This is a genomic window from Cupriavidus sp. 86D6, from assembly GCF_057815095.1.
In genome coordinates this window covers 56,558-112,899 of record NZ_JBYPSB010000014.1, presented here as the reverse complement: position 1 = coordinate 112,899, position 56,342 = coordinate 56,558, and the positions used below count along the sequence as shown (strand labels likewise).

The 56,342-nt window shown below is 67.3% G+C and carries 51 protein-coding genes (2 of these 51 running past the window's edge); 21 read left to right on the top strand and 30 right to left on the bottom strand.

Going from position 1 to position 56,342, the window contains the following annotated elements; all coding sequences use genetic code 11:
* Positions 1-32 carry the 5' end (the start) of an oxidoreductase-like domain-containing protein gene (locus AC3G88_RS23980; protein WP_488894063.1) on the bottom strand. The gene continues 307 nt to the left of window position 1, outside the view, so 32 of the gene's 339 nt are visible here — the first part of the coding sequence; the start codon lies at positions 30-32; its stop codon lies off the left edge, out of view.
* 70 nt (positions 33-102) lie between these two features.
* Here AC3G88_RS23980 and AC3G88_RS23975 point away from each other — a divergent pair, with 70 nt between their 5' ends.
* Positions 103-2,436 (top strand): patatin-like phospholipase family protein, encoded by a 2,334-nt coding sequence (locus tag AC3G88_RS23975; protein WP_488774084.1) that lies wholly within the window; start codon positions 103-105, stop codon positions 2,434-2,436.
* A 263-nt stretch (positions 2,437-2,699) separates the two neighbouring features.
* Complete coding sequence (locus AC3G88_RS23970) at positions 2,700-3,548, top strand: IclR family transcriptional regulator domain-containing protein (RefSeq protein WP_488774085.1); 849 nt, start codon at positions 2,700-2,702, stop codon at positions 3,546-3,548.
* A gap of 15 nt (positions 3,549-3,563) precedes the next feature.
* Here the strand turns inward: AC3G88_RS23970 and AC3G88_RS23965 are convergent, their stop codons facing one another.
* Entirely contained in the window at positions 3,564-4,358 is a 795-nt protein-coding gene (locus AC3G88_RS23965) for a flagellar brake protein (protein WP_153948635.1), read from the bottom strand.
* A 230-nt stretch (positions 4,359-4,588) separates the two neighbouring features.
* Positions 4,589-5,494, bottom strand: coding sequence for a LysR substrate-binding domain-containing protein (locus AC3G88_RS23960; RefSeq protein ID WP_488774160.1), 906 nt, complete (start codon positions 5,492-5,494; stop codon positions 4,589-4,591).
* A 138-nt stretch (positions 5,495-5,632) separates the two neighbouring features.
* Between AC3G88_RS23960 and AC3G88_RS23955 the strand changes: the two genes are divergently transcribed.
* Positions 5,633-6,256: a LysE family translocator gene (locus tag AC3G88_RS23955; protein ID WP_488894062.1), complete on the top strand. Its 624-nt coding sequence runs from the start codon at positions 5,633-5,635 to the stop codon at positions 6,254-6,256.
* On the opposite strand, the gene thpR is transcribed toward AC3G88_RS23955, so the two are convergent.
* The 3 genes from thpR to AC3G88_RS23940 are packed head-to-tail and all read right to left on the bottom strand — an operon-like array spanning position 6,240 to position 8,914.
* Complete coding sequence (thpR, locus tag AC3G88_RS23950) at positions 6,240-6,788, bottom strand: RNA 2',3'-cyclic phosphodiesterase (protein WP_488894061.1); 549 nt, start codon at positions 6,786-6,788, stop codon at positions 6,240-6,242. The two genes, AC3G88_RS23955 and thpR, sit on opposite strands and share 17 nt — an antisense overlap.
* A 3-nt stretch (positions 6,789-6,791) precedes the next feature.
* Positions 6,792-7,355: a methylated-DNA--[protein]-cysteine S-methyltransferase gene (locus AC3G88_RS23945; RefSeq protein WP_488774088.1), complete on the bottom strand. Its 564-nt coding sequence runs from the start codon at positions 7,353-7,355 to the stop codon at positions 6,792-6,794.
* Complete coding sequence (locus AC3G88_RS23940) at positions 7,352-8,914, bottom strand: DNA-3-methyladenine glycosylase 2 family protein (RefSeq protein ID WP_488774089.1); 1,563 nt, start codon at positions 8,912-8,914, stop codon at positions 7,352-7,354. The genes AC3G88_RS23945 and AC3G88_RS23940 overlap by 4 nt, the downstream gene beginning before the upstream one ends.
* A 189-nt stretch (positions 8,915-9,103) precedes the next feature.
* Between AC3G88_RS23940 and AC3G88_RS23935 the strand changes: the two genes are divergently transcribed.
* Positions 9,104-11,971: a M16 family metallopeptidase gene (locus AC3G88_RS23935; RefSeq protein ID WP_488774090.1), complete on the top strand. Its 2,868-nt coding sequence runs from the start codon at positions 9,104-9,106 to the stop codon at positions 11,969-11,971.
* A gap of 132 nt (positions 11,972-12,103) precedes the next feature.
* Positions 12,104-12,475, top strand: a complete 372-nt coding sequence (locus AC3G88_RS23930) for a PHA-granule associated protein 4 (RefSeq protein WP_153948640.1) — start codon at positions 12,104-12,106, stop codon at positions 12,473-12,475.
* A gap of 106 nt (positions 12,476-12,581) precedes the next feature.
* On the opposite strand, the gene AC3G88_RS23925 is transcribed toward AC3G88_RS23930, so the two are convergent.
* The 3 genes from AC3G88_RS23925 to AC3G88_RS23915 all read right to left on the bottom strand — a co-directional run bounded on the left by AC3G88_RS23925 (position 12,582) and on the right by AC3G88_RS23915 (position 14,786).
* Complete coding sequence (locus tag AC3G88_RS23925; protein WP_488774091.1) at positions 12,582-13,127, bottom strand: hypothetical protein; 546 nt, start codon at positions 13,125-13,127, stop codon at positions 12,582-12,584.
* A gap of 44 nt (positions 13,128-13,171) precedes the next feature.
* Positions 13,172-14,329: an acyl-CoA dehydrogenase family protein gene (locus tag AC3G88_RS23920; protein ID WP_488774092.1), complete on the bottom strand. Its 1,158-nt coding sequence runs from the start codon at positions 14,327-14,329 to the stop codon at positions 13,172-13,174.
* Between the two features lie 127 nt (positions 14,330-14,456).
* Entirely contained in the window at positions 14,457-14,786 is a 330-nt protein-coding gene (locus AC3G88_RS23915) for a hypothetical protein (RefSeq protein WP_488774093.1), read from the bottom strand.
* Positions 14,787-15,172: 386 nt separating this feature from the next.
* Between AC3G88_RS23915 and AC3G88_RS23910 the strand changes: the two genes are divergently transcribed.
* The 3 genes from AC3G88_RS23910 (at position 15,173) to AC3G88_RS23900 (ending at position 18,027) form a co-directional block, all read left to right on the top strand.
* Positions 15,173-16,486, top strand: coding sequence for an MFS family transporter (locus AC3G88_RS23910; protein WP_153948642.1), 1,314 nt, complete (start codon positions 15,173-15,175; stop codon positions 16,484-16,486).
* A gap of 85 nt (positions 16,487-16,571) precedes the next feature.
* A complete protein-coding gene (locus AC3G88_RS23905) occupies positions 16,572-17,516 on the top strand; it encodes a LysR family transcriptional regulator (RefSeq protein WP_488774094.1) in 945 nt (314 codons plus the stop codon).
* Positions 17,517-17,550: 34 nt separating this feature from the next.
* Complete coding sequence (locus AC3G88_RS23900) at positions 17,551-18,027, top strand: aminoacyl-tRNA deacylase (RefSeq protein ID WP_153948646.1); 477 nt, start codon at positions 17,551-17,553, stop codon at positions 18,025-18,027.
* 32 nt (positions 18,028-18,059) lie between these two features.
* Here AC3G88_RS23900 and eutC read toward each other — a convergent pair whose 3' ends face one another.
* Both eutC and AC3G88_RS23890 read right to left on the bottom strand, forming a co-directional pair.
* Positions 18,060-18,869 (bottom strand): ethanolamine ammonia-lyase subunit EutC, encoded by an 810-nt coding sequence (gene eutC, locus AC3G88_RS23895; RefSeq protein WP_488774095.1) that lies wholly within the window; start codon positions 18,867-18,869, stop codon positions 18,060-18,062.
* Positions 18,870-18,887: 18 nt separating this feature from the next.
* Entirely contained in the window at positions 18,888-20,270 is a 1,383-nt protein-coding gene (locus AC3G88_RS23890; protein ID WP_488774096.1) for an ethanolamine ammonia-lyase subunit EutB, read from the bottom strand.
* 182 nt (positions 20,271-20,452) lie between these two features.
* Here AC3G88_RS23890 and AC3G88_RS23885 point away from each other — a divergent pair, with 182 nt between their 5' ends.
* A complete protein-coding gene (locus tag AC3G88_RS23885) occupies positions 20,453-21,550 on the top strand; it encodes an AI-2E family transporter (RefSeq protein WP_488774097.1) in 1,098 nt (365 codons plus the stop codon).
* Positions 21,551-21,662: 112 nt separating this feature from the next.
* Here the strand turns inward: AC3G88_RS23885 and AC3G88_RS23880 are convergent, their stop codons facing one another.
* Complete coding sequence (locus AC3G88_RS23880) at positions 21,663-22,370, bottom strand: FadR/GntR family transcriptional regulator (protein ID WP_488774099.1); 708 nt, start codon at positions 22,368-22,370, stop codon at positions 21,663-21,665.
* Positions 22,371-22,514: 144 nt separating this feature from the next.
* Between AC3G88_RS23880 and AC3G88_RS23875 the strand changes: the two genes are divergently transcribed.
* The 4 genes from AC3G88_RS23875 (at position 22,515) to AC3G88_RS23860 (ending at position 27,219) form a co-directional block, all read left to right on the top strand.
* The gene (locus AC3G88_RS23875) at positions 22,515-23,288 is read left to right on the top strand and encodes a (Fe-S)-binding protein (protein ID WP_488894060.1); all 774 of its coding nucleotides are present in this window, start codon (positions 22,515-22,517) and stop codon (positions 23,286-23,288) included.
* Positions 23,285-24,001, top strand: coding sequence for a LutC/YkgG family protein (locus tag AC3G88_RS23870; protein ID WP_488774101.1), 717 nt, complete (start codon positions 23,285-23,287; stop codon positions 23,999-24,001). The genes AC3G88_RS23875 and AC3G88_RS23870 overlap by 4 nt, the downstream gene beginning before the upstream one ends.
* Entirely contained in the window at positions 23,998-25,443 is a 1,446-nt protein-coding gene (locus AC3G88_RS23865) for a LutB/LldF family L-lactate oxidation iron-sulfur protein (protein ID WP_488774102.1), read from the top strand. The genes AC3G88_RS23870 and AC3G88_RS23865 overlap by 4 nt, the downstream gene beginning before the upstream one ends.
* A gap of 66 nt (positions 25,444-25,509) precedes the next feature.
* Positions 25,510-27,219: a lactate permease LctP family transporter gene (locus tag AC3G88_RS23860; RefSeq protein WP_488774103.1), complete on the top strand. Its 1,710-nt coding sequence runs from the start codon at positions 25,510-25,512 to the stop codon at positions 27,217-27,219.
* Between the two features lie 155 nt (positions 27,220-27,374).
* On the opposite strand, the gene AC3G88_RS23855 is transcribed toward AC3G88_RS23860, so the two are convergent.
* The 3 genes from AC3G88_RS23855 to AC3G88_RS23845 form a co-directional block, all read right to left on the bottom strand.
* Positions 27,375-28,541: a CaiB/BaiF CoA transferase family protein gene (locus AC3G88_RS23855; protein WP_488774104.1), complete on the bottom strand. Its 1,167-nt coding sequence runs from the start codon at positions 28,539-28,541 to the stop codon at positions 27,375-27,377.
* A 31-nt stretch (positions 28,542-28,572) separates the two neighbouring features.
* A complete protein-coding gene (locus AC3G88_RS23850; protein ID WP_488774105.1) occupies positions 28,573-29,571 on the bottom strand; it encodes a Bug family tripartite tricarboxylate transporter substrate binding protein in 999 nt (332 codons plus the stop codon).
* A 90-nt stretch (positions 29,572-29,661) separates the two neighbouring features.
* Positions 29,662-31,473, bottom strand: coding sequence for an acyl-CoA dehydrogenase family protein (locus tag AC3G88_RS23845; protein WP_488774106.1), 1,812 nt, complete (start codon positions 31,471-31,473; stop codon positions 29,662-29,664).
* Between the two features lie 126 nt (positions 31,474-31,599).
* Between AC3G88_RS23845 and AC3G88_RS23840 the strand changes: the two genes are divergently transcribed.
* Positions 31,600-32,490, top strand: coding sequence for a LysR family transcriptional regulator (locus tag AC3G88_RS23840; RefSeq protein WP_488774107.1), 891 nt, complete (start codon positions 31,600-31,602; stop codon positions 32,488-32,490).
* 217 nt (positions 32,491-32,707) lie between these two features.
* On the opposite strand, the gene AC3G88_RS23835 is transcribed toward AC3G88_RS23840, so the two are convergent.
* Together AC3G88_RS23835 and AC3G88_RS23830 are read right to left on the bottom strand one after the other, a co-directional pair.
* On the bottom strand, positions 32,708-33,487 hold the full coding sequence (locus tag AC3G88_RS23835) for an anti-sigma factor family protein (protein ID WP_488774108.1): 780 nt from the start codon (positions 33,485-33,487) through the stop codon (positions 32,708-32,710).
* A complete protein-coding gene (locus tag AC3G88_RS23830; protein WP_488774109.1) occupies positions 33,484-34,002 on the bottom strand; it encodes a sigma-70 family RNA polymerase sigma factor in 519 nt (172 codons plus the stop codon). Before AC3G88_RS23830 ends, AC3G88_RS23835 begins: the two co-directional genes overlap by 4 nt.
* Positions 34,003-34,220: 218 nt before the next feature.
* Here AC3G88_RS23830 and AC3G88_RS23825 point away from each other — a divergent pair, with 218 nt between their 5' ends.
* Genes AC3G88_RS23825 through AC3G88_RS23815 form a run of 3 tightly spaced genes read left to right on the top strand, consistent with a single transcriptional unit; the run spans position 34,221 to position 36,825 of the window.
* On the top strand, positions 34,221-34,556 hold the full coding sequence (locus AC3G88_RS23825) for a FeoA family protein (protein ID WP_488774110.1): 336 nt from the start codon (positions 34,221-34,223) through the stop codon (positions 34,554-34,556).
* A 33-nt stretch (positions 34,557-34,589) separates the two neighbouring features.
* Positions 34,590-36,449 carry a ferrous iron transporter B gene (gene feoB / locus AC3G88_RS23820; RefSeq protein WP_400395621.1) on the top strand — a complete coding sequence of 620 codons (1,860 nt, stop codon included), beginning with the start codon at positions 34,590-34,592 and terminating at the stop codon, positions 36,447-36,449.
* 40 nt (positions 36,450-36,489) lie between these two features.
* Entirely contained in the window at positions 36,490-36,825 is a 336-nt protein-coding gene (locus AC3G88_RS23815) for a DUF6587 family protein (RefSeq protein ID WP_400395622.1), read from the top strand.
* A 344-nt stretch (positions 36,826-37,169) separates the two neighbouring features.
* Here AC3G88_RS23815 and AC3G88_RS23810 read toward each other — a convergent pair whose 3' ends face one another.
* Positions 37,170-38,561: a hypothetical protein gene (locus AC3G88_RS23810; RefSeq protein WP_488774112.1), complete on the bottom strand. Its 1,392-nt coding sequence runs from the start codon at positions 38,559-38,561 to the stop codon at positions 37,170-37,172.
* Positions 38,562-39,128: 567 nt separating this feature from the next.
* On the opposite strand from AC3G88_RS23810, the gene leuA reads away from it, so the two are divergent.
* Together leuA and AC3G88_RS23800 are read left to right on the top strand one after the other, a co-directional pair.
* Positions 39,129-40,817, top strand: coding sequence for a 2-isopropylmalate synthase (leuA, locus tag AC3G88_RS23805; protein WP_488774161.1), 1,689 nt, complete (start codon positions 39,129-39,131; stop codon positions 40,815-40,817).
* A 354-nt stretch (positions 40,818-41,171) separates the two neighbouring features.
* Positions 41,172-41,828, top strand: a complete 657-nt coding sequence (locus tag AC3G88_RS23800) for an OmpW/AlkL family protein (RefSeq protein WP_488774113.1) — start codon at positions 41,172-41,174, stop codon at positions 41,826-41,828.
* Between the two features lie 171 nt (positions 41,829-41,999).
* Here the strand turns inward: AC3G88_RS23800 and AC3G88_RS23795 are convergent, their stop codons facing one another.
* Complete coding sequence (locus AC3G88_RS23795) at positions 42,000-43,490, bottom strand: AMP nucleosidase (protein ID WP_400394724.1); 1,491 nt, start codon at positions 43,488-43,490, stop codon at positions 42,000-42,002.
* A 250-nt stretch (positions 43,491-43,740) separates the two neighbouring features.
* On the opposite strand from AC3G88_RS23795, the gene AC3G88_RS23790 reads away from it, so the two are divergent.
* A complete protein-coding gene (locus AC3G88_RS23790) occupies positions 43,741-44,130 on the top strand; it encodes a GNAT family N-acetyltransferase (protein ID WP_101684913.1) in 390 nt (129 codons plus the stop codon).
* Positions 44,131-44,181: 51 nt separating this feature from the next.
* Here the strand turns inward: AC3G88_RS23790 and AC3G88_RS23785 are convergent, their stop codons facing one another.
* The 6 genes from AC3G88_RS23785 to AC3G88_RS23760 all read right to left on the bottom strand — a co-directional run bounded on the left by AC3G88_RS23785 (position 44,182) and on the right by AC3G88_RS23760 (position 50,195).
* On the bottom strand, positions 44,182-44,904 hold the full coding sequence (locus AC3G88_RS23785; protein WP_488774114.1) for an NADPH-dependent F420 reductase: 723 nt from the start codon (positions 44,902-44,904) through the stop codon (positions 44,182-44,184).
* 327 nt (positions 44,905-45,231) lie between these two features.
* Positions 45,232-46,047 (bottom strand): hypothetical protein, encoded by an 816-nt coding sequence (locus tag AC3G88_RS23780; protein ID WP_488774115.1) that lies wholly within the window; start codon positions 46,045-46,047, stop codon positions 45,232-45,234.
* A gap of 225 nt (positions 46,048-46,272) precedes the next feature.
* Entirely contained in the window at positions 46,273-46,941 is a 669-nt protein-coding gene (locus AC3G88_RS23775; protein WP_488774116.1) for a hypothetical protein, read from the bottom strand.
* Between the two features lie 501 nt (positions 46,942-47,442).
* Positions 47,443-48,423 carry a Bug family tripartite tricarboxylate transporter substrate binding protein gene (locus AC3G88_RS23770; protein WP_153948668.1) on the bottom strand — a complete coding sequence of 327 codons (981 nt, stop codon included), beginning with the start codon at positions 48,421-48,423 and terminating at the stop codon, positions 47,443-47,445.
* A gap of 44 nt (positions 48,424-48,467) precedes the next feature.
* Positions 48,468-48,818, bottom strand: a complete 351-nt coding sequence (locus tag AC3G88_RS23765; RefSeq protein ID WP_029050764.1) for an AtuA-related protein — start codon at positions 48,816-48,818, stop codon at positions 48,468-48,470.
* A gap of 12 nt (positions 48,819-48,830) precedes the next feature.
* Complete coding sequence (locus AC3G88_RS23760; protein ID WP_488774117.1) at positions 48,831-50,195, bottom strand: acyclic terpene utilization AtuA family protein; 1,365 nt, start codon at positions 50,193-50,195, stop codon at positions 48,831-48,833.
* A gap of 172 nt (positions 50,196-50,367) precedes the next feature.
* Between AC3G88_RS23760 and AC3G88_RS23755 the strand changes: the two genes are divergently transcribed.
* The gene (locus AC3G88_RS23755) at positions 50,368-51,270 is read left to right on the top strand and encodes a LysR family transcriptional regulator (RefSeq protein WP_488774162.1); all 903 of its coding nucleotides are present in this window, start codon (positions 50,368-50,370) and stop codon (positions 51,268-51,270) included.
* A 30-nt stretch (positions 51,271-51,300) separates the two neighbouring features.
* On the opposite strand, the gene AC3G88_RS23750 is transcribed toward AC3G88_RS23755, so the two are convergent.
* The 5 genes from AC3G88_RS23750 to AC3G88_RS23730 form a co-directional block, all read right to left on the bottom strand.
* The gene (locus AC3G88_RS23750) at positions 51,301-52,080 is read right to left on the bottom strand and encodes an SDR family oxidoreductase (RefSeq protein WP_488774118.1); all 780 of its coding nucleotides are present in this window, start codon (positions 52,078-52,080) and stop codon (positions 51,301-51,303) included.
* A gap of 73 nt (positions 52,081-52,153) precedes the next feature.
* Positions 52,154-53,296, bottom strand: coding sequence for an ABC transporter substrate-binding protein (locus AC3G88_RS23745; protein WP_488774119.1), 1,143 nt, complete (start codon positions 53,294-53,296; stop codon positions 52,154-52,156).
* Between the two features lie 320 nt (positions 53,297-53,616).
* Complete coding sequence (locus AC3G88_RS23740) at positions 53,617-54,129, bottom strand: DUF1269 domain-containing protein (protein WP_153948673.1); 513 nt, start codon at positions 54,127-54,129, stop codon at positions 53,617-53,619.
* Positions 54,130-54,295: 166 nt separating this feature from the next.
* Positions 54,296-55,732 carry an acetate kinase gene (locus AC3G88_RS23735; RefSeq protein WP_488774120.1) on the bottom strand — a complete coding sequence of 479 codons (1,437 nt, stop codon included), beginning with the start codon at positions 55,730-55,732 and terminating at the stop codon, positions 54,296-54,298.
* A gap of 66 nt (positions 55,733-55,798) precedes the next feature.
* On the bottom strand, positions 55,799-56,342 hold the 3' end of the coding sequence (locus tag AC3G88_RS23730) for a hypothetical protein (protein WP_488894059.1). The gene runs 617 nt beyond the window's last position; only the last 544 of its 1,161 coding nucleotides appear in the window; the start codon falls outside the window, past its right edge — the gene reads right to left on this strand; it ends in the stop codon at positions 55,799-55,801.

Sequence of the window (56,342 nt, the reverse complement as noted above, 5' to 3'; positions counted from 1 at the left end):
GAAACCGGGGCGATATTGAATTGTTTCGACAAGGCTGTGCCGGGCTGGGCGCTGCTGATAGTGTGGTGCGCCGAACCGGTACACGGCGGACTGCCTATTGCCATGGTCACTGCCACGCGCGTCATTTCCGCATTGCATCGGTCCGCCGCAGGCCTGGCGGCCATGCTGGCCTGCGCCGCCGCCATCGCGGCCGACGCGGGCCGCGCGCTATTGCCGCCGCCCAATCCGGCCCCCACCGCCCCGCCGGTACTGACTCCCGCCACGCCCGACCAACCTGTCACCCGCCCCGCGCTGCCGCCACATCCGGACGGGCGGCCCCGCATCTGCCTGGTGCTGTCCGGCGGCGGGGCACGCGGGGCGGCGCATATCGGGGTGCTGAAGGTGCTGGAGTCGCTACGCGTGCCGGTGGACTGCATCGCCGGTACCAGCATGGGATCGCTGGTCGGCGGCGCATACGCCACGGGGATGAGCACCGCCGATATGGAAAAGCTCGTCGGCGGCCTGTCGACCGATGCGCTGTTCAAGGAACGGCCGCCGCGCCAGGACCTGGCCATCCGGCGCAAGATCGAGGATCACACCAACCTGGTGACGCCCGAGATCGGGGTACGGTCGGACGGCCTGCTGCTGCCGAAGGGGGCCGTATCGGGCGTGCAGCTCGAAACCGTGCTGCGCCAGCTGGCCAATGCGCCTGGCTATCGCGATTTCGACTCGCTGCCGATTCCCTACCGCGCCGTGGCCACCGATCTGGTGGCCGGCACGCCGGTGGTCTTCAGCGAGGGCGAACTGGCCAATGTCATGCGCGCCAGCATGTCGGTGCCCGGCGCGGTGGCGCCCACCGAGTACGAAGGCAAGCTGCTGGTCGATGGCGGGCTCACCGATAACCTGCCCGTGGACGTGGCCCGCGCCATGGGCGCCGACATCGTCATCGCCGTGAACCTGGGCACGCCGCTGATGAAGCGCGAGGAACTGACCTCGCTGATCGGCGTGACCGGGCAGATGCTCAATATCCTGACCGAGCAGAACGTGCGCACGTCGCTGGCGTCGCTGAAGCCGGCCGACATCCTGATCGAACCGGCCCTGGGCGATTTCTCGGCGGGCGACTTCAACCACCTGCCCAAGACCATCCCCATCGGCGAAGCGGCCGCCCAGCGCGTGGCCGACCGGCTGTCGGCGCTGTCGCTGCCGGAAGACAAATACGCCGCCCTGCGCGTCGCGCAGCGCGCCCTGCCGCCGCCCGACCTGCGCCCGGTCGACGAGATCCGCTTCGCCCCGCTGGATCGCGTCAACCCCGCCTTTGCGGCCGCCACCATGGAAACCCGGCCCGGCGAGCCGATCACACAGGCCACGCTGGACCGCGACATGCGGCGCCTGTTCGGCACCGGCGATTTCGAGCATGTGAACTACCGCTTCCTGGAGGAACCGGGCAAGCGGGTGCTGAACGTGGATGCCGTCGAAAAGAGCTACGGTCCCGACTACCTGCGCTTCGGGCTGGGCCTGAGTTCGGACTTCCGTGGCAACGCCTTCTTCAACCTGCTGGCCAGCTATCGCCGCACCTGGCTCAATTCGCTCGGCGCCGAATGGCGCAACGACGTGCAGGTGGGGCAGACATCGAGCCTGGTCAGCGAGTTCTACCAGCCGCTCGATACGCGCCAGCTGTTCTTCGTGGCGCCGCGCATCGAACTGGAACGGCGGCCGGTCAACGTGTTCAGCGGCGACAGCAAGATCGCCGAGTACGACCTGCGCCGCACCGATTTCGCGTTCGATGTGGGCAGCCAGTTCACCAAGTACGGCGAAGCCCGGCTGGGCGTGGTGATCGGGCATCAGAACGTGTCGCTGTCCACCGGCCCGGAATCGCTGGCGCCGGCCGCCGGCAGCGACGTGCAGCGGCGGGCCATCACGGGCCGGCTGCTGTTCGATCAGCTGGACAGCATCAACTTTCCGCGTTTTGGCTATGGCGGATCGATCAACGTGTTCTCGTCGCAGGCCAGCATGGGCGCCACCGATACCTACACGAAGGGCGAGCTGACGGCGACCGGCGCGTATTCGTTTGGCAGCAGCACGGTGAACCTGGGCATCCGCGCCGGCAGCAATATCGGCGGCCCGGGGCTGCCCCGCTACGACCTGTTCCAGTGGGGCGGCTTCCTGCAGCAGTCCGGCTACAGCACGGGGCAGCTGATCGGCGGCAATATCCAGTTCGCCCGGCTGGTCTACTACAACAAGCTCGTCAAGCAGACGCTGCTGGAAGGCGTCTACGCCGGGGCGTCGGCGGAAATTGGGCGGGTCGGCGCGCCGCTGGTCGCGGGCAGCCCCACCGGGGCGCTGAAATCGGGGTCGCTGTTCCTGGGCGTGGACAGCCCGATCGGCCCGCTTTACCTCGCCTACGGGCGGGCGGCCGGCGGCCACTACGCGTTCTACCTGTTCCTGGGCAAGCCGTAGCCAGCCGTGGAGCGGGGCCGCACGCATGGCGACTGCGCCGCAGACCGTGCCACAAAGTGCGGCGTACCGAACCCCCACCTTAGTTGTATGTAATGTCTCTGTGCGGTTCTCTATACTCGACGATGTCGGTGGGACCCCCGTCCTCTTGACACCCCCTTCCCCGGTCGCCGCTCCAATCGGCGACATTTTTTTGTCCGAAATTCGGCAATCTACGTGCCGGAGCGTTAAGATGCGCGATTATCGAACAGCGCATCGCCCCCGCCATGGACGCCCCCCATCCCATCCATCTCAAGCCAGCCCAGGCCGACACCGTCCGCGCCGCCCATCCGCCGGCCGATATTCTCAACAGCTTTGCCGGGGATCCGAACTTCATGCTGTCGCTGGCGCGCGGCCTGACGGTGCTGGAGGCCTTCTCCGAGCGCAAGCGGCCGCTGACGATCTCGCAAGTGGCCCAGCGCACGCAACTGTCGCGCGCCTCGGTGCGGCGCTGTCTCTATACGCTGGAGCAACTGGGATACGTGAGCCAGCAGGACGGGCACTTTGCGCTGCGGCCGCGCGTGCTGCACCTGGGACATGCCTATTTTTCGTCGACCTCGCTGGTGTCGTCGGCGCAGCCCATCCTCGACACGCTGAGCGCGCGCGTCCACGAGACGTCGGCGCTGGCCATCCTGGACGGCATCGACATCCTGTACCTGGTGCGCTCCGAGGTGCATCGCGTGCTGACCCACGCGCTGGGCATGGGCAGCCGCTTGCCGGCCTATTGCACGTCCACGGGCCGCCTGCTGCTGGCCCACCAGCCCGACGCCGTGCTCGAAGCGTTCTTCGAACATGCCGAGCTGCGCCCGCGCACGCTGCTGACCAAGGTGTCGCGGCCGGAGCTGGAAGCGGCGTTCCAGCGCGCGCGCGAACTGGACTATGTGCTGATCGACGAGGAACTGGAACCGGGCCTGCGGGCGATTGCCGTGCCGGTGCGCGCCCAGACGGGCATGGTGGTGGCGGCCATCAGCGTGAGCGTGAAGGCCAACAAGGTGTCGGAATCCGAGATGATCGCGCGGCTGCTCGGCCCCATGCGCGAGGCGGCAGCCGCAATCGGCAAGCTGGTCGGAAGCTGACGAACCCGCCGGGGCTCAGCCCCGGTGCGCCAGTTCCAGCTGGAACACCAGGCGCTGCAGGAAGTTTTCCATGCGGCCGTCCGGATTCAGGAACGCGCAGCCGTAGTGGTGGACGGTGTTGTCGTCAAACCCGACCAGCCAGTGGCCAACCACCTGCATGTCAAGCTCCAGGCGACCCAGCTCGGCAAAATCGAGGCGGCACTTCTTGATGACCGTGCCCACCGGCAGTTGGTCGGCGCCCACCTGGCGCGAACGCAGGCCCACGCCGGACAGCGAAAGATCGGCGATATCGAGCTGCAGCGTGGACTTGTCGGCCGACGCCGGCAGCACGACCTCGCAGCGATAGCCCTTGGTCAGCAGCGTGCGCGCACGGAAATGGCGGCGGCGCTGGAAGTGATAGAGCTTTTCGGGGAAGTCGGCGATAAAGGCCGGGCCGCCCTCGAAGCGCGTGGCACCGGGCGTGCCCACCACGAAGTTCACCGGTACACCGCGCAGCAGGCCGGAAAAGGCATTCTGGTCCGACCCCATCAACGCCTGACGTTCGCCATCGGCGCGGCACCAGTCGAAAATGAACGTCTTGTTGGCTGGATCGACGTGCAGGATCGACGTCACGATCTCGGAGCCATTGCGCGAGCGCACGTTCAGCAGGCATTTCTGCCACGCCATGTCGCGCAGCACCGTGCCGATCTGCGAACTGTGCGTCAGCCGGTAGCGTTCATCCGACTGCGCAGCGTCCCGCTCGTCGGACTCGCCCTCGAACTGAGACAAGGATTGGCCTGCCTGCGGCCCGCGGGGATCTTGAAGACTCATGGAATACGCTACGTCTAATAGTGGTTGCGCCGCGGATCGCCGGGGCGGGCGGGCAATGGATCTGTCAGCGCGCGGCGCGCCAGCCGCCGCATGGTAAGCGCGCCACCCAAGCGGCGCAAGCATATGCCATGGCCTTCGGCAAAATACGACGTAACTTTAGGAACCGACTTCGGTGGGGTAGCTTCCGCTACGCTTTCGGCGCCGCAAACCCACGGTGGGTGCAGCGTTGTTCATTGCCGGGCCGGCGCGTCCGCTGGCCCCACGGGCGCCCGCGCCAGCTCGGCACGCAGCCAGTGCAACAGGGCCTCGCGGCGCGGGTCCCTGGCAAACGGCACGGGCGATATCAGGTAGTACGCGGACCCGTCGGGGACGAATCCCTGTGGCGCGGTCAGCCGGCCATCGGCCAGTTCGTCGGCGGCCATCCATTCCGATGCCACGGCCCAGCCCAACCCGGCAGCGGCGGCCTGCAGGCTCAGGTAGAAGTGTTCATACCAGGTGTCGCGCTGGCTGCCGGGCCCGTCGGGCGCGCCCGGCAGGGCCACCCCGGCGCTGCGCGCCCATCGCTGCCAGGCATCGGGGCGCGTACGGGTATGCAGCCGGACCGCGTCGGCCAGCCCCGACGCCGCCTGATCCGGACGGCAGACCGGACCAACGCGCTCGGGCGCCAGTTCGCGGGTGTGCCAGCGCGGATCGAACGCAAAATCGTTACGCCGCAGTGCAACATCAATGCCTTGCGCGGCAAAGTCCACGGGGCCACCGGCCGTCATCAGGTGTAGCGGAACGCCCGGATGGGCCGCCGAAAAGCGGCCGAGCCGGGGGATCAGCCAGCGCATGGCGATGGTGGGCTCGCACGACAGCACCAGCGCCGCGCCCGGCGTCGGCGCACGGATGCGTTCGGCTGCCGCCGCCAGCAAATCCATCGACTGCGTGGCCGCCGCATGCAGCGTCTGGCCGGCCTCGGTCAGGAATACCGCCCGGTTGCGCCGCTCGAACAGGGGCACGCCCAGCGCGTCTTCCAGCTGCCGGATCTGGCGGCTGATCGCGCCGTGCGTCAGGTGCAGCTCTTCGGCCGCGCGGGCGAAATTCTGGTGCCGCGCCGCCGCCTCGAAAAAGCGGACCCAGCCCAGCCAGTGCATCGAAGCCATGCGATCAGTCAGTTTTACTCATGGAATTGCGCCAGTATAAATCGCTTTGCGTACCCATTTCTGCGAGACAGAATCGTGCCTGCCACGCGTCCCCCGGCCGCCGCTATCCACAACGAAAACTGACCTGAAATGACATCGCTTGCCGAACTTGGCGCCGTCGCCACCATCACCGTCCTTGCCGTGATCAGCCCTGGGCCGGACTTCGCCATGGTGACCCGCAACAGCTATCTTTTCGGCCGGCGCACCGGCCTGCTGTGCGCGCTGGGTATCGCGCTGGGCGTGCAGGTGCATGTGGCCTATACGATGTTCGGCGTGTCGCTGCTGATTGCCCACGCCCATGGCGTGCTGTCGATCATCAAGCTGCTGGGCGCCGGCTATCTGGTGTGGATCGGTATCCGGACGCTGTGCAATCGCAAGGCGATCACGGTGGACACCACGGCCGCGCCAGCCATTTCCGGCGCAGCGGCATGCCGCATGGGCTTTCTGACCAATGCGCTGAACCCGAAGACCACGCTGTTCGTGGTCAGCACTTATACGCAGGTGGTCAGTCCCCATACCCCGCTGGCGGCGCAGTTCGGCTACGGCCTGTTCATGTCGCTGGCGCACCTGGTCTGGTTCGGGATCGTCGCGTGGTGCTTCGGCTCGCCGGCACTGCGCGCGGCCATGCTGCGGCGCCAGCGGCTGCTGGACCGGGCCATCGGCACCACGCTATGCGGGCTGGGGGTGGCGCTGGGCGTCAGCAACCTGGGCTGACCGCCCGATACGTGTCGCGCACGACATGCCGCGCGCCGTCCTTGCCAAGAAAGCTCTCGTAGAGCAGGAAACGATCGACGTGCCACGGCGGCGCCCCCAGGTCGCGGAATGCGCCGAGCCAATCGCGCAGCAGCGGCTCTGGCACGCCCGGACGGCAGCGCGCCAGGGTCAGATGCGGGCGGAAGCGACGCGCATCGGGCGCGATGCCGTGGGCTTCCAGCACGGCGCTGATCTGATCGACCAGACCCTGCAAAGGCGCCGATTCGGCCAGCCCGGCCCAGAGGATCGACCCCTGCCGGCCCCGAAAACGCCCGACGCCAAGGATCTGCAGCACCATGGGCTCGACGGCCACGCCCCGCAGCCCCTGCGCGATGGCCGTCGTGACCGCTGCATCGCAGTCGCCCAGAAAGCGCAGCGTCAGATGCAACTGCGCGGCTGGCGTGGGCCGGATATCGCGATGGACCGGCAGGGTTTGCAGCAGCGCTTGCGCCAGCGCGGCCGGTATGTCGATCGCGATGAAAAGCCGCGACACCGTTCAATAGAGCGCCAACACAGCCTGGCCCGCCCGCGCGTGGCCGGCCTCGCCCAGACCATTGCCCACCTCGGCCGCTTGCGGCACGCCCTCCAGGCCCAGCAGCGCGCGTTTGCGATCGACCCCGCCGGCGTAGCCGGTCAGCGACCCTGACGCGCCCAGCACGCGATGGCACGGCACGATGACCGACAGCGGATTGCGCCCCACCGCCCCGCCCACCGCACGTGAATGGCTCGGCGGCAGGCCAAGGCCGGCACCCAGTTGTCCGTACGTCGAAGTTTCGCCAAATTCGATGTCGCACAGGGCTTGCCAGATCCGTTGCTGGAACGCACTGCCGGAAAACCGGATCGGCACGGTGAACGTGTGCAGCCGGCCGTCGAAGTAGGCGTCGAGTTGTTCCGCCGCCTGCGCCAGCACGCGCGCGTCGGCGTCGGATGCCGGCGCCGTGGCGCTGGCCTGGCCGGGGTGGTACTTCTGCCCGGCGAAGAACGCGCCTGTCAGCAGGCCGTCTTGCGCGCGCAGCAGGATATTGCCCAGCGGGCTGTCGATGATCTGATAACTGTTCATGCTGCGGCTTCCTCGCTGTCCTTGATGTTGCTGTCCTGGATGTCGATGCGGTCGGCGCCGGTGCCCGGCGTCTGCGCAGCGTCCTTGATCTGCTCGTAGCGATGCCACAGGTGGATCGCCGCATAGGCGCGCCACGGCGCCCATTGCGCAGTCCTGACCTGCATCGCCCGCACGGTGCTGACGTCCAGCACCTTGCGCAATGCGTAGTCGGTACCCGGAAACGCATCGGGCCAGCCTAGCGCCCGCATGGCCACGTACTGCGCCGTCCAGTCGCCGATCCCGTCGATCGCGCACAGCCGCGCCACGGTGTCCTCAGGTGCCGCGTGCGGATCGAGGCGGATCTCCCCGGCCGCCACTTGCCTTGCCAGGACCCGGATCGCGCGGATCTTCGGCACCGACACGCCGGCCGCCTGGTAATCGGCATCGGGCAGCGTGGCCAGCGCCTGGGGGGTCGGGAAGGCGTGGGTCACGGGCACCGCCTCGGTGGCATCGGCCGGATTCACCAGGCCGGCCAGCGCCTGCGGCGGCAACGGCTCGCCCGCGATGCGCACCAGCCGCGCCAGGATACGGCGCGCCTGGACCACTGAAATCACCTGTCCGACGATGGCCCGCACCGCAATTTCCAGCCCGTCGAACGTGCCCGGCAGGCGCATGCCCGGCGTGCCGGCAGCAAGCTCGCCCAGATGCGCATCAACGATATCGGGCCGGCAGCCCAGATCGCAGAGGCGGCGCACCTTGCCCAGCGCCTGCGGAATCACGTGCGCCAGCGAACCGGACAGCGTCACGCGCACCACCGTTCGCTTCGGCACGTGTTCCAGCCGCACCCAGCCAAGGTGCCGATGGCCGCCCGCGTCGATGGCGATCGAGCGCGTGTAGACGCCGGCGTGGCATTGGTCGATGCCGTCAACGGCCCGCACGGCCAGGAACTGGAGCCATTCGGCCCAGGCCAGCGGCGGACGATAGCCGAGTTCGAAAACCAGGCGATCCGCCATGCCGTCGGCCGCGCGCTTGCGCATCGCCAGTGGCGTCAGGCCATACCGTTCCTTGAGCACATCATTGAAGCGGCGCACGCTGCCAAACCCGGCCGCCAGCGCCACTTCGGTCACGGGCAGCACGGTATCGGTCAGCAGGCGCTTGGCCAGCAGCAGCTTCTGCGTCTGCGCATATTCATGCACCGACACGCCGAACTCGGCATCGAACAGCCGGCGCAGATGGCGCTCGGTCACGCCGATGCGCGCGGCCAGTTGCGCCACGCCGGCACCGGCCATGAAGCCCTCGTCGATCAGCGTGGCAGCGGCCTGCGCCAGCCGTCCGGAGATATCTGCCAGCCCATGGCCCGGCGCCAGTTCCGGCCGGCAGCGCAGGCACGGCCGGAAGCCATGCTTTTCCGCGGCCGCCGCGGACTCGTAGAACGTGCAGTTTTCGCGCTTCGGCGTGCGCACCGCGCAGATCGGCCGGCAATACACGCCCGTGGACGACACGCCTACGAAGAAGCGTCCGTCGAAGCGGCGGTCGTGTGATGCAACGGCCTTGTAGCAGGTGTCGGGATCGAGTTCCATGGCATGCATCCTACGCCAGTGCGGCGGGTTGAATGCGCTGGAATCGGACATCCGCCTGAAGCCGTTCTGAAGGAAGGGCGACGTCACTTTGCGCCCGATTCTGAAAGTGCGGTCGGCCGCGTTGCACGGCACGCCGCTGAGGCTAGAATCTGCTCACCTGCGGCGCTGCATGCCGCCTCTGGAGTCTGCATGAACCGTCGTCGTCCCGCTGCCGGCATGACCCGAATCGCCGGCATTGCCATGGCCATCGTCTGCGGCCTGAGCGTCCCCGTCGTCCACGCGGCGCGGACGGGTCCGCTGGCTGCGCCCCCGGCCGCCGCACCGGTGGCACGCGCCACACCCGTCACGACCGTCGAAGGCATCACCGAATACCGGCTGCCCAACGGACTGCGCATCCTGCTGGCACCGGACGACGCCCAGCCCACCACCACGGTCAACATCACCTATCTGGTCGGCAGCCGCCATGAAAACTACGGCGAAACGGGCATGGCGCACCTGCTCGAACATCTGCTGTTCAAGGGCACGCCGTCGCTGCCGGGCAAGACCATTCCGACCGAATTCGCGCGGCGCGGCATGCAGTACAACGGCACCACGAACCAGGACCGTACCAATTTCTTCGAGACCTTCGCGGCCAGCGAGGACAACCTCGACTGGGCCCTGCGCATGGAGGCCGACCGCATGGTCAACAGCTTCGTGGCGCGCAAGGACCTGGACAGCGAGATGACCGTGGTGCGCAATGAAATGGAGATTGGTGAGAACAATCCCATGCGTATGCTGCAGCAGCAGATGTACGCGGCCGCCTACCGCTGGCACAACTACAGCAAGGCGGTGATCGGCGCGCGCAGCGACGTGGAGCGCGTGGGCATCGACAACCTCCAGGCGTTCTATCGCCGCTACTACCAGCCCGACAACGCCGTGCTGGTGGTCACGGGGCAGTTCGACCCGGCGCGCACGCTTGCACGGATCGAACAGGCTTTTGGCGCGATTCCGCGTCCGACGCGCGTGCTGCCGTCCGAGTACACGGTCGAGCCGGCCCAGGAAGGCGCGCGCGAGCTGACCCTGGTGCGTCCGGGCGACAGCAGCATCGTGTCGGCGATGTATCACGTGGCACCGGGCGCGCACCCCGACATCACCGCGCTGGACATGCTGGCAGTGATCCTGGCGGACACGCCGGGTGGCCGGCTCGAGCGCAGCCTGGTGGACACCCGCAAGGCCGCGTGGCAGGGGTCGTTCTTCACGTCGATGAAGGACCCGGGGGTGATCCAGTTTGCGGCGGGCACCAGCAAGGATCGTCCGATCGAGCCTGTGCGCGATGCGCTGATCGCCACGGTGGAGGGCGTCGCGACGCAGCCTGTCACCGACGAGGAAGTGGAGCGCGCCCGGGTGCGGCTGCGCAATGGCTACGAGAAGACGCTGAACGATCCGGCCGCCTACGGCGTGGCGCTGTCCGGTGCCATTGCCAAGGGCGACTGGCGGCTGTTCTTCATCAACCGCGACCGCGTGGAGACCACCACCCGGGCCGACGTGCAGCGCGTGGCCGAAAACTACTTCCGCCCGGCCAACCGCACGGTGGGCGAATTCGTGCCGGGAGACAAGCCACAGCTGGCCGCCATCCCCGCCGCGCCCGACCTGGCCGCGCTGACCCAGCACTACACGGGCAAGCCGGCGGCGCAGGCCGTGGCCGCCTTCGATCCAACCCCGGCCAATATCGACGCCCATACCGTGCGCCAGACGCTGCCCAACGGCATGCAGCTTGCCTTGCTGCCCAAGCCCACGCGGGGCGGCGCAGTCAACGGCACCCTGGTCCTGCACATCGGCAACCTGCAGGCGCTGCAGGGCAAGAACGCGGTAGGGTCCATGACGGGCGCCATGCTCGACCGCGGCGCCGGCGCGTTCACACGGCAGCAGATCGCCGACCGCTTCGAGGCGCTGAAAGCCAACGTGTCGATATCGGGCAGCGACGAACGGGTCACCGTACGCTTCGACACGCGGCGCGAATACCTGCCCGACCTGCTGGCGCTGCTGCGCACCGTGCTGCGCATGCCAACCTTCCCCGGCAATGAACTGGAAACACTGCGGGCCAGCAGCGTGGCCGGCATCGAAAGCCAGCGCAAGCAGCCCAACGCACTGGCGCCGAATGCCCTGGGGCGCCACGGCAATCCATATCCCCCCGGCGACCCGCGCTACACGCCAACGTTCGACGAAAGCGTGGCCGACCTGCGCGCCGTATCGGTCGCGGACCTGCGCGATTTCCATGCGCGCTTTTATGGCGCGGAGCATGCACAGCTGGCGATCGTTGGCGATTTCGATGCCGATGACGCCATCCGGCAAGCTGCATTCCTGTTCGGCGACTGGCGCGCCCAGGTACCGTTCAAGCGGGTGGACCGGCCGTTCGTGGCGATTCCCCCCACCGACTTCACGCTCGACACGCCGGGCAAGGCCAATGCGGTCTACCTGGCGTCGCAACCGGTGGACCTGGTCAGCGACTCGCCCGACTACCCGCTGATGCTGATCGCGAGCCGCGTGTTCGGCGGCACCGGCATGCGCAGCCGTCTGGCCGACCGCCTGCGCCAGCTTGACGGCATCAGCTATGGGGTGTCCAGTTCACTGACGGTCGGCGCGCTCGACCGCGCGGGCCGGTTTGGGCTGTGGGCGGCCTATGCCCCGCAGAACCTGCCCCGCCTGCGCAAGGCCGTCGACGAAGAAATGGCGCGCTTCGTCCGCGACGGCGTCACGGCCAGCGAAGTGGCCGAGGCGGCCAGCGGCCTGTTGCAGCAGGGCATGGTCAGCCGCACGCGCGACGGCGCATTGGCCGGCGCGCTGGCCAATCAGGCGTACCTGGGCCGGACCATGGCGCACACGGCGGCCATCGAGGAAGGCATCCGCACGGCCACGCCCGCAGCCGTCAACGCCGCGATCCGCCGCTACCTGGGCCCGGCCATGCTGACGCAAGCATTCGCCGGCGATTTCGGCGCGAGTACGACGGCGCCGACGGCGATTCCTGCCGAGGCCGGGGCACCGGCTGCCGCCGCGTCGCCGGACGCCAGCAAGCCCTGAACTCCACAAGCCCCGCAGCCCCCGAGCCGTGGGCTGCGGGGGCCGTGTGCGCCGCTGGCGCCTCACGAACCCTTGAGACAAGCGACCGAACACTGTATATTTATACAGTCTTTCTTGAGACTTGAGGTGTGGATGTCAATTGTGCGAGCTGGCAGCAAGGCGGAAGCCCTCAGGCTTCTGGCCTCGGAGCAGGCGCTTGGGCTTGAGCTGGACTATGAGACGGGATGGCAGGACGCCATCGAACTCGGCCGGCTTGGCGAGAAGCGCGGCATCAAGGTGCAATACCGCGGACAGGAAAGTGTCGCCGTCCGCACACCTGAAGCCCTTCAAGCAGGGCTGGGGAGGCCCAAGACCACGTTCCGGCAGCGCAACCTGTACTGCCAGTTCGACCTTGGCCTGCTGGCCGACCGCGACCTGCTGGATCTGGAAGCCAAGGCAACGCGCCTTGGCGACTACATCCTGGCGGGCCATCTGCTCCGCGACGTCGACGCGGTCTGGGCCTGAGCCGGGATCATCGGGTGGCGTCAGCGCCTGACGGCAGGTGACGCGCTGAGTGCCGGAATGACTACCGGGCCGCCTGCCGGGACGACCACCCGGCTAACTGTTGGACTTATTGCCAGACGCGCGTGGCGCCGGCCCAGCGTGCGGCCGCCGAGACGTGCATCAGCGCACAGTCGGCTTCCGTGGCAGGCATGGGAGCCTCGGCAGCCGTCGTCACGTTGGAGCACAGTACCGCCGTGACCAGCGTCTTGATATGTCCGCGCCCGCTATCGGCCAGTTCGACCAGGCGGTCGTAGCCATCGAGCACGATCAGGCTGTCGCCCGCGCGCGGATCGAGGTCCAGCGAATACAGATGGTCGCATTCGCAGCGCATGGTGCCGCCGGCCACCGCCACGACGATGGCACTGGGCAGCGCCAGCCCGCAATCGCGTACCGCGTGGTGAAGGCGGTCCAGATGCGCCTGGGCGCGATAGTCGCGCGCCGAATGTGCCGGCTCGGGGCCGGTTGACAATGCCATCAGCGTGTCTGCCGACACGACCAGCGTGTAGGCCTGCAGCGTGGTGCGATACGTGGCCACCACGGCCCGGAGCCGGTGCACCGCGCCGTGGTCTGCAGCGGCCGCCCCCTGTGGGGCCGCAACCTGGATCTTGCTCATCCTGTCTCCTATCCCCTCGGGTCGGTCCGCTGCTGTCAGCCGGATCAGTCGCGCAGCAGCTGCTTGGCGATGATCAGTTGCTGGATCTGCGTGGTGCCTTCATACAGGCGCAGCAGACGCACGTCGCGGTAGAACCGCTCGGCCTTGTATTCGGCGATATAACCGGCGCCGCCGTGGATCTGCACGGCGCGATCGGCCACGCGGCCCACCATTTCGGTACAGAACATCTTGGTGCAGGACGCCAGCATGCTGACTTCGGGGTCGCTCTGGCCGGCCGGCTTGGCGTCGTAGCGTTGCGCGCAATCGCGCACCATCGACAGGCCGGCGTACAGTTCGGCCTGGCTGTCGGCCAGCATGGCCTGGATCAGCTGGAAGTCGCCAATCGGCTTGCCGAACTGCTTGCGCTCCTTCGCGTAGGCGACGGCATCGGTAATTAGCCGATGTGCCATGCCGCATGCCAGCGCGGAGATATGCAGGCGGCCACGGTCCAGCACCTTCATGGCCGTCTTGAAGCCCACGCCCGGCACGCCGCCGATGATGTTGGCAGCCGGCACGCGCACGTTTTCCAGCACCACGTCGCACGTCTTGGTGCCGCGCTGGCCCATCTTCTTGTCGGGCTTGCCCAGCGAGATGCCCGGCGTGTCGGCCGGGACGATGAAGGACGAAATGCCCGAGGCGCCCTGGCCGCCCGTGCGGGCCATCAGCGTGAAGGCGCCGGCGCGCGGCGCGTTGGTGATGAACCGCTTGGTGCCGTTGATGACGTAGTGGTCGCCATCGAGCTCGGCACGCGTCTGCAGCGATGCGGCGTCCGAACCGGCGTTCGGCTCGGTCAGCGCGAAGGAGATGACCAGCTCGCCACTGGCGATCTTGGGCAGGTAGGTCTGCTTCTGCTCCTCGGTGCCCTCCATCAGGATGCCCTGCGAGCCGATGCCCACGTTGGTGCCGAAGACTGAGCGGAACGCGAAGGCCGTATGGCCGAGGTCATAGACCACATCGCATTCCTGCGACATCGACAGGCCGATGCCACCGTAGTTTTCCGGGATGGAGATGCCGAACAGGCCCATCTCCTTCATGTCGGCCACGATGTCGGCCGGCACGTCATCGAGTTCCTCAAGGATATCTTCGGCCGGCTTCAGGCGCTCATCGATGAAACGCTGCACCGAGGCGCGCAGCAGGGAAAAGGATTCGGCGTCGAGGGCCATGACAGTCTCCGGGTGAGTCGGTACGACAACAATGGCCGCCAATGGTACGCCGACCATCGATTTTGACAATCCACGCCAACTTGGACAGAACCGTCAAGATAATTTGACAATTAGCAAACCGGCCCTATTAGTCACATTTCTTCCGGGCCAGCTTTTCCCGGGTGTAACCATGGCCCACTCGCAGCTGGTGCTCGATCTCGTCGGCCTGGTCGAGGCAGGAAAACACGAGGTCATCCCGGAATTTCTGCGTCACGCCCTTGAGCCGGGGGGCGTCATAGGAAATCTGCCGCGCACGGCAGCGCAGGAACAGCAGCGTCTCCTCGGAAGCCGTCCGCAATTGCGCCTGGTTGATGCGCTGGCACTGCACGAGGTTGGGATCGCCCTCGGCAAGTACGCCCGCGGCGGGCAGCCACAGCAAAGGTGCCAGCAGGAAGGGCAGGAGACGCGGATTGGTCATGGACAAGGGGTCGAAAGGCGCGGCGTTCAGCATCGCCCTGCATGATTGCGCAGCCGTGCGGCCCACGCAAGTTTGCCCGGCGGCGACGGCCACCCGCCCGGATTTTCATGCCGGGAGGGCGCGCTTTGTAAAAACTCTTTCCAGCCCATCGGACAATGCGGCGCAAAACCGCTGGTGGCAAGGCATTTGCAACAGGGCCAGGGCGATTGCGAAAGCCGCCCCCCTTGGGAGGCAGGCCGTTCCGCGCTACGCTAGGCGGGCACACGGGCCCGGATTTGCGACGCCCCAGGCCGGCTGGCGGTTTTGCCGGTCCACGTCGTACCTCGCTCTCCTGGTCCGTATCCCCCAGCGGCGCCCCCGCCGCCAAGTCAAGAACAGAAGGTCCTATGACAGACATCGCCTCCTCCGCCGTCAACGGCACGGCACCGTCCCCCGAAGAAACCAGAAAGCGCGTCTTTGCCATTGTGGCTGCGTCGTCGGGCAACCTCGTGGAGTGGTTCGACTTCTATATCTACGCCTTCAGCGCGATCTATTTCGCGCCGGCCTTCTTCCCGAAAGGCGACCCCACGGCACAACTGCTGAATACTGCCGGTGTGTTCGCGGCGGGCTTCCTGATGCGACCGATCGGCGGCTGGCTGTTCGGCCGTATCGCCGACCGTAACGGCCGCAAGAATTCGCTGCTGATCTCGGTGGTCATGATGTGCTTCGGCTCGCTGCTGATCGCCTGTCTGCCCACCTACGAGACCATCGGCAACTGGGCGCCGGCGCTGCTGCTGGTGGCACGGCTGCTGCAGGGCCTGTCGGTCGGCGGCGAATACGGCACCACCGCCACGTACATGAGCGAAGTGGCGCTCAAGGGCCGACGCGGCTTCTTCTCGTCGTTCCAGTACGTGACGCTGATCGGCGGCCAGCTGCTGGCTGTGCTGGTCATCGTGCTGCTGGAGCAAATGCTGACCGAAGCCCAACTGAAGTCCTACGGCTGGCGCATCCCGTTCGTGGTGGGCGCCATCACTGCCGTGGTGGCCCTGTTGCTGCGCCGCACGCTGCATGAGACCACCACCGCGCAGCAGCGCAACAGCAAGGGCGCCGGCACGGTGAGCGAGATCTTCCGGCACCACAAGGCCGCGTTCTTCACGGTGCTCGGTTATACCGCCGGCGGTTCGCTGATCTTCTACACGTTCACCACGTATATGCAGAAGTTCCTGGTCAACACGGCCCACCTGCCGATCAAGACCACCAGCTACGTGATGACGGTCTGCCTGTTTCTCTACATGTGCATGCAGCCGCTGTTCGGCGCGCTGTCCGACCGCATCGGCCGCCGCCACAACATGATGCTGTTCGGTGCGCTCGGCGCCATTGCCACGGTACCGATCCTGACCGCGCTGAAGACGGTGTCGAGCCCCGAAATGGCCGGCCTGCTGATCTGCGTGGCCCTGGCCATCGTCAGCTTCTACACGTCGATCAGCGGCATCGTGAAGGCCGAAATGTTCCCGCCCGAAGTGCGCGCGCTGGGCGTGGGCCTGGCCTATGCCATCGCCAATGCGCTGTTCGGCGGTACGGCCGAATACGTGGCGCTGGCCCTGAAAAAGGCGGGCCAGGAGGACACGTTCTACTGGTACGTGACCGCCATGATGGTCATCGCATTCCTGGTCAGCCTGCGCTTGCCACGCCAGGCAAAGTATCTGCATCACGAGCACTGACGCCAGCGCCGGGACGCGCGCCGTTGCCGCCATGGCAAACTGAGGGGCCTTCGGGTCCCTTTTTCATTCCCGCGCCAGTCTCGCCATGGATCTCAACGCCCTGCGCCTGTTCGTCGATATCGTCGACGCGGGCAATCTCAGCGCCGCCGCGCGCAAGCTCAAGATGACGCGCGCCAATGTCAGCTACCACCTCAAGGCACTGGAGGAGGAACTGGGCGTGCAACTGCTGCGCCGGACCACGCGCCACGTGGAACCCACGCCCGTCGGCGCTGGGCTCTACGAGCACGGCCGCAACATCCTCGGCGAAGTGGCGGCCGCCAATGCGCTGATCAGCAGCATGGGCAAGAGCCTGCAGGGCCATGTGCGGCTGTCGGTACCCACCGGCCTGGGGCACGCCATGCTGTCGCCGCTGCTGGTGCAGTTCAAGCAACGCTATCCCGACATCACACTCGACGTGGTGTTCGACAACCGCATCCACAACCTCGTGTCCGAGGATGTCGAGGTGGCGCTTCGCATCATCTCGACGCCGCCGGATTCGGTCGTGGCCACCGAGATCGGCACGGTCGACTGGATTGTCTGCGGCGCGCCGTCCTATCTGGCGGGCCGGCCGATGCCGGCGGTGCTGGCCGACCTTGGCGCCCATGCCATCGTCTGCGCATCGCCGATTGGCCAGAAACTGAAGGCTTCGGGTATCCGCCACGCCACCGGGGCGCGCGAACAGGTGGTGCTGGCGCCCACGCTGAGTTCGGAGAACTTCGCGTTCCTGAAGGATGCCGTGGTCAGCGGGCTTGGCATCGGCATCTTCCCGCTCTACGCGGTGGGCAAGGATCTGGCGGACGGCACGCTCGTGCCGCTGCTGCCCGACTATCGCATCAGCGTGTTCGGCAGCAAGCTCTACATGCTGACCATGCCCAACCGCTACCAGACCATGGCCACCCGCTACCTGCTGACCTTCCTGAAGACCGAGCTGCAGGCAATCTGGCCTCGCATGCGCGGCGACAGTGCCTATAGTGAGAACACTCAGGACTAAACCGCGCCCTCCCTGCGCGGGAAGGAAGACGATCATGGCAATGGCAGGCACCCTGGCTGGCCGGCTCAGCCGCATGAACAGCCGGTTCGACATCATTCGTCACCCCTACAGTCTCAGCAGCATGGCCACGGCGCACGCGGCACACGTACCGGGGCATCGTCTGGCCAAGACGTTGCTGCTGGAAGATGAAGGCGGCTACGTGGCCGCCGTGATCCCGTCGAACCACCATCTGCAGCTATCGGCCCTGTGCGACATGACGGGCCGCAAACTGGTACTGGCGCACGAGGACGAAATCCGCGAGGTCTTCAAGGATTGCGATCTCGGCGCCATCCCGCCGTGCGCGATGTCGTACGGCATGCAGACCTATGTCGACGAAAGCCTGTTCGCCGAACCCGAAGTCTGGTTCGAGGCGGGCGACCATCTGGAACTGGTTCACATGGACCGCGACCAGTTCATGATGCTGATGGAAGACGCGCAGCGCGGCAGGTTCTCGCGCGTGATGATGTCGTAGCCCTTGTAGCCCTTGTAGCCCTCCCGGGCGCATCACCCCCCTGGCAGCGTCGCCGCACTGGCGGCGCTGTCGTCTTTCAGGTCCACCCCGGACCGCCCCAGCGCCACGGCCCCACGTAGCAAAAACGCCAGACGGTCAGCCGCCTGCGCATAGGGAAGCCCTTCCGGGCGCACGTTCGAGATGCAGTTGCGCTGCGCGTCGGTGCGACCGACACGCGGATCGTAGGTCAGGTAGATGCCGAGACTGTCCGGCGAACTGAGCCCCGGGCGCTCGCCGATCAGCATCACCACCTGACGCGCCTGCAGCCGTTCGCCGATCTCGTCGCCCAGGGCCACGCGTGCCTGCCGGGCCACCACCACCGGGCCGGTCCGCCATGCCGGCAGCCGCGCCAACACGGCCTGCAGCAGCGGCACCGCGTGGCGTTGGGCGGCCAGCGCGGACAGGCCATCGGCGATCACGAACACCACGTCGAACGGCTGGGCATCGGCCCCGGTATCGCCCCGGTTATCGCCCCCGGTGTCGGCCGCCAGCGCCGCGCGGCTGTCGTCGTCGAGCCGGCGGCCCAGATCCGGGCGACGCAGGTACTGGTCGCGGTCCTGCGCGGCGCTGTGGACATGCACGGTGTCCAGCCCGGCATCCCGCAGCGCCGCGTCGATGGCCTGGGTATCGAGCGGCAGGTGTACCGCATCGCGTGCCTGCGCGTGGGCCAGGCCGAACGCCAGCACGGTTTCGGTGGTCTGGGCATGGCCGGTGCGGCCGATGGCCACACGGGCGCGCGTGAACTGGCGCAGGCGTTGCCAGGGATCGGCGGGATGCTCCGGGGGTGCTGGACGATTCGGCATCGATGTCTCCTGATCGGGTCACAGCGAGTCGGCCATGCTCAGCAGCGGCTGGCGCGCGGAAGGTGCCAGCAGGCGGCCGGCGCTGTCCAGCATGCCCATGCGCTGCAGCCATGCCTCGAACTCCGGGGCGGGCCGCAGGCCCAGCACCTCGCGCAGGTACAGCGCATCGTGAAACGACGTGCTCTGGTAATTCAGCATGATGTCGTCGGCGCCCGGCACGCCCATGATGAAGTTGATGCCGGCCACGCCGAACAGCGTCAGCAGCGTGTCCATGTCGTCCTGGTCGGCCTCGGCGTGGTTCGTGTAGCAGACGTCGCAGCCCATCGGCACGCCCAGCAGCTTGCCGCAGAAATGGTCCTCCAGGCCGGCCCGGATGATCTGCTTGCCATCGTAGAGATACTCGGGGCCGATAAAGCCCACCACCGTATTGACCAGCAACGGCTCGAAGCGCCGCGCCACGGCATAGGCGCGGGCCTCCATGGTCTGCTGGTCGATCCCGTGGTGGGCGTTGGCCGACAGCGCGCTGCCCTGGCCGGTCTCGAAGTACATCACGCTGTGGCCCACCGTGCCGCGCGCCAGCGATAGCGCCGCCTGGCGCGCCTCGTCCAGCAGCGCCAGCGAGATGCCGAACGCCGCGTTGGCGGCCTGGCTGCCGGCCACCGACTGGAACACCAGGTCAACGGGCGCGCCCTGCTCCATGGCCCGCAGCGTATGGGTGACGTGGGTCAGCACGCACGATTGCGTGGGCACGTCGTAGCGCGTCCGGATATCGTCGATCAGCTTCAGCAGCGTGACGATGGTGCCCAGGTTGTCGCCGGCCGGATTGACGCCGATCGTGGCGTCGCCGCACCCGTAGAGCAGCCCATCGACGATGGACGCCGCGATGCCGCGCGGGTCGTCGGTCGGATGGTTGGGCTGCAGCCGCACGGCCAGGCGGCCGGGCAGGCCGATCGTGCCGCGAAAGCGCGTCACCACCTGGCATTTGCGCGCCACCGCCACCAGGTCCTGGTTGCGCATCAGCTTGCTGACGGCCGCCGCCATCTCCGGGGTGATACCGGGTGCCACCCGTGCCAGCGTGGCCGAATCGGTCTCGTGGCGCAGCAGCCAGTTGCGGAAGTCGCCCACGGTCAGGCTGGCGATCTCGGCAAAGGCCGCCGCATCGTGGCTGTCGACGATCAGCCGCGTGACCTCGTCGTCCTCGTACGGAATCAGCGCCTCGGTCAGGCAGCGGGCCAGCGGCATGTCGGCCAGCGCCATGCGGGCGGCCATCCGCTCTTCCTCGCTGGCGGCGGCGATGCCGGCCAGCGCGTCGCCCGAGCGCGCGGGGCTGGCGCGGGCCAGCAGCGTGCGCAGGTCGGCAAACACATGCCGGCGGACGCCGACGGTCTGGGTAAAGGCCATGGCAGGCGGTCTCCTGGCGCGGCTGCGCCGTCTTCTGCTCCCCAATATAGGCCACGGCGACGATGCAAGTTCCACGCCCGGAGCGGGCAGGATCGCTTGTCTGCGCAAGCTGTCTTGCCATTGTTACGCGCCACGTCGACAATCCGCCTACTCATTCCAATTCAATCGTGCTCAGCCGAGACATGCCGCAGCTGGAAAACCCGGAAGACCGCGCCAACCATGGCGCCCTGAACGACGCCACGTCCTCATCCCCGCCCTCCCCGTCATCGGCCCGCCCGCGCCTGGCGCCGGGAAGCGGGTTCAGCGTCACGGCGGTGTCCTATGTCCTGACCGCCGGCGCGCTGCTGCTGGTCATGCATGCCAACCTGGTGGCGGCGCTGCTGGCGGGGCTGCTGCTGTATTCGCTGGTCGACGTGCTGGCGCCCCGCCTGACCCATTCCCGGCGCGATGCGCTGGCCGTGGCCATCCTGTCCGCCATCATCGTGCTGGCCCTGACCGGCGGCATCTGGGCGCTGGTGCATTTCCTGAACGTGGACAGCGCCACCGTCGAGCGGCTGCTGGACCATGCCGCCGACATCATCGACCAGTCCCGGACCCAGCTGCCCACCTGGCTGAGCGATTACCTGCCCAGCGGCACCGAGGAACTGGTCACCACGCTGCTGGGCGCCATGCGCGAGCATGCCCAGATGGCGCAGCGGCTGGGCACCGATATCCTCCGCACCCTGCTGCATATCCTGCTGGGCCTGATCATCGGCGCCATGGTCGCGCTGTACCGCGCCATTTCACGGCCCAACCGCCGGCCGCTGGCCGGGGCGCTGATCGACCGCGCGCGCACGCTGCAGCAGTCGTTCGCCCAGTTCATCTTCGCCCAGATCCAGATCTCGTCGATCAACACCATCCTGACGTCGATCTACCTGCTGGTGGCGCTGCCGCTGTTCCATCAGCACCTGCCGCTGTCCAAGACACTGGTGGCCATCACCTTCGTTGCCGGGCTGCTGCCGGTGCTGGGCAACCTGATCTCGAACACGGCCATCGTGATCGCGTCGCTGTCGGTGTCGCTGCCGATCGCCATCGTGTCGCTGTTCTTCCTCGTGGTGATCCACAAGCTCGAATACTTCCTGAACGCCCGCATCATCGGCGCGCGTATACAGGCGGCCGCGTGGGAGCTGTTGACGGTGATGCTGGTGATGGAAACGCTGTACGGCATCCCCGGCGTGATTGCCGGACCGATCTTCTACGCCTACGCGAAGCGCGAGCTGACGAATTCCGGGCTGGTGTAACCCGCCGCGCCAAGTCCCTGATTCCATTGGGAACGGGTACGCAGCAACTGGTACGACCAATTACGGCCGACAGCGCCCGCAAGCCGCCCGGCCGCGCCCCAACGGCGCCCGCTCAGGCGCTTTCGCCGTCCACCTTGCTGCGCACGAAGTCGATATGGGTCTGCATGGCCGTGCGCGCCTCTTCGGGCCGGCGCGCCAGGATGGCTTCGCATAGCGTGCGGTGCTGGCGCAGCAGCAGGTCCGACGATTCCCCGTCGGCCTCGCGCAGCCCGGTGCCGTTGATCGTGATGTGTTCGCGCAACATGCCGATCACGCTCGTATGCAGGTGCAGGAACATGGTGTTGTGCGACGCCTGTGCAATCGCGTCGTGCAGCTTCGCGTCGGCATCGGCCTCGGCGCCCTTGTCGTCGGCCTTGCGCGATCGCTCCAGTTCCTTGAGCAGGGCACGTATACGCTTCAGATCGGCAGCGTTGGCGCGCAGCGCGGCAAAGTAGGCGGTGGCGCCCTCCAGCACCCGGCGGAACTCCAGGATGTCGTCGCGCAGCGCCGGGTGGTCGGCCACCAGCTGGCCCCAGGGCGACGCAATGCCGGTGCGCAGCTGATCGGTGACGTATACGCCGGCGCCGCGCCGGCTCTGAAGCAGCCCGCGCGCCGCCAGCCGCTGGATGGCCTCGCGGATCGTGTTGCGCGCCACCGCGTACTGCTCGGCCAGCACCCGTTCGGCGGGCAGGCGGGTGCCCACGGGCCAGGTGCCGTCCAGCAACGCGGTCTCCATCCTGCGCATGATGTCTTCCACGCGGTTGCGTGCGCTGCCCCCCATCGTTCCCCTTCCCAGTCCCCTGTTGCCGGCCCCGCTCGCCATATTGGTCCAACCAATTTGTGCTCCGGCGCGGGAGCGGGAATTATGCGCTCAAAAATGCCGCAAAGCGCGTCACCCGCGCCGGCGCCATACCGGAGGCAGACAATGCAATCCAGGCAATACCCCACGACCGCCCCGCAACAGGTCTATCTGTTCGGCACCTGTCTCGTCGACCTGTTCGTTCCACAAGCCGGCCTCGACGCCGTGCGTCTGCTGGAGCGCGAAGGCCTGACCGTCCACTTTCCACGCGGCCAGAGCTGCTGCGGGCAGCCGGCCTACAGCAGCGGCAATCCCGAGCAGGCCCGCAAGGTGGCGCGCGCCCAGCTGGAACTGTTCCGCGAACCCTGGCCGATCATCGTGCCGTCGGGATCGTGTGGCGGCATGATGCGCCACCACTGGCCGACGCTGTTCGCCGATGACCCGGGCGCCAGCCAGCTGACCAGCGACATCGCTGGGCGGGTCTACGAACTTGCGGAATTCCTGCTCCATGTGCTGCATGTGCGCTTTGATGACGTGCCGGCCGGCGATCACGAACGCGTGGTGCTGCATACCTCGTGCGCCGCACGGCGAGAAATGGGTACGCGGGCCCATGGCGTGGCGCTGGTCGATGCGCTGCCGGGCGTGACCCGCGTCGAGCACGTGCGGGAATCGGAATGCTGCGGCTTTGGCGGCACGTTCTCGCTCAAGCACGCCGATATCTCGGGCGCCATGGTGCGCGGCAAGGTGGCTTCCGCCTGCGCCACCGGCTGCGACCGCCTCGTGTCAGCCGATTGCGGCTGCCTGCTCAATATCGGCCACGCCGCGGCCCATGCGGGCGCCCCGCTGCCGGTGGAGCACCTGGCCTCGTTTCTCTGGCGCCGTACCGGAGGTGCCGCATGACCGCCATGACCGCCCGCGAGCGCATGCTGGGCCGTCTGCGCGCCGCCGTGCCCGCTTCCGGATCCACCCTGGCCACGGACACCGCCGCGCTGGATCGCCGCATCGACGCCCATTTCGACACCCGGCGCGGCGAGCGCCCATCGTTGGACGCCATGGTCGCGTCCATGCAGGCCGCGTTGCGCGCGTCGCATGCCGAGGTGTTCTGTACCGACGCCGCCGACTGGCCCGCCTGGGTGGCGACGCGGCTCGCCGCCGAAGGCGTGCGCCGGCTGCTGCTGGATACCGCCCGCCCCGAAGGCGGCGCTTTGGCGCAGGCGCTGCCGGCCGGCATCGCCACGCGGGATTTCGACCGCCCGATCGACGCATGGAAGGCCGAGCTGTTCGATACCGTCGATGCCGGCTTCACGGTCGCCCGCTCGGGCCTGGCCGCCACCGGCACGCTGGTGCTGGCCCCCGATGCCGGGTCGCCGCGCACGATGTCGCTGGTGCCGCCGATCCATATCGCGCTGGTCTACGCCTCCACGCTGCATCCCGACCTGCACAGCGCCGTGCGTGCCGAACGCTGGACCGATGGCATGCCCACCAACCTGGTGATGGTGTCGGGCCCGTCCAAGACCTCCGATATCCAGCAGACGCTGGCCTACGGCGCCCATGGCCCGCGTCAGCTTTGGGTGGTCATCGTCAACGATCACGCCGGAGGCGCCGCACAATGAGCCAGCAGACCCTGCATTTCGTTCCCGCCGCCGACTTCCGTGCCCGGGCGCGCGAGGCGCTCGACGATCCCAAGTTGCGCCAGAGCTTTCGCGGCGCGATGGATTTCCTGCAGCAGAAGCGCGCCGTGCAGTTTCCCGACGGGGACGAGCTGGAACACCTGCGCGACCTCGGCGAAGCGGTGCGCCAGCACGCTCTGGCCAACCTGCCCGACCTGCTGACGCAGCTCGAAGCCAACCTGACCGGGGCCGGCGTGCAGGTCCATTGGGCCGAGACGGCCGACGAGGCCAACGCGATCATCCATCGCATCGCCCAGACCCACGCCGCGAAGCGCGTGATCAAGGGCAAGTCGATGGCCAGCGAGGAAATGGAGCTGAACCATTACCTGGCCGAACGCGGCATCGACTGCATCGAATCGGACATGGGCGAGTACATCGTCCAGATGGCCGGCGAGAAGCCGTCGCACATCGTCATGCCGGCGATCCACAAGACCAAGGCCGATATCGCCACGCTGTTCGAACAGCACATCCCGGACACGCCCTACACCGAAGACGTGGACGCACTGATCCAGACCGGCCGGCGCGCGTTGCGCCAGGCGTTCGTGGAAGCCGACATCGGCCTGTCGGGCGTGAACTTCGCGGCGGCCGACACCGGCACGCTGTGGCTGGTGGAGAACGAAGGCAACGGCCGCCTTTCCACCACCGTGCCCAACGTGCACGTGGCCGTCATGGGCATGGAAAAGGTGGTGGCCAGCCTGGCGCATATCGTGCCGCTGTCGAGCCTGCTGACGCGCTCGGCCACCGGCCAGGCCATCACGACCTACTTCAACCTGATTTCCGGCCCGCGCCAGCCCGGCCAGATGGATGGCCCGCGCGAAGTGCACCTGGTGCTGCTCGACAACGGCCGCAGCCAGGCCTATGCCGACGCGCAGCTGCGCGCCACGCTGCAGTGCATCCGCTGCGGCGCATGCATGAACCATTGCCCGGTCTATACGCGCATCGGCGGCCACGCCTATGGCACGACCTATCCGGGCCCGATCGGCAAGATCATCTCGCCCCATCTGCTGGGTCTCGACGCCACGGCTGACCTGCCGACCGCATCGAGCCTGTGCGGCGCCTGCGGCGAGGTGTGCCCGGTGCGCATTCCGATTCCGCAACTGCTGGTGCGGCTGCGTACCGAAGCGAACCGCAACCCCGACGAGGCCGTGCCGCATCCGCTGAAGGGCCAGGGCGCCAAGTACAGCAGGCGCGAACACCTGGTGTGGCGCTTCTGGAGCGGGGCGTTCGCGCATCCGGCCGCCTACCGCGTGTTCCGCTGGGCCGCCACGCGGCTGCGCGCCTTCACGCCGGCAGCGCAGATGGGGTGGACCCAGCACCGCAAGCCGCTGACGCCGGCACCCAGGAGCCTGTCGGACCTGCTGGCCGAACGGAACCAGCCCGGGTAGCGGCGCCGGCACCCGCGCCGCCACCACAAGAATTCAAGAACCCAAACACCAACGAGGAGACATCCCGTGCAACCCTGGACCCAGCTCTATACGCCGCTGGGCAGCCTCTGGCTGTCCGCGCTCGCCGCCGCGGTACCCATCCTGTTCTTCTTCGTCGCGCTGGCCGTGCTGCGCATGAAAGGCCACGTGGCGGCCGCCGTCACGCTGGCGCTGGCACTGGCCGTGGCGATCTTCGCCTACGGCATGCCCGCGCAGCAGGCCTTTGCCGCCGCCGGATTCGGCTTTGCCTACGGGCTGTGGCCCATCGCCTGGATCATCGTCACGGCGGTGTTCCTGTACAAGATCGTCGTGAAGACCGGGCAGTTCGACGTGATCCGTGCGTCGGTGCTGTCGATCACCGACGACCAGCGCCTGCAGATGCTGCTGATCGGCTTCGCGTTCGGCGCGTTCCTGGAAGGCGCGGCCGGCTTTGGCGCGCCGGTGGCCATTACCGCCGCGCTGCTGGTGGGCCTGGGCTTCAACCCGCTGTACGCGGCCGGGCTCTGCCTGATCGCCAACACGGCGCCGGTGGCCTTCGGCGCGATGGGCATCCCCATCATCGTCGCGGGCCAGGTCACCGGCATCGACCCGATGCACATTGGCGCGATGGCCGGCCGCCAGCTGCCGCTGCTGTCGCTGGCCGTGCCGTTCTGGCTGGTGTTCATGATGGATGGCTGGAAGGGCGTGCGCGAGACGTGGCCCGCCGCGTTCGTGGTGGGCGGCAGCTTCGCGGTGACGCAGTACTTCACGTCGAACCACATCGGGCCCGAGCTGCCGGATATCACGTCCGCACTGGTCAGCCTCATCGCGCTGGCGTCGTTCCTGCGCGTGTGGCAGCCGCGTTCGGCATCGCAGGCGGCACGAGGCGCGTCCGCCGGCACGATGTCGGGCGGCACGGTGGCCATGGCCGGCTTTGGCGGCGGCATGGGCGCGCCGTCGAACCGCAGGCCGTCGCCGTACACGTTCGGCCAGACCGTGCGCGCCTGGGCGCCGTTCGGCATCCTGACGGCCATTGTCACGGTGTGGAGCCTGCCATCGTTCAAGGCGCTGTTTGCCGGCAACGGGGCGCTGGCCGGCTCGGTGCTCAAGTTCAAGGTGCCGATGCTGGACCAGCTCGTCATCAAGGCCGCGCCAATCGTGGCATCGCCCAAGCCTTACGAGGCCGTGCTGAAGCTCGACCTGCTGTCGGCCGTGGGCACCGCCATCCTGCTGACAGCGGTCATCTCGGTGGCGCTGCTGCGCATGAAGCCGCGCGACGCCATCGCCACGTTCTTCGAAACGCTGCTGGAACTGCGCCGCCCGGTGCTGTCGATCGGCCTGGTGCTGGCATTTGCCTTCGTGGCCAACTACTCGGGCATGTCATCCACGCTGGCGCTGCTGCTGGCCGGTACCGGCGCCGCGTTCCCGTTCTTCTCGCCGCTGCTGGGCTGGCTGGGCGTGTTCCTGACCGGCTCGGACACGTCGTCGAACGCGCTGTTCTGCTCGCTGCAGCACACCACGGCGCACCAGATCGGCGTGTCGGACACGCTGCTGGTGGCCGCCAACACCACGGGCGGCGTGACGGGCAAGATGATCTCGCCACAGTCGATCGCAGTGGCCTGCGCGGCAACCGGCCTGGTGGGCAAAGAATCGGAGCTGTTCCGCTTCACGGTCAAGCACAGCCTGCTGTTCGCGTTCATCGTGGGCGTGATCACGATGATCCAGGCTTACTGGCTGACGGGGATGATTCCGGGGTGAGCGACACCGCTTGTTATGCGCTCCCCTCGCCCATTTATGGGAGAGGGGTGGGGAGAGGGCGTTGAGGTTCACATTGCGACGTGTCGTGGTTTGAACTGCTGGCCCTCTCCCCCAACCCCTCTCCCGCTGTGCGGGAGAGGGGAGCAACAGCCACCTCAATCGTTCGCCGCTTCTCTCGGCAGGAACGCATTGCCCTCCGTCAGCGGCGCATACCGGTAGGTGGCCGGCGTGCGGCTCAGCTTGACCGGGGCGCCCAGCCCCTTGTAGCCGCCGGGCATTTCCACCACCATCTCGCGGTGCGCGGTGTGCGGATGTGTCAGCGCGTCGGGCACCGACAGCACGGGCGCGCACGGCACGCCGGCCGCCGACAGTTCGTCGGCCAGCGCCTTGCCGTCCCACGCGGCCAGCTTCGATTCCAGCGTGCCCTTGAGCTCCGCCCGGTTGACCGAGCGCGCGCCGGCCGTGGCAAAGCGTTCGTCGTCGGCCAGTTCCGCCACGCCGATGTGCTCGCAGAAGATCCGGAACTGCCGGTCGTTGCCCACCGCCAGGAAGATCGGATCGGTCGCCGTGGCCACCGTGTCGTAAGGGTAGATGTTGGGATGCGCGTTGCCGGTGCGGCCCGGCGTCTTGCCGCTCATGAACCAGTTGGCCGCGTGCGGATGCAGCAGCGACAGGCCGGAGTCATACAGCGCCGCCTCGACGAACTGCCCGCGCCCGCTGCGCTCGCGCTCCTGCAGCGCCAGCAGCACGCCCAGCGCCGCGTTCAGGCCCGTCACCATGTCGACCACCGGCAAACCCACGCGCAGCGGGTCGCGGTCGGGTTCGCCATTGATGCTCATGATGCCGGCCATCGCCTGGATGGCAGCGTCGTAGCCGGGCAGGCCGCCCAGCGGGCCATCGGCACCGAAGCCCGACACGCGGCAATGCACCAGGCGCGGAAAACGCTGCGACAGCGCGTCGTAGCCCAGCCCCCATTTCTCCATCGTGCCGGTCTTGAAATTCTCGACCAGCACATCGGCATCGGCCAGCAGGGCCAGCAGCACCGCGCGGTCGGCGTCGGCGCTCAGGTCCAGCTTCATCACGCGCTTGTTGCGGTTCAGGCCGAAGTAGTACGACGCCACGCCGTCGCGGAACGGCGGCCCCCAGGTGCGCGTGTCGTCGCCCTGCGGCGGTTCGATCTTGAGCACGTCGGCGCCGTGATCTCCCAGGATCTGCCCGCAGAACGGGCCGCCCAGGATGCGTGACAAATCCACTACGCGGATGCCGGCCAGCGCGCCGCTCGTGCTGCTCTTGCCGCTGATGCCGGTTTGGGATGGCGTCATGTCTCTTCCTTGTGATGCTGTTGTCGTGATGTCAGTCCAGCTGCGCGCCGGATTTCTGCACGACGGTACGCCACTTGCCGACCTCGGCCTTGACGAAGTTGCCCAGCTGTTCCGGCGACGTGGACGGCGCCAGTTCCAGCCCCTGCGCCAGCAGCGTCTTGCGGACTTCGGGCTGCTGCAGCGCGTCGGCGAACGCGTGGTTCAGCTTGCCGATGACGGCAGGCGGCGTGCCCGCCGGTGCCACCACGCCAAAGAATACCGAAACATCGAACCCGGCAACACCCTGTTCGGCCACGGTCGGCACATCGGGCAGCGCCTGCGAGCGCGCCTTGGTGGTCACGCCCAGCGCGCGCACCTTGCCGCTCTTGATGAATGGCAGCGCCGTCAGCACGTCGGTGAAGGTCATGCTCACCTGCCCGCCCAGCAGATCGTTCAGCGCGGGGCCGGTGCCCTTGTACGGCACGTGCTGGAAGTCGGTGCCGGCCAGGTTGTTGAACAGCACGCCGGCCAGGTGCGACGACGCCCCGTTGCCCGACGACGCATAGCTAAGCTTGCCCGGATGCGCCTTGCCATAGGCAATCAGCTCCTGCACGTTCCTGGCCGGCACGGCCGGATTCACCACCAGCACATTGGGCAACTGGCCGATCTGGATCACCGGCGTGAAGCTCTTGACCGGGTCGTAGTTGATTTTGCGATACAGGCTCACGTTGATCGCCAGCGGCGCCGATGTGCCGAACATCAGCGTGTAGCCATCGGGCTCGGCCCGCGCCACCACCTCGGCACCGATGTTGCCGCCCGCACCGGCGCGGTTTTCCACCACCACGGGCTGGCCCAGGCTGTTCTTCAGCGCGGCGGCCAGCGTGCGGGCCATTGCATCGGTGGGGCCGCCCGGCGGGTAGGTCACCACCAGCATGATCGGCTTGCTCGGGAAATCCTTCTGCGCGAAGGCAGGGGTGGCCGCTGCAAGCAGCGTGCAGGCGGCCATCGAGGCAAATGCGGCCAGGGCCGCGCGGCGGTGCCATTGGGGCATGATGCGTTGTCTCCGGTGAAGCTTTTTATATCGGGCGCGCGATTCGGGTTGGGGACGCGCGCCCGTTCAAGAACAGCAGACTGCCAAACGTCAGAACACGTTGACCTGATCGACCTGACCGGCGGCGCGCACCACGCCATCGGCAGGAGGAGCCACGGTATCGGCCAGCCAGTCGGGTTCGGTGCCGCCGCCCAGCGGGTCTTGTGGCAGCACGCGATGGACGAGCACCAGTTGCGCCAGGCGCATGCGACGCACCGAGCCGATCCGGCCCGCTTCCCAGGCCATGGCGACGGCACTGGTCACGTGGTACAGCGCCGACGCGGCCTGGCGGGCCAGCACGTCGCCATCGGCACCGGCATCGGCCGCCCGCGCGGCCAGTGCGGCGGCGTTGGCGATGGCCTCGGCAAAGACTTCGCGCGCCTGCGCCTGCAGCGGCGTGTCCTGCAGCAGAGCGGACAGATGCGTCTGCAGCACCGGCAGCGAGCCTTCGCGGCGGATGGCGCGCAGCACGTCGAGTGCGACGATATTGCTGGTGCCTTCCCAGATCGATCCCAGATGGGCGTCGCGCACCAGGCGCGGGTCGCTCCATTCCTCGATGTACCCGCAGCCGCCGCGAATCTCCATCGCATCGCCGGTCACCTTGCGGGCGTCGCGGCAGGCGCGGAACTTGATCAGCGGCGTCAGGATGCGCATCAGCGGATAGGCGTCGGTCTCGCCCGCGTCGGCACGGCGCAGCGCCTCGGCGGTCTGGAACACCATCGTGCGGGCCTGCTCGGTGGGCAGCGTGAGCTTGAGCAACTGGCGGCGCATCAGCGGCATGTCGGCCAGCCGCTTGCCGAAGGCGCGGCGCTCGCGGGCGATGAACTGGCCCTCGGTCAGCGCGCGGCGCATCAGGCCGGCCGCCCGCACGCCGTTGGACAGCCGCGAGTTGTTGATCATGTCGGCCATCTGCACGAAGCCACGGCCCAGTTCGCCCACCAGGTGCGCGTGCGCGCCTTCCAGGCGGATTTCGCCGCTGGCCATCGATCGCGTGCCGAGCTTGTCCTTTAGACGGATGATGCGGTAGTGGTTGGCGCTGCCATCGGCCAGCGTGCGCGGCAGCAGGAACAGCGACACGCCCTTGATGCCGTCCACGGCCGTGCCGTCGGCCTCTTCGACGCGCGCCAGCACCATGGCCAGTGCGGCGTCGGGGTTGGAGCAGAACCACTTGTCGCCCACCAGGCGCCAGCCGCCTTCGGCGCTGTCGTCGCGGATCGCCCGCGTGGCCGTGGCGGCCACATCGGAGCCGGCACCCTGTTCGGTCATGAACATCGCGCCCTGGTACAGGTCGTCGAACACCTGCGTGGTCAGGTTCGGCAGGAATCGGTCCACCAGCGCCGGGGCGCCGAACTTGCGCAGCGTGCGCGTCAGCGAATCGGTCATCGACAGCGGGCAGCACAGTCCGAATTCGGCCTGCACGAACAGATAGGTCAGCGCGTACTTGGCTGCCGGCGGCATCGGCTTGTCCCAGCCCAGCACCCCGCCACGATGCGACGCGGCGGCCAGGCCGAATTCCGAGAACGCCACGCGTTCCAGTTCGACGTAGGCCGGATGCTTGTGGATGCGCTGGCCGTCCAGCCCCGTGCGCGTCCGGTGCGACAGCGTCGGCGGCTCGTGGTCGGCCACGTTGGCCAGTTCGTCGAGCACGCCGCCGGCCAGCGCGCCCATGCGCTCCAGGTGCGGCAGCAGGTGATTGAACAGGTCGGCCGGCAGGTACAGCGGCAGCAGCGCCCGCAGGTCGGGGTCGGCCGCGAACAGGCTCGACCCATGGCGGTCGGGCACCGGATGGGCGTCTGGGTGTGCGTCGGGCCGGGCATCTCGCGCGGGCTGCGATGCGGCGGGGCGGGTGGCGCTGGTCGGCATGCGGTGTCTCCGTGGCTCCCTGCCCTGCAGAACGGCGGGCGGGATGGTTTGGGATCCATTATTTGGTGGCCAACGATTCGCGTCCAATTCTAAAATTGGCTTGATCAATACAAAATTTGTATCGCCATGGAATTCCGCCACCTCCGTTACTTCCTCGTGCTGGCCGAGGAACTGCACTTCGGCCGCGCCGCCCGGCGCCTGTCGATTTCACAGCCGCCGCTGTCGCTCAATATCCAGCAGCTCGAGGCGTCGGTGGGTGCCCGTTTGTTCGAGCGCGACAGTCGCGGCGTGCGCCTGACCGCCGCCGGCCGGGCATTTCAGGAATCGGCTATCGCCTTGCTGGCGCAGGCCGAATCGGCGCGGCTGCTGGCGCGCGAGATCGAGGCCGGCGCGGTGGGCCGCCTGCGGGTGGGCTTTGTCGGGTCGATGCTGTATCGCGGGTTGCCGCAGCGGCTGCAGGAATTCCAGCGCCGCTATCCGGGCATCCACGTGGCGCTGACCGAACTCAATTCGCAGGAACAGATCGACGCCCTGCTGCATGGCGAGCTCGATGCGGGCTTTGTCCACACCAGCCGGGTGCCCGATGAACTGGCGGCCACGCTGGCGCATGCCGAGCCGTTCGTCTGCTGCATGCCGGCCGACCACCGGCTGGCGGCCAGTGATACGGTGGCCCTGACGGACTTGCGCGGCGAGCCGTTTGTGCTGTTTTCGCGCAAGGCCTCGCCCGACTATTACAGCCGCATCTTCGACATGTGCGCGGCACATGGCTTCTATCCGCGCATCCGGCACGAGGTGCGCCACTGGTTGTCGGTGGTATCGCTGGTGTCGCAGGGCATGGGGGTGGCCGTGGTGCCGGCAGCCATGGCGCGGTCCGGCATGGCGGGGGCGGCGTTCCGGCCGCTGGCCGACGCCACGGTGCCATCGGAGGTCTATTGCGTGTGGAAGCAGGCACCCGATCATCCCGCACGCGACCACTTCGTGGCGACAGTCAGGGCGGCCGCGCAGACCGGCGTCTAGCTGGGAAATGCCAGCCCGGGGGCAAAAGAAAAAGCCACCGGCCCAAGGGCCAGTGGCTATGAAGTACGCGTGGAACGGGGTGTTCAGCGTGCGTGAAGCTTAGGGCCGGGGCGTGCGCCGCACCAATACCGCAATTGTGTTATTCGACGGCCAAATGGCGAATACGCCGCGGATTCGGGCACCCTTCGGGGTAATCCCTAGCATTAACCCGCATGGTTCACGTATCGCCCGGCGCCACGGCGCGCTGCACGGGCAGCGCGGCCGGATTGTCGGTCGGACTGACCACCGCATATAGATAGCGGCCATTGCGCCAGTACTGGGCCATCAGGTTGCCCTCGGTGCGCGACCCGTTACGCAGGCGCAGATCGCCTTGCGGCCGCACGTAGTAAACGATTGCCTGCATCTGCGGGTTCCGGTACAGGATCATCGCCGCGGGGCCTTGTTCGGTCGACATCAGGCGGCCACCCACGGGATGAAACCCGTAGGTCGAAAAATCGGGCAGCGGGGCCGGCTGCACGAAATGGCGATTCAGCCATGACTGCAGTTCGCGCGCGTCGGCGGCCGTGCCATCGACCTTCACATCGACCTTCACATCGACCATCTGCGGCGTGGCGCTGACCGCGAACAGCCGATAGGCCGACATCGCATCGGCCATCGGCGGATAGCTCTGGCGCAGTGCAATCTCGCGCGACTGCCAGCCGCCCATGCCGCCCACGGCCAGCGCCATGACCAGCGACGCGGCGATGGCCGCGCGGTGCCGCAGGCGGTCGCGCAGGCCACGGCGGATGCGGAACGGATCGAGCCGGGCCGGCGTGTCGGCCGGGGGCGGCTCCATGCTGGCGCGCAGGCGTTGCATGTCGAGCCGGATCTCCTGCACTTCGCGCGCCAGGTCGGGGTGGCTGGCGATTAGTGCGTCGATCTGCAGTCGGCGCGTTTCGTCCAGTTCGCCATCGACGTAGGCATGCAGTTCCGGTTCGGTGGGCATCAGGGTATTCATTTGAGCACCTGCAGGGGGGAATGGACGACCTTGCCGTCGGTGAGTTCGCGCAGTGCCTTGCGCGCCCGCGAGATGCGAGACATCACGGTGCCGATGGGCACGTCGAGCGCATCGGCGGCCTCCTGGTAGCTGAGCCCCTCCACCGTGACCAGCATCAGCAGCGCGCGCTGTTCGGCTGACAACTGGTTGAAGTTGTCCAGCGCCGAGCGGGTCAGCACTACATCTTCGGTGGAGGGGGCGCTGTCTTCGTCACTGCCCACGCCGAACAGCGTCAGCAGGCCCGCGTACCGCCTGGCGCGGCGCTGGCCGTCGAGGAACAGCCGGTAGAGGATCGAAAACAGCCAGGCGCGCAGGTCGCCGCCATCCTGGCGCGTCACACGGCGCGACAGCGCGCGTTCCAGGCACGCCTGCACCAGGTCGTCCGCGCTGGCCTCGTTGCGCGTCAGCGACACCGCGAAGCGGCGCAGCCTCGGGATCACTTCGCGCAGCGCATCGTCTGAGAAATCGTTGTCCATCGGTATGGGGGGCGGCGGAGGGCGGTCCGAGAGCGTGGTTATTTGGTAAACGTCCGGCAGGACGAATTATTCCGTCCACATGACATACAGCTGACAACGGTGTGGCTTCAGCGCGCAAATGGCGCGGATGCTATACAATCGAGAACGATTTCTATTTACGTACCCAGCAGGATTTTCCCTGCCGCGCGGCGGCGATCCCGCCCTTGGACTGGAAGCATATGCGGTTGTCTGAACTGCCCCGGCGCACGGTCGCCATCGTGAAATCGGTGGACGATGCCACCCCTGGCGACCCTGTTGCGCGACGCCTGCGCGATCTTGGCTTCGTGCCCGGCGAATCCGTGCAGATTGTCACCTTCGGCCCGTTCGGCAAGGATCCGTTGGTCGCCCAGGTAGGCTACACGCGCTTTGCACTGCGCCGCTCGGAGGCCGACCGGATTGCCGTGGAGGTGGCCACCGCCACCGTGTCGCGCATCGCGCCGGCAGGCCAGGCCGATATGGCCAGGACGGCCGGTACGACCGACGCTTCCGATTCCGACGCCCAGCGCATCGCCTGACGGCCCCCGCGCGTCGCCTGACCCTATCCCATCATGTCAGTTGCCCAGAATGCCTCCGCCTTGCGCATCGCGCTGGTAGGCAACCCCAATTGCGGCAAGACCGCACTGTTCAACCGCCTCACCGGCAGCCGCCAGAAGGTGGCCAACTACGCCGGCGTGACCGTCGAGCGCAAGGAAGGCCAGTTCGTCTCGCCGGCCGGCCGCACCGTGCGCATCCTGGATCTGCCCGGCGCATACAGCCTGCATTCGGCCAGCCTGGACGAAGCCATCACGCGCGAGGTCTGCATGGGCCAGCGTGCCGGCGAGGTGCGGCCCGACCTGCTGGTGTCGGTGGTCGACGCCACCAACCTGCGCCTGCACCTGCGCTTCGTGCTGGAACTGCGCCGCCTGGGCCTGCCCATGGTGGTGGTGCTCAACATGAGCGATGCGGCGGCACGCCGTGGCATCGTGATCGACCGCGATGCGCTGTCGCGGGCGCTGGGTGTGCCCGTGGTGCAGACCGTGGCCGTCAAGCGCGACGGCGCCGCCGCGCTGGTGAAGCTGTTCGACGAGACGCTGCCCCCGGCGCCGCCCGCGCAGGCACTCGACAGCGTGTCCGAGCTCGATACCCACGCCGAGGTCAAGCGCCTGCTGGACGCCGCCGTGACGATGCCCACGCGCACCGCACGCTTCGACGACGCCGTGGACCGCGTGGTGCTGCACCCGGTGTTCGGCCTGGTGATCCTGGCCGTGCTGCTGTTCTTCATGTTCCAGGCCGTGTTCTCGTGGGCCGAGCCGATGATGGACGGCATCGAGGCCGGCGTGCATGTCTTTGGCGAATGGATCGGCGGCCTGATGCCCGACGGCATGCTGAAAAGCCTGCTGGTGGACGGCCTGATCGCCGGCCTGGGCAGCGTGATCGTGTTCCTGCCGCAGATCCTGATCCTGTTCCTGTTCATCCTGACGCTCGAGGAATCGGGCTACCTGCCGCGTGCCGCGTTCCTGCTGGACCGGCTGATGATGGGCGCGGGCCTGTCGGGCCGGTCGTTCATCCCGCTGCTGTCCAGCTTTGCCTGCGCGATTCCGGGCATCATGGCCACCCGCACGATCCAGGACCCGCGCGACCGGCTGACCACCATCCTGGTGGCGCCGCTGATGACCTGCTCGGCGCGCCTGCCGGTGTATGCGCTGCTGATCGGCGCATTCATTCCGCAACGCACCGTGGCCGGCCTGTTCAACCTGCAGGGCCTGGTGCTGTTCGTGCTGTACGTGGCCGGCATCGTCAGCGCGCTGCTGGTGGCCTACGTGCTGAAGTGGTTCCGCCGCGACCGCACCGACCATCCACTGCTGATGGAACTGCCGTCGTACCGCGTGCCGAATCCGCGCGATATCGGCATCGGCCTGTGGGAGCGTGCGCGCATCTTCCTGTCGCGCGTGGGCAAGGTGATCCTGACGCTGACCGTGCTGCTGTGGTTCCTGGCCACGTTCCCGTCGCCGCCCGAAGGCGCCACCATGCCGCCGATCGACTACAGCTTCGCCGGCATGATCGGCCGCGCGCTGGAGCATGTGTTTGCCCCGATCGGCTTCAACTGGCAGATCTGCATCGCGCTGGTACCGGGCCTGGCCGCGCGCGAAGTGGCGGTGGGTGCGCTGGCCACGGTGTACGCGCTGTCGGGCAGCGACGATGCCGTGGCGGTGCAGCTGGCGCCGATGATCGCGGCGCAATGGTCGCTGGCCACGGCGCTGTCGCTGCTGGCCTGGTATGTCTTCGCGCCACAGTGCATTTCCACGCTGGCGGTGATCCGTCGCGAGACCAACTCATGGAAGGTGATGGCGGCCTCGGCCGCCTACCTGGCCGGGCTGGCCTATCTCGCGTCGTTCATCACGTACCGCGTGGCGCTGGCGCTTACCTGACTGCGAGGAAACTGACGCGCTGCCTTCAAGTCCAACGGCCATGACCCTCTATCACGCCTTCGAAACCCTGATCGTTCCGCTAATCGTGCTGGGCTGCGCCATCCACGTGGCGGGCCGCTATATGCCGCGCACCCGCGAGCGCGCGAAGGCACGGCTGGCGGCGATGCTGGGCGGCGCGGCGGCCAGCGGCTGGCGCGGATGGCTGGCACGACGCCTGGCCCCGACCCAGGCCGCGGGGTGCGCCAGCGGCTGCGATACGAACAGCGGCTGCGGCACGTGCGACGCGAACACGTCGGGCGCCGGTTCCGGCGATACGGGCAGTACCGCTTCCGGCGGCAGCAACGAGCAGGTCATCCGCTTCGTACGCAAATCCTGATGACGGCACCGGCCCGAGCGGCTCGGCAATGACAACGGCGATCCCTTGGGGTCGCCGTTTTGTTTTTTCGCGGCGCCCTTGCGTACCCGTTTCTGCGTACCAGCGCGGCGCCGCTCGCTATGCGCTCCCCTCTCCCGCCTGCGGGAGAGGGGTGGGGGAGAGGGTTGGCCCACAAGGCACCGATATCGCCGATTGAACCCCCTTGCCCTCTCCCCCGACCCCTCTCCCGTGTACGGGAGAGGGGAGCAAACCCGCGGTCGATCGGCGAAGCGTACCCATTTCTGCGTGGCGCCCACCCAACGAAACACCCCCCGCCAGCGTGCATGCTTCGCGTCCACCCTGCCCTATTGCGCCACCCCCGGAATCGTCAGCGACACCGGCATGGCCTCGGTCCCGGCGGTACATGAGACGATCACCGTGAAGGGTCCCGATCCGGTGGGCACCACCGATGCCAGGTTGCCCCCGTGCGGCACGATCGACACCGGACCGCTGCCCACCTGCCAGTTCCACGTACCGTTGCAACCCGTGACGCCTTCGTCAATGCCACGGTGCAACAGGTGGGCGGAAACCGGTGCCCCGCCATTCGGCACGACGAACGGGCTCGGGCCGCTGTAGATCAGGCCCCACGTCGGCTGCTCGGTCACCAGCAGCTGGGCGCGCGGCTTGGCGGTGATGGTCAGGCTGCCGGCCATTTCGTCCAGCACGCTTTGCAGCGGGGCGATGCCGGTCGGGCGGCTGGTGCTGACCGTGGTCACGCGCGTGGACGCGTTTGGCACCACCGCCAGCGACGGCGAGGTGGTCATGTACGTCCACAGCCCGGTGAAGTCGGCCGTGGCATCGCTCTCGTCATTGCGCAGCACGCGCGAATCGTAGGTCTGTGGGTAGCCATTCAGCACGTTCAGCGCGTTGATCTGCTTGCCGTACTGCGACAGCACCAGGCGATAGGTCGACACGCTGGTCTTGAACACCGACACCAGGAAGGCGCCGGTCAGGGTATTGCCGTCGGGCGCGGTGACCTGCACCGTCACCATGGACTGCGCCGTGGTGTCGCTGGTGTTGACGCCGCGCAGTGTGCCCACGTTGGTGGAGCCGGTGGCCTGGACGGCCGTCGTGCTGCTGCGCCACGTCCAGCCGGTGGCGGCGCCCGAGCGGTCCGCGCCGTCGCTGTCGATCAGCGATGCCGTTACCGGCAGCACCTGGCCGTTGGTCATCGACAGCACCGGATACGGCAGCGCCAGGCTGTACGTACGCACACCCGGTGCCACCACGGTGATCGTGGCGGCCACCTGCGGGAGCGCGGTTGCCGTGCCATTGGCGCCGGCCACCGTCGCGGCCACGTTCACGGCCGTAGTGCCCACGCCCACGCCTGTCACCACGGCGCTGCCGGGGATGGTGCCGTTGGCCACCGCTGCCACGGAGCCGTTGCCGCTGGTCCAGACGAAGGTCGTGGCGCTCGTGACGTCGTTGCCGAGATCGTCGACAACCGATGCCGTCAGCGAGAGGGTGCTGCCCACGCCTACCTGCCCCGACGTACGGTTCATGACCAGCGTGTACGACTTGGCGACGGCCGTGCTGCCGCTACCACCGTTGCCACCTGCGCTGCCACCGGCATCGCCGCCGGTTCCCGCGGGTGCCGTCGCGCCGGCGCCCGAGCTGCCGCCACCGCCGCCACATGCCCCCAGCAGCATGGCGGTCGCCATGCACGCGATCCACCCCGTCCACGTACGTGTACGCATGATTGCCCCCTCTGTCGTTATCGATCCCGTTCCTGCTGCTGTCAGCCTAGGCGGGAAGTGGATGGCGATGTACCGGCCAGAGGACTGAGCGCCAACCCACATATCGGGTGGAGTCCATCCGTTCGGGGTAAGGCTTTGACGTGCGGTGCCTCGCATTCCAGGCCGAATCAGACCTGTCAGACGACATGCCGACGGTTGACGCTGTGGCCAGTTTTGCACTACCCTCATCCTGTTCGTCCGTGCCAGATGGCGCGACGATATCCTTCTCGCACGATGCCAGCCAACACCTTCACCCTCCGCCACGCCGCAGATGCCTCGCGCATCGGTGCCGCCGTGCGCGCGCGTGTTGAGGGTTCGCTGGCCGCCCTGACGTCGTGCCGCGCCCTGCTGGGCGCTTCCTCGCTACTGCTAGGCCTACCGATCGGTTGCCGGGCCTAGTGCCCCGTGGCAGTTCGGCAGCCTTTCGCCACCCTTTTTCCGTTTTCCTGTTTTTCCGTTCACACGAAGCCCTCGTACCGCGAGGCGCTTCCTGATGCTTCCTTAGCGAGGAAGGAGATACCCATGCCCATGTTGCGCAACCCCGCCGCCAAGTACCGTCCCGCCACCGTTGTCGATTTGCCCGACCGCGCGTGGCCATCGCGCCAGATCACCCGCGCACCGCGCTGGATGAGCACCGATCTGCGCGACGGCAACCAGGCGCTGATCGAGCCGATGAACAGCGCCCGCAAGCTGCGCTTCTTCGAACAGCTGGTGAAGGTCGGTCTCAAGGAAATCGAGGTCGCGTTCCCGTCTGCATCGCAGACCGATTTCGATTTTGTCCGCATGCTGATCGAGGAAGACCGCATTCCGGACGACGTCACCATCGTGGTGCTGACCCAGGCGCGCGATGACCTGATCCGCCGCACCGTGGAATCGGTGCGCGGCGCCAAACGCGCCACCGTGCACCTGTACAACCCGATCGCCCCGGCCTGGCGGCGCATCGTGTTCAATGCGTCGCGCGACGAGATCAAGGAGGTGGCCGTGTCCGGCACGCGCCTGATCCGCGAGCTGACCGATGCCATGCCGGAAACAGCCTGGTCGTACGAATACTCGCCCGAGACCTTCAGCCTGGCCGAGCTCGATTTCTCGCTGGAAGTATCTGACGCGGTGTCGGCCGTCTGGCAACCGGATGCCACGCGCCCGATGATCCTGAACCTGCCCACCACGGTGGAATGCAGCACGCCCAACATCTTTGCCGACCAGATCGAATGGATGCATCGGCATCTGGCGCGACGCGAACACATCGTGCTGTCCGTCCATCCGCATAACGACCGCGGCACCGCCGTGGCCGCCGCCGAACTGGCCGTGATGGCCGGCGCCGACCGCGTGGAAGGCTGCCTCTTCGGCAACGGCGAACGCACCGGCAACGTCGATCTGGTCACGCTGGCGCTGAATCTTTACACCCAGGGCGTAGACCCCGAACTCGATTTTTCCGATATCGACGAAGTGCGCCAGTGCGTGGAACACTGCAACCAGCTGCCCGTGCACCCGCGCCATCCGTACGTGGGCGACCTGGTCTTCACGGCCTTTTCCGGCTCTCACCAGGACGCCATCCGCAAGGGCTTTGCGCAGCAGAAGCCTGACGCCATCTGGGAAGTGCCCTACCTGCCGATCGACCCCGCCGACCTGGGCCGCAGCTACGACGCGGTCATCCGCGTGAACAGCCAGTCGGGCAAGGGCGGCATGGCGTATCTGCTGGAGCAGGCCCATGGCATCTTCATGCCGCGCCGCCTGCAGATCGAATTCAGCCGCGCGGTGCAGGTGATGACCGACCAGACCGGGCTCGAAGCCAGTGCAGAGGACCTCTACGCGCTGTTCCGCCGCGAATACCTCGACGTAGAGGCGCCGCTGCGCTATGTGTCGCACCGCATGGTGTCGACCCGCGACAACGCCGTGGAAATCGAGATGGAAGTGACACGCGACGGGCAGCCCGTGCGGGTGCGCGGTGCGGGCAACGGGCCCATCGACGCCACCGTCGATGCGTTCTCACGCGGCCTGGGCATTGCCGTGCGGGTGATGGACTATCACGAGCACGCCATGACCACTGGCGCCGATGCCAATGCGGCCTGCTATGTGGAAGTTCGTGTTGGCGATTCGCCGACGGGCTTTGGCGCCGGCGTGGACGCCAGCATCGTCACGGCATCGCTGAAGGCCATGGTGTCGGGTGTCAACCGGCATCTGCAGGCGCAGGATCAGGACCAGGCCGAGGCGGCTTGATCCGCGGCTTGCGCTGATCGTCCGATCTGGCGGAAAAACGGTGTGCCCTGCCCCCACAGGGCACACCTGAAAAGACGTCCTGGCGGACGCCCACGACATGCGCGGTGCACAACCACGAGCCCACAGCGTACGGGCCGCAACGCGCGGGCGCCACGAATAAATCCGCATGTCCATAGAAGCATTCACCGCGTGTCGCAAGCCCCTGCCGGGCTGCGCCACCGCCGGTGTCGCGCATTGACGACGCAGTTCCATCCAATTTGCGTGGGCTGCACTTCACTTGTCCTGCATCAAGGTTTGGGGGCCTCGCTCAAGACACACTGGTCGCACTTTTTCGATGTTTTGTGCCTGACCAACATGACCACTGCAACTTCTCCCCGCCGCAAGACCCTCGTTTCCTCGATCTGCATGGCGCTCGCCGCCGCCACCTTCGGCAGCATTTCCGCGCCCGCCATTGCCGCTGACGAAGCGCAGGGCAACTGGATGGTCCGCCTGCGCGGCACCTATCTGGACATGGCCAACAAGTCGGATCCCGTGGGTGGGGTGGGTGCATCGGATCGCATCCACGTCAACAACAAGTGGATCCCGGAAGTCGATATCACCTACTTCATCGTCCCGCATATCGCGGCCGAACTGGTGCTGACCATTCCGCAGAAGCAGGACGTAAGCCTTGACGGCACGAAGATCGGCACGTTCAAGCACCTGCCGCCGAGCCTCCTGCTGCAGTACCACTTCCTGCCGAACGGCACGTTCCGCCCGTACGTCGGGGCCGGCGTGAACGCGACGCGCATCTATGGCGCCGATCTGGCCGGTGGCACGCTGGGTCTGGACAAGTGGAGCGTGGGTCCGGCCCTGCAGATCGGCATGGACTACAAGCTCACCAAGAACTGGTTCCTGAACGTGGACGCCAAGAAGGTCTGGATTTCCAGCAACGTCTACGCCAATGGTGTCAAGGTGTCGACGGTCAGCCTCGACCCGTGGCTGTTCAGCGCCGGCGTGGGCTATCGCTTCTGAGGGGTCTACGAAATTAAGGTTTTTCCGAGACTTTCCACTTTGTCTCCTCGAGGGAAGGCCGCCTAACCGACGTCCTTCCCGCCTCACTGCGCGCGGCAACGCCGCGCGCTTTTTTATTTCTGTTTCCCGTCGAAGGGCGTGAGGCCGGCCATGGTCTCCGGGCCCCCGGCGTTAGCGGAACGCCGGTTCGTCGAAGCTGCGCAACTTGCGCGAGTGCAGTTCCTCGACGCCGTTCTCGCGCAGGATGCGGATGGCTTCCAGGCCGATCGTCATGTGCTGGCTGACGCGCTGGCGGTAGAACGCGTTGGCCATGCCGCGCAGTTTCAACTCGCCATGCAGTGGCTTGTCGGATACGCACAGCAACGTGCCATAGGGTACGCGCAGGCGGAAGCCATTGGCAGCCACGGCCGCGCTTTCCATGTCGATCGCAATCGCGCGCGACTGGTTGAAGCGCGCGTACAGCGCCTTCGACTTCAGCTCCCAGTTACGGTCGTCGGTCGATACCACCGTGCCGGTGCGCATGCGCGTCTTCATCTCGGTGCCGGACAAACCCGTCACGCGGGCCACCGCTTCCTGCAGCGCCACCTGGATTTCGGCGATCGGGGGCACCGGCACCCACGGCGGCAGGTCGTGGTCCAGCACATGATCGTCGCGCACGTAGGCGTGCGCCAGCACGTAATCGCCCAGTTGCTGCGAGCGGCGCAGTCCGCCGCAGTGGCCCACCATCAGCCAGCAATGTGGCCGCAAGACGGCCAGGTGGTCGGTCATGGTCTTGGCGTTCGACGGCCCCACGCCGATGTTCACCAGCGTCACGCCGAGCCCGTCCTCGCGCACCAGGTGATAGGCCGGCATCTGCGGCAGCGCCTTTGGGCGCGACGCGTCGTCAGGTTCGACGCCGCCCAGGTCCTGCACCACATCGCCCGGCTCGACAAACCGCACATAGCCGTCGCCACCGTCACCAGACATCAGGTTGCGCCCCAATGTCACGAACTCGTCGACATATCGCTGATAGTTCGTGAACAGCACGAACCGCTGGAAGTGATGCGGCGCCGTGCCCGTGTAGTGGTAAAGCCGCTGCAGCGCCAGGTCCACGCGTTCGGCCGGGAACAGCGACAACGGCCAGGCTTCGCCCGGTGTGGGCTCGTAGGTGCCGTTGGCAATCGAATCGTCGATGCGGCTCAGCTCGGGCAGCACGAACGAGGCTTCCAGTTCGCGGGCCTGGGTGTAGCTGATGTCGGTGGTCGATGCCTCGATCACGAACGGCAGCGGAATCGGCCGGCGCGACAGGCCCACCACCACCGGCACGCGGTGATAGCGCATCAGCCGTTCGATCTGGTCGCGGTAGTAGTCGCACAGCAGATCCGGCCGCGTGACCGTGGTGCCGTACACCCCGGGGTAGGCCACCGTGCCCCACGACGGGCGGCTGTCGGTGACCATGGTTTCCAGGTTGACGGAGATGCCGAGATACGGGTAGCACGCGTGGGCCGCCGATGGCAGCGGCTTGCCCTTGGCAAACGCGTCGAAGCGCGCACGCACGGCCGCCACGGAACTGTCGTAGATCTCGCGGATACGCGCCATGGCGCTATCGGCATTGCTGAACTCGGCCAGCTGATCGGCCGGGTGTGCGGAGGAGAAGATGGGGGCGTTCATGGCAGCCATCATACCGCCAGCTTCCGGCGCGCGACAGGCCGTTGCGCGCCGCGCATCGGGACGCGCCCGTGCGTGCGGACGGTCGCATTTTGCGGACAAAGTTGTTTGACGCCGCCGCATCGGCTTCGCTACACTCTGCGCCGAAATGCGCGACGAATTGTCGCGACATATCGCGCGAAAACGCGGCGCAGCCGCTCTGCGCCCCCCCACTTCTGGAGGGTCTGCATGCATGCGCTCCGGAATCACGCAGGAGGAATTGTCGATGGAAATCCGTAATCCGTTGCCCGCAGAGGTGGAGGCGGCCCGGCTGCTGCTGGCTGCCAACGGTTGGGAACAACGGGTCGGCAATCCCGAGCGGTTCGCGCAACTGATCGCCAACTCCCAACGCGTGGCGGTAGCGGTGGAAAACGGCGAGGTCATCGGCTTCGCCCGAGCACTCTGCGACGATATCTCCAACGGATACATCTCGATGGTCGCCGTGGCGCCCCAGCATCGACGCCGCGGCATCGGCCGCGCTTTGCTGCGCCACGTGATGGGCAACGACCCGGACATCACCTGGGTCCTGCGCGCAGCGCGCTCCTCGGAAGCCGCATTCTTCGGCCAACTGGGCTTCACGCCATCGATGGTGGCCATGGAGTGGCGCCGGCGCTAACGCGCTGCCCGTTCGCCCCCCACCGCGCCGGCCGGCAACGGCCAGTCCATACTACGGCTGGTCCATCACACGGCGAAATTCTTCGGCAGTCCCCATCTGGCGGAACAGCTTGCCACCGGGCGCGAACCGGTCGGCACTGGACAGTCCCCCAACCACCACTGGATCGAACCCCGCGTCGCGCACCAGCCCGGCCGCCACGGATAGCGCCTCGGCGTCGTTGCCGGCCATCGGCACCGCCATCAGCGGCGGCTTGCGGTGACTTTCGCGCGTGAACTCAGCCGCCCCCGTGAAATTGAACACGCGCACGATGCGCGCACCGGCCAGGTATTTGGCCGTGGTGACGCCAATGCCGTTGGCCTTGACCTCGTCCACGATGGCGCCGTCGCGCGCCGCCACGGCGTTGGTGGCATCCAGCACGATCTTGCCCTGCCAACGGTTCTGCTGGCCCACATCGGGCACCGCACCGTAGGGCACCGCCAGCAGGATCACGTCAGCAAATGCCACGGCCTGGGCGACGGTACCGGCCTGGGCCAACGGCCCGAGCGAATCGGTCAGCGCCTTCAGTTCCTCAGGATGGCGCGACGCGAACATCACCGGGTGTCCCGCCTTCACCAGCAGACTGCCCACCGCGCTGCCCAGCCGGCCCGAGCCGACTACGCCAACCTTCGATTTCGCCTTGCCCTGCACCGGCTGCGCCATGGCGTGCCAGGCGGGCGCCGCCAGCAGCATGGACCACCCGCCCGCGATCACAAGCCTGCGCCGTCCGTGCGACATTCGTTGGAATCCGTGCGCCATTGGCCGCCCTCCGTAGTGTCCCGCTCCGATCACTCTATGCGAATCCCCAGGAAAAATCCGGGGATGTCGGGGCCGCAGGCTGTCACGGGTACGTCAGCCCTCGTTCATCGTCTGTCGCGCGGATATGTGCTGCATACGACTCACATGCCGAACTGCTGCACGCTTGACGTTCCGGCCGGCGCAAGCTGGCTTAGCCGCTGCGCCAAGTGCCGGGCGCTCAGAAGGCCAAGGCGAACACCCCAGCGCCTGGAGGCAGGGCTCGGGTGTTTTGCCTTGGGGCATCGCGCGGGGGCAATGCACGGCCGATCAGTTGGCCACGATGCCCGACGTCTCGGCCGACAAGGTGTCCACGCGCAGCAGCGGCAAGCCGCTCAGCTTGACTGGGCCCAGGCCGGGCGCCAGCCAGACAGTCGCCTCAAGGTTGGGAAAGTAGCTCCCCGGCTCACGGTCAAACCGGATCTTGACCTTGCACGTGTTGGTGTAGGACTTGCCCATCGCGGCCACGTCTTCGCGTCCAATGTATTGCACCGTCAACTGGACCTTCCGATCAACGCCACGGGTAAACGCCGGCTGCGGATCGGTGGCCAACGCGGACTCCCGCTCCTCCGCCATGGTCACGGTGCGCGTCTCGTTGGGCTGCATGCCCAGCAGCGACAGCCTGGCCGGCTTGCCCGCGGCATCCTCATAGGTAAAGCGCCGATACTTGACCCAAGGCCCATCGGGATAGCCCCGGTGCCCGAACTCGGTCACGCCGAGCGGAAACAGCACGGTTTCCGGATCCAGATAGATGCGGAAGTTGGACGATACGGCGTGGAACAGCGTGCCGCTGGCCTGAACGTCGATGGTATCGAGGCGCTTGCCATCGAACGTGGTCTGGCCGATGTGCTTGCCTTCGAACGTCACGACCTCCGTCACCGGACCGGCATTCGCCGACACGGTCATCTTATTGCCATCCCCCATCGGCGTCAGGCAAGGCGCATCGAGCGGCGCCATCGCGTTTGCAGTGGAACCGGCTGTGGCGCCGGTGGTGCCGGCGCTGTTCGTGCTTTCCCCGTCCGAGCCGCCACAGGCGGCGATGACGGCGGCGGATGCCAACAGCGTAAATGCGAGCGTCTTCTTCATGGATATTTGACCCCTTGCGGGCATTAAGAGAGCGGGCAGTCTGTGCTGCCCTGGGTTGGGAAATCGAAGGCTAAGTGGGACAGGTCTGTTGAATGCTGGACGGCTGCGGGCTACCGCGAGTGCCCGGCAGCAGCAATGTGAGACGGTTTGAAAGACATCGGCGTAACACGGGCCAGACGGGGTTTTCGCACCCGTCAAAGCACTGGGAAATAATCTGGATTGGTGTTACTCGACCGGCGCGGGCGCGGGCTCGGCTGCGGGTGCATGCAGTGGTGGGGTCGCCGGTTCGGCGGCTACAGGCTCTGCGGACGACGCATCCTTCGGCGGGCCCTCGTCCTTTACGACATAGGACGGGTCACGCACCCACCGGGCCATATCCTTGGCAATCACGATGGCGCTGCGATCCAGGATCGAGCAAGTTCCCTTGAACGCGCCCCAGAATCCGCCGATAGACCAGCGATTTACCTTCGTATTCCGGACAACCTTGCCATCTTCGAGCAACTCGGCATTGACGGTAATGGCCTTCGGACCCGTCCACGCACCGCCGCCAATGCCGAGCACGTGGGAAATCTGAAGCCTTAGCACTTGCGACCCGCTGGCATCGGCGCCCACCGCTACCGTGCCGGGGCCGCCTTTGTTGCGCTTGCGGAGGACGTCTCCCACCCGGGTGGCCAGCATGTCCTCGATATGGCATTCGTTCTTGACCTGCTGGACGACCTCGGAACCGGGAGCGTAGGTTACCGGGGTTTCCAGAACAACGGCTTGCGTGGCCGCCATGGCGGTGGCGCTAGAGAAGGATAGGGCTGCGAAAAGGGGAAACTTCATGTTGACCGTCAGATGACTGATATGTCTTGCGAATGCATATGTGTGACCCAAGCACAGGCTGTCATCCAAGTTGGACGCCTTAACGGCGGCTCCATAACCCCAGCATCTGCCTACCCACACATTGCCGCTCGTCACCGGATGTAAGCATCCGAAAATGGCCCGCAGGGTAAACCATGAATGGAAGTGATGGATACCCCCCTTCATGCCTACTCGTTTCACATTTCCGATCACAAATCTGTTACGCCTGCAATCCCGCCGCCCGGAATGCCGCGCCGGTCAAGGGAGTGAGCAAGACGATCTCGCAGAATCGCCAGAATCGAATATCGGAAGTGCCTGATATCAAACTTTTTGAATTCTGATTTTGGTGATGTGCGGGGACAACGGAGTGCAACGATCTTGCGACAGGCGTACCCGTTTCTGCGGACGCCGAAACGCTGTATCCCGGTGGGGCGGGGTGAGGCAAGTGTGAGGGCAGGCTGGGCTGGGCCGGCCTGCGCGGCCGTCCCGGCCCCCTTCGTCCGCCTGGCCGGCAGGGACGAAAGGAGCGCGGGAGGCAGGGGGGCTGCGGTCTTATTCGGGCTGGATATTGGCGGCCTTGATGATGCGGCCCCACTTGTCCGATTCCTGGGTCTGGAACTTGGCCAGTTCGGCCGGCGTGCTGGTGAACACTTCGGTGCCGGTCGACTTGTAGAAGTTCGATGCCGTATCGCTCTTCGCGGCCTTGACCAGCATCTGGTTCAGCTTCGTGACCACTGCGGGCGGCGTGCCGGCCGGGGCATAGGCGGCAAACCAGTAGCTCATCTCGTAGCCTTTCACGCCGGCTTCGTCGATGGTGGGCACGTCCGGCGCCAGCGGCGAGCGGGCCTTGCCCGACACGCCCAGCGCGCGGAGCTTGCCGGTCTTGACCTGCGGCAGGCCCGTGGCGGTGTCCGTGATCATCATCTGGATCTGGTTGCCCAGCAGGTCGGTGATGGCCAGCGGATTGCTCTTGTACGGTACGTGCAGCAGCTGCACATGGGCCATCTGCTGGAACAGCTCTCCGGCGATGCGCGACGACGAACTGCCGCTGCCGAAGCTGAGCTTGCCCGGTTCCTTCCTGGCCAGCGCGATGAACTCGCCCACGGTCTTGGCCGGCACCTGCGGGTTGACCACCATGATCTGGCCGCCACGGCCCAGCGCCGACACCGGCGCGTAGTCCTTCACCGGGTCATAGGGCAGCTTCTTGAACAGGTGTTCGTTGGCAGCGTGGGTGGTGTTGGTGGTGATCAGCACCGTGTAGCCGTCCGGCGCGGCCTTGGCCACGTCGGAGGCGGCAATGAAGCCGTTCGCGCCGGGCTTGTTGTCCACCACGACGGTGGCCTTGCTGTCCACCGTCATGGCTTGTCCGATGGCCCGCGCAAGCTGGTCGGTGGCGCTGCCGGCCGCGAACGGCACGACAAAGCGGATCGGCTTGTCCGGGAAGTCCGCCCATGCGCTGCCAGCGGGCAAGGCCAGGCACGCGAACGTGGCGATAGCGGCGGCAACGGCCTGCGGCCTGCGAATTCCGTACATCTGTGTCTCCTCGAATCGTTTTGACATATGGGACGGCTCGGCACTCATGCGGCGCCGCCGGCGAGCCGCGGCGGCAAGGGGATCGGCAAACCCAGCAGCAGAAAGGCCAGCGCCTTGCCGTGGGTATCGAGATTCAGCGCATCGTTGACGCCGCCGTCCAGCACGCCGTCGATCACGAAATTCATGGCCTGGATGGAGGGCACGACGTGGCGCTTCACGGCCCGGGGCTGGCGCGCGGCGAACAGCGCGCGCACGGCGTCTTCGGTGACATGGGCCACCAGGTGGTCAAAATCGCGTGCATCGTAGGCAATCACGCTGATGTTGGAACGGTCGCCCTTGTCGCCGGTACGGCCATGGGCGAACTGGTAGAGCGGCGCTTGCTGGGTTGCGGTCATGGCGGGCTCCGGTCAGGCAGTCACGATCGAATGGGACGCCGCCACGGCCTGGCGCGGCACCAGGCACGACGTGGCGTTCAGGCGCGTCCGTAGCGCGGTGCGTACGCCGCCACCGCCGGCCGGTCCGCAGGTATAGAGCGCGTTGACTTCGCGCAGCAGCGCCTGCGCCACGGCCTTGTCCTCGTGCGCCAGCGCAGCGCGCATGCGCACGTCGCGGGCTTCGGCCTCGCCAGGCTGTGGCGCGGCCAGCATGGTGCCGGCATCGTCGCCGAACACGCTCAGCACGCCGATCAGGTCGAAGCGGATCGGCACATCGAACCCCAGCCCCTGCATGCGCTTGCGCACGATGTCGGCGGCCAGACGCGCCCTGGCGGCGGCATTGGGGCCTGCGTAGGAAATCTCGCCTTCGGCAAACCAGCCGCCCAGGTGAAACAGGTTGGCCTTCAGTTCCGCCGGCCGCGCATGGCCGCGGATATTGCGCACGGCCACGCGATCGGGGCCGATCTGCTCGACGGTGACCTGGCCGATATCGGCCACCACGTCGGGCGTCAGGTAGGCACAGGGGTCGTGCACTTCGTACAGCAGTTGTTCCTTGACCGTGCGCAGGTCCACGCAGCCGCCCGTATTGGCCGCCTTGAAGATCTCGATGCCGCCGTCGGCGTCGAGCCGGGCAATCGGGAAGCCCACGTCGTGGACGTCGGGCACATCCTTCATGCCGGGGTCGGCAAAATAGCCGCCGCTGACCTGCGCGCCGCACTCCAGCAGATGGCCGGCCATGGTAGCGGCGGCCAGGCGGGTCCAGTCGTCCCAGGCCCAGCCGAAATGGGCCATTGCCGGGCCCACGGCCAAAGCCGGGTCGGCCACGCGGCCGCAAACCACCACCTGCGCGCCGTCGCCCAGCGCGTCGGCAATGCCTTGGGCGCCGATATAGGCGTTGGCGCAAACGAAGCGCGCTTCGGGAAACGCATCGCCGACGATGCCGCGCAGCATGGTGCGGCCGGCGTCATGCGACAGGTCGTCGCCCTCCACCACCGCCACGCGCGGGGCGGCCAGCCCCAGTTCGGCAGCCAGCGCCAGGATGCGGCGGGCGGCGGCGCGCGGATTGGCGGCCCCGAAATTGCCGATGATCGGGATGCGGTTGGCCAGGCAAAGGCCCAGCACAGGCGTCAGCAGATGGTCCAGCAACGGCTCGTAGCCGTGCTCGGGGTTGTCGCGGCGCGCCAGTTGGGCCAGTGCCAGCGTGCGCTCGGCCAGCGTTTCGAAAATCAGCGCCGCCGGGCCGCCGGCGGCGATCAGCGTACGCACCACCGGCAGGGCGGCGTCGGTACGGTCGCCGGAGAATCCGGCCCCGGACCCGATCAGCAGGGGAGCAGTCATGGGCGTTGGCAACGTCTGGAGGAATGACTCTTCGGCAATGGGTGCTGGCCAGACCGGCCACGGTGGCCGGGTTGGCAGCGGTCTCATTCTAGGGCCGGGTTCTGCCACGCGAAAACGGATTATTTGGATTAATCTATCGACTTCCTGGATGAATCCGCCGGACTATCCCGCCATGCTGTCGAATCTCTCGGTCAAGCACCTGCGCGCCTTCGTGGCGCTGGCCACGCATCGCAATTTCACCCGGGCGGCGCAGGCCTGCCACCTGTCTCAATCTGCCTTCAGCACACTGATCCAGACGCTGGAAGACCAGGCCGGGAGCCGGCTGTTCGAGCGCACCACGCGGCACGTGGACCTCAGTGCCGACGGCAAGCGGTTCGAGGAAGTGGCGCGCCGCCTGCTGGCCGATTTCGAGAGCGCGTTCGAAGACCTGCGCGACCACGCGGAACGCCGCAAGGGGCGCGTGGCCATTGCCGCGCTGCCCTCGCTGGCGGGCGGCGACCTGCCGCCGCTGCTGGCGGACTTTCATCGGCGCTATCCGGGCATCTCGCTGGAACTGTACGACCAGCTGGCCGATGGCTGCATCGACATGGTGCGACGCGGGCAGGCGGACTTCGCGCTGGCGCCGGCCCCGGCGCAGGACGCCGACCTGCGCGTGGAATCGCTGGTCCATGACACCTTCCACCTGGTGTGCCCGGCCGACCATCCGCTGGCCACGAGGCGGCGCATCGCCCCCCAGTCGCTGGCCGGGCTGCCGTTCATCCAGCTGTCGCGGACCAGCAGTGTGCGGCAGCATCTGGACGCCGCCATGCATCCGCTGAAGCTGCACGGGGTGATGGAGGTGGAGCACCTGGCCACGGTGGCCGCGCTGGTCCAGGCGGGCCTGGGCGTATCGGTGGTGCCGGCGCTGGCGCTGTTCCAGTTCCGGCGCGAGGGGTTGGCCATCCGGCCGATGCAGATGCCCGCGCTGGTGCGCGAGATCTGCCTGGTGCGGCTCAGGGAGCGCAGCGATTCGGCCGCCTCGGCGGCCATGATCGACTGCCTGCGCGCCCACTATGGCGCGAGCAAGCGGATCTGAATCGTCCGGGAGACCGGCGGTTTGCCGAAGTCAGAAGTGGCCGAGGTAGCCGCCATCGACGGCCAGCACCTGGCCGGTGACGTAGGACGCGGCGGGCGAGGCCAGGAAGACCACGGCGCCCGCCACCTCGGCAGGCTGGCCCCAGCGGCCCAGTGACGTGCGATTGCGCAGCCATTCGGCCACGGATGCATCGTCCACCATGGCCTGGTTCGGCTCGGTGGCAAAGTAGCCGGGGGCCACGGCATTGACGGTGATGCCGAACCGGCCCAGGTCTGCGGACATCGCACGCGTGAGCGCGTCGAGGCCGCCCTTGGTGGCGGGATACAGCACGTCGTTGGCGCGCGCCACCTGCCCGGCAATCGACGTCACGTTGACGATGCGGCCGTACTGGCCCTGCTGCATCAGCCGCGCGGCATGCCGGCACAGCGCGTAGGGTGCCACGAGGTTGGTGTCGAGCATCGCGCGCAGGTCATCGGCATCCAGGTGCGCCATGCTGTTGCGATTGCGCGTGCCGGCGTTGTTGACCAGGATGTCGAGCCGGCCATGCCGGGACGCGATGCCTTCGAAGGCCTGCGCAACGGCGGCCGCGTCGGTGATGTCCAGCACGAGCGCCTCGGCCATGGCGCCCTGCGCCTGCAGTTGCGATACGGCATCGGCCACGCGCTGCGCGTTGCGCGCGCAGACCAGCACATGCGCGCCGGCATCGGCCAGCGCACCGGCCATGGCCAGGCCAAGGCCCTGCGCGCCGCCCGTGACCAGGGCCACGCGTCCGGCCAGCGAAAAAGGATGAGCTGCGTTGGAAGTCGCCATGGCGGCAACTATACCGCAGCCCTCGAGCCGCGTTGGCGGCCCGCGGGGCGGGCGGGGGCGGGCGAGCCGCCGGTCAGCGGATCAGCTTGCCGGTCGACGAAACGATCGACATTTCCACGAAAGACGACCCGGTGTGACGCGTGGGGCTGTAGCTGATCAGGATGCCGCCCAGGTCGTAATCGCGCAGGCCCTCCAGCGCGGCCACCAGCTTTTCGCGCGTGGGCTCGGGGCCGGCACGGCGCAGCCCTTCCACCAGCACCTTGGCCGACATGAAGCCCTCCATGCCCGCGTTGCTGGGCTCCAGCTTCTGGGCCTTGGCCAGGCCGCGATACTCGCTGGCAATGCTCATCTGGCTCGAATTCATGCCCGGCACCACCTGGGTGATGATCAGGCCCTTGCCATCGTCGCCCAGCTCCTTGATGAACGAATCCGCCGCGTTGTTGGACAGCGTGACGAACTGCGCCTCGCTGCCGGCCTTCTTCATTTCGCGGATGATCCGCGCGGCCTCCGAGCCGGAGCCGATCACCATCACCGCCTGCGGGTTGGCCTTGTTGACGCTGGCCACGCCCTGGCTGATGTCGCCCATGGGACGGTTGAACGACGCCGCGCCCGCCGGCTGCACGCCGCGCGCCTGCAACGCCGTGTTGAAGCCTTCGAAGACGTCCTGCCCGAAGCCGTCGTTGGCGTAGAAAATGGCGATGCGGCTCATGCCGGACGTTGCCAGGTGGTTGATGGCGCGGGCCACTTCGTCCTGGTATTTGGCGCGGACGTTGAACACGTAGCGGTTCACTGGCCGGTGCAGCGTGATGGCACCCGTCAGCGGCGCGATCAGCGGCACCTTCTCGGCTCCGATGATGGGCAGGATGCTCTCGTTCTGCGGCGTGCCGCGCACCATGAACAGCGCGAACACCTTGTCCTCGCCGATCAGCTTGCGTACGTTGTCGGGCGTGCGCCTGGCGTCGAAGCCATCGTCGTAGGTCAGCAGTTCGATGCGCCGGCCGGCCACGCCGCCATTGGCGTTCACGTGGTTCAGGTACACCTGGGCACCCGCGATCTGTTCCTTGACCGATCCGGCCACGGGCCCGCTGACACCGGCCGACTGGCCGATCCGGATGGTTGACTTGCTGATGCCGGGTTCCGCATGCGCCGCCATGGACGTGACAAACCCGAGCGTGACGGCAAGCATGCCGCACGCGATGTATCGCGCGTTCCTCATTGTTGACCCCTCCTGAAGCTGCTGGCTTGAATTGTTTTGTGCCGCTGCCCGCCGCGCGGCAGTACGCATCGTCACGATGCACCACACGGCGGCATGGCGCAAAGTACCTCATCAGAGGTAATTGTTCAAACGCTGGAACAATCGAGGGCGGGGAACTGTTGCTGCGGCATCACACCAGGGCCCGTTGGTCCGGTGGCGGTCCGGTGTGGCCGCAGCGTGGCGCATGGGGGAACATGCGCCAGGGCGCGCCACGTGGGGCGCGCGAAGACGATCGGAACGGCAGCCCGGACACGGCGCGCCCGGGGCTGCCGGCGTACGGATCAGGGGAAGGCTGGCACCGCGGGATCGAGCCCCGCGAAACGGGCTTCCGGATGGGCCCTCTGCAGCAGCGCCTCGATTTCTTCCACGCGGCCGCGCGGCACGTCAACCATCAGCAGCAGCCTGCCAGCCTCGATGTCTTTCTCGAAGCCCCGCAGCCGGCTGTTGGGCGCCGAACTGCCGATCATGCTGGCGGCCCAGGCACCGAACACCGCGCCCAGCACGGCGAGCACACCGACCAGGCCCCATTGCGGCGTATCGCTGACGATCGGGAACATCGCCACCACGACCCCGGCGACGATACCGACGCCACCGCCCACCATCAGGCCCATTTCCGCCGCGTGCACGATGTCCGAGGTCTGGAACAGGTTCGCTTCGTGCAGGCCGGTCATGTCCGCGCCATCGCGGCCGACGAAGTGGATGTGACTGTTCTCGATACGGGCCAGCAGCAGGTCGTCCATGGTACGGCGGGCGCTTGCCAGGTCGGGCAACAACCAGAAGATCCGTTTGCGCATGACTTGCCTCCTCTGTCAGGCCGCCCCGGTGTCCGGGTCATCCGTCTGGGACGGTTTCGTTTCGTTCTACTCTCTCCGAAAGGACTGTGCAAGGTACCGAACGGCTGACTTCCGCACGAGGCGCGCCGGAAGAATTCCGGGCGTCACCTCGCGCCGCATCATGCGTTCAGAATGTGATCGGCAGGCGCACCGTCACCGTGAGATCGGGGGTGTCGCGCGTCAGCCCCGCACCCACCGAAAGGTTCAGCGTGTAGCGGTTGTTGAAACGGTACGAGTAGCCCACCAGCAGCGTGCCCTGCGTAATGCGCACCGACCCCGGCACGGTCTGGCCGTTCTGCTTGGTCGGCCAGATGATGCTCTGGTCGTAGCCGATCGAGAACGACGCATGCTCGTTGAGCGACAGGCCCATGCCGAAGTTGAACTGGAAGATGTCCCCCGGCGCGATCTTGCCCAGGTTCTCGGTCTGGCCATTGAGCACCGTGCGGCTGACGTTGTCGCGCGCAAAGTTGTGCAGGTAGCTGAAGGTGCCGAAGAACACCGCGGGGTCGGTCGGCAGCAGCCACGTCACGCCGGGCTGGATCGCCTGGAAGCCCGTGCCGGTCGGCATGCCCAGCGGCAGCCCGGTACCCGTGGTGTTGCTCACGCAGCGGGTCACGCAGTCGGTCACCACCTCGAACGGATCGCGGCCCGTGTTCGACTTGTAGCGCAGCCAGCCGATGAAGAACGGCATCTTCTCGTTGCCGTAGTTGAGCTGGTAGCGCAGCGTCGCTTCCACGTCGCCCAGCCCGCTGCCGCTGGAATTGAACACGTTGTCCACGGCGGTGCCGGTGAACACCTCGCGGCTGACGGTGTCGCTGCTCGCATGCACGTACGGAATCTTGGCTTCGATTTCAAGCCGCTTCGTGATGCCGTAGCGGAAGGCCAGCGCGCCGACGTACGTGGACGTCTTGACCTGGCGCACGTCGACCAGCCCGATCAGGATGGCGGGGATCACCGTGTAGCCAACCAGCGCCACGCGGTCGCTGGACGAATAGCCGTACTGGAGGCTGGGTTCGACGATGATCTTGCCGGCGGGCGTCAGCACGCCAGGCTGATCGAAGATCGGCGCGATCTCCGGCGGACGCGTGTCGCGCTCCGGCGGCTTGCCTACGGGCTCCTCGACCCCCGCGGCCGATTCGCCGGGCTGCGCGGCCTGGCCCTGCGGCGGCGCGTCTGGCGGCGCGGCTTCGGGGGCCTGCTGGGCCTGCACGCCTTGCTGTGCCGTGTTGTTGATCTGCGTGGCGCTGGCTGCCGCGCCCGCGGCGGCGGCGTTGGTCGCCATGTTGCCACCCGTCACGGCAGTCCCCTGCCCGCCGCGCTTGCGCTGCAGCGTCTCGCTGTCGACGGTGCGGCGCAGTTCGCGGATCGTGGCCTGCTGTTCGGCCAGCGCCCGCTTCATTTCCTCGAGCTGTCTCGCCTGGGCCGCCAGTTCCTTTTGCAGCAATTCGAGCCTGGCGGCGGCCGGCGGCCCCGCATCGGGCGGCGTCTGGGCCTGGGCCATGCCACCCAACAGCAGCATCGAGCATCCGGCATAGCCGATGCCCTGCAGTGAACGCTTCTTCATGACGTCTTCCTCCCCCGGGGCCGCGGGCATACTGCGGGGCCCGCGCCTGTTCATGACTACACGCGACTACCTCATTGCGGCTGACCTTTGAAGAACGCTGTTCAACGCGGTGTTGGCCATTTGTGTACGGAATGCGGCCAGGGTATTCACGCTTGCGTTGAGCGTCATCAGGCTTTGGATATTCTGGTTGTTGAGATTATTCTGGATCACAGTACCGGGCATGTTCGATACCGCACCGAGGTTGGCCGTATTGCCGGCGCCGTTCTGGATCACCGTCAGCAACCCGTTGGTCACGACCGTGCCCGTTGCATTGGCCACGGCCTGCTGCGCCACGCCCGCCGCCCCAGCCGCCATGCTCGAGGCGCCGGTGGCCGCGGCGCTGGCCGTGCTGCTGGCCGTGCCCGCCGCACCCTGCGCGTTGGCTGCGGCGCCCTGGGCGGCGGCCACGGCGGGCTGTCCGGCTCGTCCGGCGGCGGCCACGGCGGCGTTGGCCGCGCTGTTGGCCGCTGTCACCGCCACGGTCACCTGCCCCAGCGCCTGGGCCAGCTGGCTGGCCTGCGCGGCGGTGATGCTGCTGATATCGGGAATGGTGATGCTGGTGGATACCGCC

Excerpts from the sequence above, each read along its gene's own strand:
- AC3G88_RS23975 (WP_488774084.1), top strand. The coding sequence starts at position 103 with ATGGTCACTGCCACGCGCGTCATTTCCGCATTGCATCGGTCCGCCGCA.
- AC3G88_RS23970 (WP_488774085.1), top strand. The coding sequence starts at position 2,700 with ATGGACGCCCCCCATCCCATCCATCTCAAGCCAGCCCAGGCCGACACC.
- AC3G88_RS23965 (WP_153948635.1), bottom strand. The coding sequence starts at position 4,358 with ATGAGTCTTCAAGATCCCCGCGGGCCGCAGGCAGGCCAATCCTTGTCT.
- AC3G88_RS23960 (WP_488774160.1), bottom strand. The coding sequence starts at position 5,494 with ATGCACTGGCTGGGCTGGGTCCGCTTTTTCGAGGCGGCGGCGCGGCAC.
- AC3G88_RS23955 (WP_488894062.1), top strand. The coding sequence starts at position 5,633 with ATGACATCGCTTGCCGAACTTGGCGCCGTCGCCACCATCACCGTCCTT.
- AC3G88_RS23945 (WP_488774088.1), bottom strand. The coding sequence starts at position 7,355 with ATGAACAGTTATCAGATCATCGACAGCCCGCTGGGCAATATCCTGCTG.
- AC3G88_RS23940 (WP_488774089.1), bottom strand. The coding sequence starts at position 8,914 with ATGGAACTCGATCCCGACACCTGCTACAAGGCCGTTGCATCACACGAC.
- AC3G88_RS23935 (WP_488774090.1), top strand. The coding sequence starts at position 9,104 with ATGAACCGTCGTCGTCCCGCTGCCGGCATGACCCGAATCGCCGGCATT.
- AC3G88_RS23930 (WP_153948640.1), top strand. The coding sequence starts at position 12,104 with ATGTCAATTGTGCGAGCTGGCAGCAAGGCGGAAGCCCTCAGGCTTCTG.
- AC3G88_RS23925 (WP_488774091.1), bottom strand. The coding sequence starts at position 13,127 with ATGAGCAAGATCCAGGTTGCGGCCCCACAGGGGGCGGCCGCTGCAGAC.
- AC3G88_RS23920 (WP_488774092.1), bottom strand. The coding sequence starts at position 14,329 with ATGGCCCTCGACGCCGAATCCTTTTCCCTGCTGCGCGCCTCGGTGCAG.
- AC3G88_RS23915 (WP_488774093.1), bottom strand. The coding sequence starts at position 14,786 with ATGACCAATCCGCGTCTCCTGCCCTTCCTGCTGGCACCTTTGCTGTGG.
- AC3G88_RS23910 (WP_153948642.1), top strand. The coding sequence starts at position 15,173 with ATGACAGACATCGCCTCCTCCGCCGTCAACGGCACGGCACCGTCCCCC.
- AC3G88_RS23905 (WP_488774094.1), top strand. The coding sequence starts at position 16,572 with ATGGATCTCAACGCCCTGCGCCTGTTCGTCGATATCGTCGACGCGGGC.
- AC3G88_RS23900 (WP_153948646.1), top strand. The coding sequence starts at position 17,551 with ATGGCAATGGCAGGCACCCTGGCTGGCCGGCTCAGCCGCATGAACAGC.
- eutC (WP_488774095.1), bottom strand. The coding sequence starts at position 18,869 with ATGCCGAATCGTCCAGCACCCCCGGAGCATCCCGCCGATCCCTGGCAA.
- AC3G88_RS23890 (WP_488774096.1), bottom strand. The coding sequence starts at position 20,270 with ATGGCCTTTACCCAGACCGTCGGCGTCCGCCGGCATGTGTTTGCCGAC.
- AC3G88_RS23885 (WP_488774097.1), top strand. The coding sequence starts at position 20,453 with ATGCCGCAGCTGGAAAACCCGGAAGACCGCGCCAACCATGGCGCCCTG.
- AC3G88_RS23880 (WP_488774099.1), bottom strand. The coding sequence starts at position 22,370 with ATGGGGGGCAGCGCACGCAACCGCGTGGAAGACATCATGCGCAGGATG.
- AC3G88_RS23875 (WP_488894060.1), top strand. The coding sequence starts at position 22,515 with ATGCAATCCAGGCAATACCCCACGACCGCCCCGCAACAGGTCTATCTG.
- AC3G88_RS23870 (WP_488774101.1), top strand. The coding sequence starts at position 23,285 with ATGACCGCCATGACCGCCCGCGAGCGCATGCTGGGCCGTCTGCGCGCC.
- AC3G88_RS23865 (WP_488774102.1), top strand. The coding sequence starts at position 23,998 with ATGAGCCAGCAGACCCTGCATTTCGTTCCCGCCGCCGACTTCCGTGCC.
- AC3G88_RS23855 (WP_488774104.1), bottom strand. The coding sequence starts at position 28,541 with ATGACGCCATCCCAAACCGGCATCAGCGGCAAGAGCAGCACGAGCGGC.
- AC3G88_RS23850 (WP_488774105.1), bottom strand. The coding sequence starts at position 29,571 with ATGCCCCAATGGCACCGCCGCGCGGCCCTGGCCGCATTTGCCTCGATG.
- AC3G88_RS23845 (WP_488774106.1), bottom strand. The coding sequence starts at position 31,473 with ATGCCGACCAGCGCCACCCGCCCCGCCGCATCGCAGCCCGCGCGAGAT.
- AC3G88_RS23840 (WP_488774107.1), top strand. The coding sequence starts at position 31,600 with ATGGAATTCCGCCACCTCCGTTACTTCCTCGTGCTGGCCGAGGAACTG.
- AC3G88_RS23835 (WP_488774108.1), bottom strand. The coding sequence starts at position 33,487 with ATGAATACCCTGATGCCCACCGAACCGGAACTGCATGCCTACGTCGAT.
- AC3G88_RS23830 (WP_488774109.1), bottom strand. The coding sequence starts at position 34,002 with ATGGACAACGATTTCTCAGACGATGCGCTGCGCGAAGTGATCCCGAGG.
- AC3G88_RS23825 (WP_488774110.1), top strand. The coding sequence starts at position 34,221 with ATGCGGTTGTCTGAACTGCCCCGGCGCACGGTCGCCATCGTGAAATCG.
- feoB (WP_400395621.1), top strand. The coding sequence starts at position 34,590 with ATGTCAGTTGCCCAGAATGCCTCCGCCTTGCGCATCGCGCTGGTAGGC.
- AC3G88_RS23815 (WP_400395622.1), top strand. The coding sequence starts at position 36,490 with ATGACCCTCTATCACGCCTTCGAAACCCTGATCGTTCCGCTAATCGTG.
- AC3G88_RS23810 (WP_488774112.1), bottom strand. The coding sequence starts at position 38,561 with ATGCGTACACGTACGTGGACGGGGTGGATCGCGTGCATGGCGACCGCC.
- leuA (WP_488774161.1), top strand. The coding sequence starts at position 39,129 with ATGTTGCGCAACCCCGCCGCCAAGTACCGTCCCGCCACCGTTGTCGAT.
- AC3G88_RS23800 (WP_488774113.1), top strand. The coding sequence starts at position 41,172 with ATGACCACTGCAACTTCTCCCCGCCGCAAGACCCTCGTTTCCTCGATC.
- AC3G88_RS23795 (WP_400394724.1), bottom strand. The coding sequence starts at position 43,490 with ATGATGGCTGCCATGAACGCCCCCATCTTCTCCTCCGCACACCCGGCC.
- AC3G88_RS23790 (WP_101684913.1), top strand. The coding sequence starts at position 43,741 with ATGGAAATCCGTAATCCGTTGCCCGCAGAGGTGGAGGCGGCCCGGCTG.
- AC3G88_RS23785 (WP_488774114.1), bottom strand. The coding sequence starts at position 44,904 with ATGTCGCACGGACGGCGCAGGCTTGTGATCGCGGGCGGGTGGTCCATG.
- AC3G88_RS23780 (WP_488774115.1), bottom strand. The coding sequence starts at position 46,047 with ATGAAGAAGACGCTCGCATTTACGCTGTTGGCATCCGCCGCCGTCATC.
- AC3G88_RS23770 (WP_153948668.1), bottom strand. The coding sequence starts at position 48,423 with ATGTACGGAATTCGCAGGCCGCAGGCCGTTGCCGCCGCTATCGCCACG.
- AC3G88_RS23765 (WP_029050764.1), bottom strand. The coding sequence starts at position 48,818 with ATGACCGCAACCCAGCAAGCGCCGCTCTACCAGTTCGCCCATGGCCGT.
- AC3G88_RS23760 (WP_488774117.1), bottom strand. The coding sequence starts at position 50,195 with ATGACTGCTCCCCTGCTGATCGGGTCCGGGGCCGGATTCTCCGGCGAC.
- AC3G88_RS23755 (WP_488774162.1), top strand. The coding sequence starts at position 50,368 with ATGCTGTCGAATCTCTCGGTCAAGCACCTGCGCGCCTTCGTGGCGCTG.
- AC3G88_RS23750 (WP_488774118.1), bottom strand. The coding sequence starts at position 52,080 with ATGGCGACTTCCAACGCAGCTCATCCTTTTTCGCTGGCCGGACGCGTG.
- AC3G88_RS23745 (WP_488774119.1), bottom strand. The coding sequence starts at position 53,296 with ATGAGGAACGCGCGATACATCGCGTGCGGCATGCTTGCCGTCACGCTC.
- AC3G88_RS23740 (WP_153948673.1), bottom strand. The coding sequence starts at position 54,129 with ATGCGCAAACGGATCTTCTGGTTGTTGCCCGACCTGGCAAGCGCCCGC.
- AC3G88_RS23735 (WP_488774120.1), bottom strand. The coding sequence starts at position 55,732 with ATGAAGAAGCGTTCACTGCAGGGCATCGGCTATGCCGGATGCTCGATG.